At 62.6% G+C, this 53736-nt stretch carries 58 protein-coding genes, 1 tRNA gene and 1 pseudogene (2 of these 60 running past the window's edge); 29 read left to right on the top strand and 31 right to left on the bottom strand.

The features are described from left to right. Nucleotides 1-110, top strand: the final stretch of a protein-coding gene (gene ptsN / locus NKJ17_RS08650; protein WP_352687953.1) for a PTS IIA-like nitrogen regulatory protein PtsN. 355 nt of this gene lie to the left of the window's left edge; only the last 110 of its 465 coding nucleotides appear in the window; its start codon lies off the left edge, out of view; its stop codon occupies nt 108-110. A gap of 111 nt (nt 111-221) precedes the next feature. Here the strand turns inward: ptsN and NKJ17_RS08655 are convergent, their stop codons facing one another. Both NKJ17_RS08655 and NKJ17_RS08660 read right to left on the bottom strand, forming a co-directional pair. Then, nucleotides 222-479 carry a BQ00720 family protein gene (locus tag NKJ17_RS08655; RefSeq protein WP_023675269.1) on the bottom strand — a complete coding sequence of 86 codons (258 nt, stop codon included), beginning with the start codon at nt 477-479 and terminating at the stop codon, nt 222-224. Between the two features lie 63 nt (nt 480-542). Continuing rightward, on the bottom strand, nt 543-968 hold the full coding sequence (locus tag NKJ17_RS08660) for an Hsp20 family protein (RefSeq protein WP_023675270.1): 426 nt from the start codon (nt 966-968) through the stop codon (nt 543-545). 144 nt (nt 969-1112) lie between these two features. Here NKJ17_RS08660 and NKJ17_RS08665 point away from each other — a divergent pair, with 144 nt between their 5' ends. Next, on the top strand, nt 1113-2054 hold the full coding sequence (locus tag NKJ17_RS08665; RefSeq protein WP_352687955.1) for a nucleoside hydrolase: 942 nt from the start codon (nt 1113-1115) through the stop codon (nt 2052-2054). Nucleotides 2055-2179: 125 nt separating this feature from the next. Here the strand turns inward: NKJ17_RS08665 and NKJ17_RS08670 are convergent, their stop codons facing one another. The 4 genes from NKJ17_RS08670 to NKJ17_RS08685 all read right to left on the bottom strand — a co-directional run bounded on the left by NKJ17_RS08670 (nt 2180) and on the right by NKJ17_RS08685 (nt 6269). After that, nucleotides 2180-2794: a LysE family translocator gene (locus NKJ17_RS08670; RefSeq protein WP_352476410.1), complete on the bottom strand. Its 615-nt coding sequence runs from the start codon at nt 2792-2794 to the stop codon at nt 2180-2182. Between the two features lie 103 nt (nt 2795-2897). Then, nucleotides 2898-4358: an amidase gene (locus NKJ17_RS08675; RefSeq protein WP_352687957.1), complete on the bottom strand. Its 1461-nt coding sequence runs from the start codon at nt 4356-4358 to the stop codon at nt 2898-2900. Nucleotides 4359-4364: 6 nt separating this feature from the next. Next, entirely contained in the window at nt 4365-5273 is a 909-nt protein-coding gene (locus tag NKJ17_RS08680) for a ribokinase (protein ID WP_352687959.1), read from the bottom strand. 102 nt (nt 5274-5375) lie between these two features. Next, on the bottom strand, nt 5376-6269 hold the full coding sequence (locus NKJ17_RS08685; RefSeq protein WP_352687961.1) for a methylated-DNA--[protein]-cysteine S-methyltransferase: 894 nt from the start codon (nt 6267-6269) through the stop codon (nt 5376-5378). Nucleotides 6270-6383: 114 nt separating this feature from the next. Between NKJ17_RS08685 and NKJ17_RS08690 the strand changes: the two genes are divergently transcribed. Next, a complete protein-coding gene (locus NKJ17_RS08690) occupies nt 6384-7187 on the top strand; it encodes a class I SAM-dependent methyltransferase (protein WP_352687963.1) in 804 nt (267 codons plus the stop codon). 9 nt (nt 7188-7196) lie between these two features. On the opposite strand, the gene NKJ17_RS08695 is transcribed toward NKJ17_RS08690, so the two are convergent. Then, a complete protein-coding gene (locus NKJ17_RS08695) occupies nt 7197-7691 on the bottom strand; it encodes a DUF2244 domain-containing protein (protein WP_352506595.1) in 495 nt (164 codons plus the stop codon). 22 nt (nt 7692-7713) lie between these two features. Between NKJ17_RS08695 and nth the strand changes: the two genes are divergently transcribed. Continuing rightward, nucleotides 7714-8544, top strand: a complete 831-nt coding sequence (gene nth / locus NKJ17_RS08700) for an endonuclease III (protein WP_352506594.1) — start codon at nt 7714-7716, stop codon at nt 8542-8544. Nucleotides 8545-8582: 38 nt separating this feature from the next. On the opposite strand, the gene NKJ17_RS08705 is transcribed toward nth, so the two are convergent. From NKJ17_RS08705 to NKJ17_RS08720, 4 genes are all read right to left on the bottom strand, one after another. Next, nucleotides 8583-10094, bottom strand: coding sequence for a tripartite tricarboxylate transporter permease (locus tag NKJ17_RS08705; protein ID WP_352506593.1), 1512 nt, complete (start codon nt 10092-10094; stop codon nt 8583-8585). 9 nt (nt 10095-10103) lie between these two features. Beyond that, a complete protein-coding gene (locus tag NKJ17_RS08710) occupies nt 10104-10571 on the bottom strand; it encodes a tripartite tricarboxylate transporter TctB family protein (RefSeq protein ID WP_352476416.1) in 468 nt (155 codons plus the stop codon). Between the two features lie 80 nt (nt 10572-10651). Further along, nucleotides 10652-11629 carry a tripartite tricarboxylate transporter substrate-binding protein gene (locus tag NKJ17_RS08715; RefSeq protein WP_352687965.1) on the bottom strand — a complete coding sequence of 326 codons (978 nt, stop codon included), beginning with the start codon at nt 11627-11629 and terminating at the stop codon, nt 10652-10654. 181 nt (nt 11630-11810) lie between these two features. Beyond that, nucleotides 11811-12266 (bottom strand): DUF2214 family protein, encoded by a 456-nt coding sequence (locus NKJ17_RS08720; RefSeq protein ID WP_352687967.1) that lies wholly within the window; start codon nt 12264-12266, stop codon nt 11811-11813. A 225-nt stretch (nt 12267-12491) separates the two neighbouring features. On the opposite strand from NKJ17_RS08720, the gene NKJ17_RS08725 reads away from it, so the two are divergent. The 6 genes from NKJ17_RS08725 to NKJ17_RS08750 all read left to right on the top strand — a co-directional run bounded on the left by NKJ17_RS08725 (nt 12492) and on the right by NKJ17_RS08750 (nt 18479). Further along, on the top strand, nt 12492-13031 hold the full coding sequence (locus tag NKJ17_RS08725) for a GNAT family N-acetyltransferase (protein WP_352687969.1): 540 nt from the start codon (nt 12492-12494) through the stop codon (nt 13029-13031). A gap of 205 nt (nt 13032-13236) precedes the next feature. Next, complete coding sequence (locus NKJ17_RS08730) at nt 13237-14214, top strand: Bug family tripartite tricarboxylate transporter substrate binding protein (protein ID WP_352506589.1); 978 nt, start codon at nt 13237-13239, stop codon at nt 14212-14214. Nucleotides 14215-14372: 158 nt separating this feature from the next. Continuing rightward, entirely contained in the window at nt 14373-14906 is a 534-nt protein-coding gene (locus tag NKJ17_RS08735) for a tripartite tricarboxylate transporter TctB family protein (protein WP_352687971.1), read from the top strand. Nucleotides 14907-14910: 4 nt separating this feature from the next. Then, nucleotides 14911-16434 (top strand): tripartite tricarboxylate transporter permease, encoded by a 1524-nt coding sequence (locus NKJ17_RS08740; protein WP_254816834.1) that lies wholly within the window; start codon nt 14911-14913, stop codon nt 16432-16434. Between the two features lie 15 nt (nt 16435-16449). Continuing rightward, on the top strand, nt 16450-17634 hold the full coding sequence (locus NKJ17_RS08745) for a CaiB/BaiF CoA transferase family protein (RefSeq protein WP_352506587.1): 1185 nt from the start codon (nt 16450-16452) through the stop codon (nt 17632-17634). Continuing rightward, nucleotides 17631-18479, top strand: a complete 849-nt coding sequence (locus NKJ17_RS08750; protein WP_352506586.1) for a citryl-CoA lyase — start codon at nt 17631-17633, stop codon at nt 18477-18479. The genes NKJ17_RS08745 and NKJ17_RS08750 overlap by 4 nt, the downstream gene beginning before the upstream one ends. A 74-nt stretch (nt 18480-18553) precedes the next feature. On the opposite strand, the gene NKJ17_RS08755 is transcribed toward NKJ17_RS08750, so the two are convergent. The 13 genes and pseudogenes from NKJ17_RS08755 to NKJ17_RS08815 all read right to left on the bottom strand — a co-directional run. Continuing rightward, on the bottom strand, nt 18554-19063 hold the full coding sequence (locus NKJ17_RS08755) for an NUDIX hydrolase (protein WP_352506585.1): 510 nt from the start codon (nt 19061-19063) through the stop codon (nt 18554-18556). A 128-nt stretch (nt 19064-19191) separates the two neighbouring features. Beyond that, on the bottom strand, nt 19192-19458 hold the full coding sequence (locus NKJ17_RS08760) for a hypothetical protein (RefSeq protein WP_352687974.1): 267 nt from the start codon (nt 19456-19458) through the stop codon (nt 19192-19194). A gap of 160 nt (nt 19459-19618) precedes the next feature. Continuing rightward, nucleotides 19619-20311, bottom strand: coding sequence for a response regulator transcription factor (locus tag NKJ17_RS08765; protein WP_352506583.1), 693 nt, complete (start codon nt 20309-20311; stop codon nt 19619-19621). Then, nucleotides 20308-23049, bottom strand: coding sequence for a DUF4118 domain-containing protein (locus NKJ17_RS08770; RefSeq protein WP_352506582.1), 2742 nt, complete (start codon nt 23047-23049; stop codon nt 20308-20310). Before NKJ17_RS08770 ends, NKJ17_RS08765 begins: the two co-directional genes overlap by 4 nt. Nucleotides 23050-23103: 54 nt before the next feature. After that, nucleotides 23104-23673, bottom strand: coding sequence for a potassium-transporting ATPase subunit KdpC (gene kdpC / locus NKJ17_RS08775; RefSeq protein ID WP_352506581.1), 570 nt, complete (start codon nt 23671-23673; stop codon nt 23104-23106). Between the two features lie 12 nt (nt 23674-23685). Next, nucleotides 23686-25773 (bottom strand): potassium-transporting ATPase subunit KdpB, encoded by a 2088-nt coding sequence (gene kdpB / locus NKJ17_RS08780; RefSeq protein ID WP_352687976.1) that lies wholly within the window; start codon nt 25771-25773, stop codon nt 23686-23688. A 213-nt stretch (nt 25774-25986) separates the two neighbouring features. Then, entirely contained in the window at nt 25987-27690 is a 1704-nt protein-coding gene (kdpA, locus tag NKJ17_RS08785; protein ID WP_352687978.1) for a potassium-transporting ATPase subunit KdpA, read from the bottom strand. A 25-nt stretch (nt 27691-27715) separates the two neighbouring features. Further along, the gene (locus tag NKJ17_RS08790) at nt 27716-27805 is read right to left on the bottom strand and encodes a K(+)-transporting ATPase subunit F (RefSeq protein ID WP_023675300.1); all 90 of its coding nucleotides are present in this window, start codon (nt 27803-27805) and stop codon (nt 27716-27718) included. A gap of 331 nt (nt 27806-28136) precedes the next feature. Then, on the bottom strand, nt 28137-29618 hold the full coding sequence (locus NKJ17_RS08795; RefSeq protein WP_352506578.1) for a hypothetical protein: 1482 nt from the start codon (nt 29616-29618) through the stop codon (nt 28137-28139). Between the two features lie 113 nt (nt 29619-29731). Beyond that, on the bottom strand, nt 29732-29914 hold the full coding sequence (locus NKJ17_RS08800) for a hypothetical protein (RefSeq protein ID WP_352506577.1): 183 nt from the start codon (nt 29912-29914) through the stop codon (nt 29732-29734). Then, a complete protein-coding gene (locus tag NKJ17_RS08805; RefSeq protein WP_292657372.1) occupies nt 29914-30102 on the bottom strand; it encodes a DUF3606 domain-containing protein in 189 nt (62 codons plus the stop codon). Before NKJ17_RS08805 ends, NKJ17_RS08800 begins: the two co-directional genes overlap by 1 nt. Nucleotides 30103-30332: 230 nt before the next feature. After that, nucleotides 30333-30563: a hypothetical protein gene (locus NKJ17_RS08810; RefSeq protein WP_254816847.1), complete on the bottom strand. Its 231-nt coding sequence runs from the start codon at nt 30561-30563 to the stop codon at nt 30333-30335. Nucleotides 30564-30973: 410 nt separating this feature from the next. Further along, nucleotides 30974-31120 (bottom strand): annotated as a pseudogene (locus NKJ17_RS08815) (DUF3597 family protein); the annotation flags it as partial. 209 nt (nt 31121-31329) lie between these two features. Here NKJ17_RS08815 and NKJ17_RS08820 point away from each other — a divergent pair. The 4 genes from NKJ17_RS08820 (at nt 31330) to NKJ17_RS08835 (ending at nt 33626) form a co-directional block, all read left to right on the top strand. Continuing rightward, on the top strand, nt 31330-31551 hold the full coding sequence (locus tag NKJ17_RS08820) for a cupin domain-containing protein (RefSeq protein ID WP_352687979.1): 222 nt from the start codon (nt 31330-31332) through the stop codon (nt 31549-31551). A 64-nt stretch (nt 31552-31615) separates the two neighbouring features. Beyond that, complete coding sequence (locus NKJ17_RS08825; protein ID WP_352506575.1) at nt 31616-32224, top strand: YdeI/OmpD-associated family protein; 609 nt, start codon at nt 31616-31618, stop codon at nt 32222-32224. A gap of 453 nt (nt 32225-32677) precedes the next feature. Then, nucleotides 32678-32950 (top strand): hypothetical protein, encoded by a 273-nt coding sequence (locus tag NKJ17_RS08830; protein WP_352687981.1) that lies wholly within the window; start codon nt 32678-32680, stop codon nt 32948-32950. A gap of 268 nt (nt 32951-33218) precedes the next feature. Further along, nucleotides 33219-33626 carry a hypothetical protein gene (locus NKJ17_RS08835; RefSeq protein ID WP_352506573.1) on the top strand — a complete coding sequence of 136 codons (408 nt, stop codon included), beginning with the start codon at nt 33219-33221 and terminating at the stop codon, nt 33624-33626. A gap of 543 nt (nt 33627-34169) precedes the next feature. Here NKJ17_RS08835 and NKJ17_RS08840 read toward each other — a convergent pair. Beyond that, nucleotides 34170-34379: a hypothetical protein gene (locus NKJ17_RS08840; protein WP_254816855.1), complete on the bottom strand. Its 210-nt coding sequence runs from the start codon at nt 34377-34379 to the stop codon at nt 34170-34172. A gap of 365 nt (nt 34380-34744) precedes the next feature. Between NKJ17_RS08840 and NKJ17_RS08845 the strand changes: the two genes are divergently transcribed. Next, a complete protein-coding gene (locus NKJ17_RS08845) occupies nt 34745-35461 on the top strand; it encodes a pentapeptide repeat-containing protein (protein WP_352688090.1) in 717 nt (238 codons plus the stop codon). A gap of 755 nt (nt 35462-36216) precedes the next feature. Here the strand turns inward: NKJ17_RS08845 and NKJ17_RS08850 are convergent. Then, a tRNA-Ser gene (locus NKJ17_RS08850) sits at nt 36217-36306 on the bottom strand. A 426-nt stretch (nt 36307-36732) separates the two neighbouring features. Here NKJ17_RS08850 and NKJ17_RS08855 point away from each other — a divergent pair. From NKJ17_RS08855 to NKJ17_RS08865, 3 genes are all read left to right on the top strand, one after another. Then, nucleotides 36733-37056, top strand: coding sequence for a hypothetical protein (locus tag NKJ17_RS08855; protein WP_352509895.1), 324 nt, complete (start codon nt 36733-36735; stop codon nt 37054-37056). A 68-nt stretch (nt 37057-37124) separates the two neighbouring features. Continuing rightward, nucleotides 37125-37787, top strand: coding sequence for a peptide-methionine (S)-S-oxide reductase MsrA (msrA, locus tag NKJ17_RS08860; protein ID WP_352509893.1), 663 nt, complete (start codon nt 37125-37127; stop codon nt 37785-37787). A gap of 213 nt (nt 37788-38000) precedes the next feature. Continuing rightward, nucleotides 38001-38990, top strand: a complete 990-nt coding sequence (locus NKJ17_RS08865; protein ID WP_254816859.1) for a BMP family lipoprotein — start codon at nt 38001-38003, stop codon at nt 38988-38990. Between the two features lie 65 nt (nt 38991-39055). Here NKJ17_RS08865 and NKJ17_RS08870 read toward each other — a convergent pair whose 3' ends face one another. After that, on the bottom strand, nt 39056-39277 hold the full coding sequence (locus NKJ17_RS08870) for a SlyX family protein (RefSeq protein ID WP_352509891.1): 222 nt from the start codon (nt 39275-39277) through the stop codon (nt 39056-39058). Nucleotides 39278-39458: 181 nt separating this feature from the next. Here NKJ17_RS08870 and NKJ17_RS08875 point away from each other — a divergent pair, with 181 nt between their 5' ends. Genes NKJ17_RS08875 through deoA form a run of 6 tightly spaced genes read left to right on the top strand, consistent with a single transcriptional unit; the run spans nt 39459 to nt 45633 of the window. Further along, nucleotides 39459-40991: an ABC transporter ATP-binding protein gene (locus NKJ17_RS08875; protein WP_352478115.1), complete on the top strand. Its 1533-nt coding sequence runs from the start codon at nt 39459-39461 to the stop codon at nt 40989-40991. After that, the gene (locus NKJ17_RS08880) at nt 40988-42127 is read left to right on the top strand and encodes an ABC transporter permease (protein ID WP_352509890.1); all 1140 of its coding nucleotides are present in this window, start codon (nt 40988-40990) and stop codon (nt 42125-42127) included. The genes NKJ17_RS08875 and NKJ17_RS08880 overlap by 4 nt, the downstream gene beginning before the upstream one ends. Nucleotide 42128: 1 nt before the next feature. Then, a complete protein-coding gene (locus NKJ17_RS08885; RefSeq protein ID WP_352509889.1) occupies nt 42129-43100 on the top strand; it encodes an ABC transporter permease in 972 nt (323 codons plus the stop codon). A 6-nt stretch (nt 43101-43106) separates the two neighbouring features. After that, entirely contained in the window at nt 43107-43499 is a 393-nt protein-coding gene (cdd, locus tag NKJ17_RS08890) for a cytidine deaminase (RefSeq protein ID WP_352509888.1), read from the top strand. Beyond that, the gene (locus tag NKJ17_RS08895) at nt 43496-44314 is read left to right on the top strand and encodes a purine-nucleoside phosphorylase (protein ID WP_352509887.1); all 819 of its coding nucleotides are present in this window, start codon (nt 43496-43498) and stop codon (nt 44312-44314) included. Before cdd ends, NKJ17_RS08895 begins: the two co-directional genes overlap by 4 nt. After that, nucleotides 44314-45633, top strand: a complete 1320-nt coding sequence (gene deoA / locus NKJ17_RS08900; RefSeq protein ID WP_352687985.1) for a thymidine phosphorylase — start codon at nt 44314-44316, stop codon at nt 45631-45633. Before NKJ17_RS08895 ends, deoA begins: the two co-directional genes overlap by 1 nt. Nucleotides 45634-45740: 107 nt before the next feature. Here the strand turns inward: deoA and NKJ17_RS08905 are convergent, their stop codons facing one another. The 3 genes from NKJ17_RS08905 to NKJ17_RS08915 form a co-directional block, all read right to left on the bottom strand. Continuing rightward, on the bottom strand, nt 45741-46301 hold the full coding sequence (locus NKJ17_RS08905; RefSeq protein WP_352506393.1) for a TIGR02281 family clan AA aspartic protease: 561 nt from the start codon (nt 46299-46301) through the stop codon (nt 45741-45743). A 100-nt stretch (nt 46302-46401) separates the two neighbouring features. After that, nucleotides 46402-47031 (bottom strand): uracil phosphoribosyltransferase, encoded by a 630-nt coding sequence (gene upp / locus NKJ17_RS08910; protein ID WP_254816867.1) that lies wholly within the window; start codon nt 47029-47031, stop codon nt 46402-46404. A 127-nt stretch (nt 47032-47158) separates the two neighbouring features. After that, entirely contained in the window at nt 47159-48133 is a 975-nt protein-coding gene (locus NKJ17_RS08915) for an adenosine deaminase (protein WP_254816868.1), read from the bottom strand. Between the two features lie 167 nt (nt 48134-48300). Between NKJ17_RS08915 and ubiE the strand changes: the two genes are divergently transcribed. The 5 genes from ubiE (at nt 48301) to coaBC (ending at nt 52709) form a co-directional block, all read left to right on the top strand. Beyond that, entirely contained in the window at nt 48301-49077 is a 777-nt protein-coding gene (ubiE, locus tag NKJ17_RS08920; protein ID WP_352506392.1) for a bifunctional demethylmenaquinone methyltransferase/2-methoxy-6-polyprenyl-1,4-benzoquinol methylase UbiE, read from the top strand. A gap of 70 nt (nt 49078-49147) precedes the next feature. Further along, nucleotides 49148-50722, top strand: coding sequence for a 2-polyprenylphenol 6-hydroxylase (gene ubiB / locus NKJ17_RS08925; protein WP_352506391.1), 1575 nt, complete (start codon nt 49148-49150; stop codon nt 50720-50722). Nucleotides 50723-50792: 70 nt separating this feature from the next. Then, complete coding sequence (locus tag NKJ17_RS08930) at nt 50793-51053, top strand: FitA-like ribbon-helix-helix domain-containing protein (RefSeq protein ID WP_254816871.1); 261 nt, start codon at nt 50793-50795, stop codon at nt 51051-51053. Then, nucleotides 51050-51457, top strand: coding sequence for a type II toxin-antitoxin system VapC family toxin (locus NKJ17_RS08935; RefSeq protein WP_352506389.1), 408 nt, complete (start codon nt 51050-51052; stop codon nt 51455-51457). Before NKJ17_RS08930 ends, NKJ17_RS08935 begins: the two co-directional genes overlap by 4 nt. A gap of 25 nt (nt 51458-51482) precedes the next feature. Next, on the top strand, nt 51483-52709 hold the full coding sequence (gene coaBC, locus NKJ17_RS08940; protein ID WP_254816873.1) for a bifunctional phosphopantothenoylcysteine decarboxylase/phosphopantothenate--cysteine ligase CoaBC: 1227 nt from the start codon (nt 51483-51485) through the stop codon (nt 52707-52709). 22 nt (nt 52710-52731) lie between these two features. On the opposite strand, the gene NKJ17_RS08945 is transcribed toward coaBC, so the two are convergent. Beyond that, nucleotides 52732-53736, bottom strand: partial view of an MFS transporter gene (locus NKJ17_RS08945; RefSeq protein WP_352506388.1) — the 3' portion only. Its footprint extends 528 nt past the window's final position; only the last 1005 of its 1533 coding nucleotides appear in the window; its start codon lies off the right edge, out of view; it ends in the stop codon at nt 52732-52734.

Here is a 53736-nt window from a genome sequence, read left to right on the forward strand (position 1 = left end):
TCGCGCGGGTGCTGCGCGATGCCGACACGGTTGCCAAGATCAGAGGCACGCGCGACGCCGTGGCCATCCACGCGCTGCTGTCGGACACGCAGGCCTCGCACGCCGCCTGAGGTTTTGATTAAATCCCTTGAAGGGCCGCCCTGTGCGGCCCTGTCCGATTCCAACCAGATCGCTGCGCCATATGTGTCAGTTGATGGCGCCGTTGTCAGTGGATAACGACGTTAGTGGATAGCGACCGGGGTCAGATCGTTTTCCAGCGCGCCAGCCAGTGCCCGGTCGCGAGCGTCCGAAAGCAGGATCGGCTGGCCATTGGCGGCAAACAGGGCCCACAGTTCCAGACCCGGCGCGATTTCGCCGAGGCCCGGGAAACGGCCGCGCAGATCGTCGCTCGACACTTTCCTGAGATAGGCTACCGAACCTTCGCCGAGATGGGCGAACTCGCCGCTGGTCATGATGATATTTTCGTTAGTTCTGGTCATTTCAAGCCTCCTTGCCGCGAGACGCCGCTCAAGGCCATCCCGCATGAGAGCTATCGGCAAAAATCAGTCTTTCACCGATATGTTTATTTTTCGTACCAGCCGTTCGGACTCCGGCCGATCGAGATCGATCGACAGAAGGCCGTTCTTCAATTCCGCCGCAATCACCCGCATGCCGTCGGCCAGCACGAAACAGCGCTGGAACTGGCGCGCGGCGATGCCGCGGTGGAGAAATTCGCGCTCGGTGTCGTCGTTCTGACGGCCGCGCACGACCAACTGGTTCTCCTCCGTTGTGACATCGAGATCGCTTTCCGCGAAACCGGCGACGGCGAGCGTGATACGCAGCCTTTCGGTTTTGCCGTCGGCACCGCTGAGGCGCTCGATGTTGTAGGGAGGATAGCTGTCACCGGACTTTGCCAAGCGCTCCAGCGTCTTTTCCATGGAATCGAAACCGAGGAGAAGCGGGCTGGAAAAAGGCGTCATTCGGCTCATGTTACAGTGTCCTCTCAAGAGCGACATAAAGTGGAAAAACCCGGATGGCATTTTTCCCGATGGTCTTGATATGGTCCGCCGCCCGGCAGACTTCAAGCCGTCACACGTCCCGCCCAAAAAGACTTGCCAAAACAAGGAATTGAAATGCCCCAATCCCGCAGGATCATCATCGACACTGACCCCGGCCAGGACGATGCCGTCGCCATATTGCTGGCGCTGGGCAGCGCCGAGCTGGAGATCGTCGGCATCACCGCGGTGGCCGGCAACGTGCCGCTGAAACTTACCGAAAAAAACGCCCGCAAGATCTGCGAACTGGCCGGCCGGACGGACGTCAAGGTCTATGCAGGCGCCATCCGGCCACTGGCGCGCGAACTCGTCACCGCCGAGGAAGTGCATGGCAAGACCGGCCTCAACGGACCGCAACTGCCCGAACCAAAGATGAAGCTGCAGGACGAGTATGCGGTCGATTTCATCGTCGAGACGCTGATGAGGGAGGAGAGCGGCACGATCACGCTGTGCGCGCTCGGGCCGCTCACCAATGTTGCGCTGGCGCTGATCCGCGAGCCCAAGATCGCACCGCGCATCAAGGAGATCGTGCTGATGGGCGGCGGCTTCTTCGAGGGCGGCAATGTCACGCCGACCGCCGAATTCAACATCTATGTCGACCCGCACGCCGCCGATGTCGTGTTCAAATCCGGCATTCCGATCGTCATGATGCCGCTGGACGTCACCCACAAGGCGCTGACCACCGCCAAGCGCACGAAGGCCTTCCGCAAGCTCGGCACCCGGGTCGGCACGGCCACCGCGGACATGCTGGAATTCTTCGAACGTTTCGACGAGGAAAAATACGGCACCGACGGCGGCCCGCTACACGATCCTTGCGTCATCGCCTACCTGTTGAAGCCGAAGTTGTTCAAGGGCCGCAACTGCAATGTCACTGTGGAAACCGCATCAGAACTTACCATGGGCATGACCGTGATCGACTGGTGGGGCGTGACCAAGCGGCCGAAGAACGCCATGGTGATGCGTGACATCGACCACGATGCGTTTTTCGAGCTGTTGCTGGAAAGGCTGGGGCGGCTTTAAGGGCCGGCTTTCATCCCCCCTTGATGGGTTGGGCGGAGTGCCGTCATTGCCAAGCTGGAACACCCCTCATCCAACCGAGCTTCGCTCGGCCACCTTCTCCACAAGGGGAGAAGGGAAAGGTGCCGTTACTTCGCCTTGGAAAATGCCAGCCACAGGCCGCCGCCGACCAGGAAGCTGCCGCTGATCCGCGACAGCAGCTTGACGCGGCCGGCCGACAGCAGGCGCCCGGCGCGGCCGGCGGCCAGCGCGTAGGTCGAATCCGACACTGCGGCGAAGATCATGGCGGTGAGACCCATGACGCCGATCTGTAACGCGTAATTGCCTTCAGGCGCGATGAACTGCGGAAAGAAGGCGCCAAAGAACACCAGCGTCTTTGGATTGCTGATTGCTACCAGCAGGCCTTGCAGGAAAAAGCCACCGCGCGGTTTTTTTGCCGATCCATCGGCGTTCAGCTTGCCTTTCGAGCGGAACATCTGCACGCCCATCCAGATCAGGTAGGCAGCGCCAATCAGCCTGACCCACTCGAACCAATGTCCCATGCCGGCGATCAGCGAAGTCAATCCGATGCCGACAATGGCAATCATGATGGCCAGCCCGGCCTGGGTGCCGGCGACATTGGCGAGCCCGGCGCGCGAGCCGTGGCGTATGCTGTTGGCAATGATCAGCGTCACCGTCGGGCCCGGCACCAGGACGATGACGATGCAGGCGACGACATAGGTGGCGTAGAGTTCCAGCGACATTTTTCCCTCCGCAGAATGCCGCTCGTGCGGCGTGCTGTCGCGATCAATGCATGGCGATGAGTTGCGTGCAAGTCGGCGAAGCGCCGACAATGCGGAGCTGATTTCAGCAGGCGCCGGCCTGCCATGGCAGCGTTGCCTCATAGGCGGCAGCCGCCCTCAGCACGGAGGGGTCACCGCGCGGCCGCCCGATCAATTGCATGCCCATTGGCCTGCCCCTGGAGTCGAAGCCCGCCGGCACATTGATCGCCGGGCAGCCGCCCAGCGTGGCGAGCGCTGAGACCTGCATCCAGCGGTGATAGCTGTCCATGGCACGCCCGGCCACTTCCCTTGGCCAGAGGGTGGCGACGTCGAAGGGAAAGACCTGTGCGGCTGGCAGCGCAATCAGGTCGAAACGCTCGAAGAGCGACAGCAGCATTCGATGCCAGGACGAGCGCCTCACAGTTGCCGCATGGATTTGCGGCGCGGTGAGGCGAAGCGCATGTTCCACCTCCCACACGGCCTCCGGCTTCAGCAGACTGCGTTTCAAGGGATCATCGTAGTGCACCTTGAGCGCACAACCGCTGCTCGCCTGCCGAAGCGTTACAAAGGCCTGCCACAGCGCTTCGAAGTCGAATTCCGGCATCAGCGGCTCGGCCTCGAAGGTCACATCCGCGAACCGGCCGAGTGCTGCCTCGCAAAGCTGTAGAATGCCTGCTTCAACCGGCAGATGGCCGCCGAGATCGCCGAGCCAGGCGATACGCCCTCCGGCCGCCGGCGTTTCCACCCCTTCGAGAAACGAGCCTGGCTTATCATGCGACAGCGGCGCGCGAGGATGATAGCCGGCCTGCACGTCGAGCAGCAGCGCCATGTCGCGCACGTTACGCCCCATAGGCCCTTCGACGCCCATCTGCGCATGAAACACATCAAGGTCAGGGCCAGCCGGCACCAATCCCTGCGACGGGCGGAAGCCATGGACATTGTTGTAGGCAGCGGGATTGCGTAGCGAGCCGCCAAAATCGCTGCCATCGGCAACGGGAACCATGTCGAGCGCCAGCGCGACCGCCGCACCGCCGCTCGAGCCGCCGGCGGTCAGCGCCGGGTCGAATGCGTTGAGCGTCTGTCCGAACACGGTGTTGTAGGTGTTGGAGCCGAGCCCGAATTCGGGAACGTTGGTCTTGCCGATGATGATCGCGCCGGCCTTGCGGACGCGCTCGACGAAGAAATCGTCTTCCTCAGGCACGAAATCGACGAAGATCGGCGAGCCGAAGGTGGTTCTCAGGCCTTTTGTCAGCGCAAGATCCTTAATCGCGATCGGCAGGCCGAACAGCGATCCGGTATCTCCTCCTCGCGCCAGATGGGCGTCAGCGTTGTCGGCCTCGCGCAGGATGTCGGCATGTTCGCGCAATGACACGATAGCGTTGACCAGCGGGTTCACCGCCTCGATCCTGTCGAGGAATGCCGCGACCACTTCGCGCACCGAAAGCTGCCGGTGCCTGATCTTCTCGGTAAGCTCCACGGCAGACAGGCGGCAGATGTCGCCGGCGGGCGGTACCGCATGCTTCGTGGTCGGGCGCACGGCTGTCATACCGCTTTAGCCTGCGGATTTCTGCAGGGCGACATCGACATCCCTGGCCAGCGGGATGGCCGGCTGTGCACCGGCTTTCAGGCAGGCCAGCGAACCGGCGGCGGCAGCGCGGGCAAGCGCCTGGTCGAGCGGCAGGCCGGCTGCCAGCCCGGCTGCAAAATAGCCGCAGAACGTGTCGCCGGCGCCGACCGTGTCGAGCGGGGTGATCTTCAGCGCCGGAACCATCAGAAGATCGTCCGGCGTTGCCGCCAGAACGCCGTCCGGGCCAAGCGTGACGACGATGGTGCGGCCGGTTCTCGAGGCATAGTCGCGCATCCGCGCCGGGCGGTCGCGGCCACTCAATGACAGCGCCTCGCCATAGAGGTCGAACTCGGTTTCGTTGGCGACGAGATAGTCGGCCTTGCCGAGGAAGCCGGCAGCGTCGCTGTGGAAAGGTGCGGTGTTGAGCACTGTGATCGCGCCGGCCGTCCTTGCCGCGTCGAGTGCTGCCTCGACGGTCTGCAGCGGGATCTCCAGTTGCAGCAGCACGACGTCGCCGTTTTTCAGGAAGGCCTTGGAAAGGTCACCCGGCACGACCGAATCATTGGCGCCCGGCACGACAGCGATCACGTTCTCGCCGTCGGCGCCGACCATGATCAGCGCAGTACCGGTAGAGGCAAAGGTCTCGCCGACGCCGGACAGGTCGATCTTGCCGTCGCGCAGCAGCGCCAGAGCCTCGCTGGCGAAGCTGTCCTTGCCGACTGCGCCGACCATGCGCACCTTGGCCCCGGCGCGGGCGGCGGCCAGCGCCTGGTTGGCGCCCTTGCCGCCGGGAGCAGTAGCGAAACCGGAGCCGCGCACCGTCTCGCCGGGACCGGGCAAGCGGTCGACACTGGCGATGAGGTCGAGATTGATGGAGCCGATGACGACGATCAAGAAGTGCCTCCCGCTAGCGCATGCGGGAAGCTACTCCGTAAGATCGCTGCTTGTCACCCTAGCGGTCCTTACATCGCTCCTATCGTTCCATTCTTTGGCTATTCACGAAGAGACCTGTCCCGCCTCCCAGCCGAGGATGGCGCGTTTGCGGGTCAGGCCCCAATGGTAGCCGGTGAGCGCACCGGACTTGCCTAGAGCCCGGTGGCACGGCACGACAAAGGACATCGGATTGGCACCGACCGCGGCACCGACAGCCCGGCTGGCGCTCGGTGCGCCGATGCGCGCGGCGATCGAGGAATAGGTGCAGGCCTGGCCCATCGGAATACGCAGCAAGGCTTCCCAGACGCGGACCTGGAAGTCGGTGCCGATCATGACGACGCGGAGCGGCTGGTCGGCGCGCCACAGCGTCGGATCGAAAATACGCGCGGCATAGGGCGCCGTTGCAGCCATGTCCTCGATATAGCTAGCGTTCGGCCAGCGGCTGGACATGTCGGCAAAGGCCGCACGCTCGCCGCCCGGATCGTTGAAGGCGAGGCCGGCGAGGCCGCGGTCCGTCACCATGATCAGCGCGATGCCGAAAGGTGAGATATGATAGCCGTAGCGGATGGTGAGCCCGGCGCCGCGGGTCTTGTAGTCGCCCGGCGACATCGCTTCGTGGGTGACGAACAGATCATGCAGCCGGCCTGGACCGGACATGCCGAGCTCGAACGAGGTTTCAAGCAGCGGCATGCCGGCATCGAGCAGCTTGCGCGCGTGATCGAGGGTAACGGCCTGCAGAAAAGCCTTGGGCGACAGGCCGGCCCAGCGGGTGAACAGCTTCTGCAGCCCGGTCGGCGTTTCGCCGACCTCCTCGGCCAGCACTTCCAGCGAAGGCTGGTCGCGATAGTCGAGGCTGATCTTTTCGATGGCACGACGGACGATTTCGTAGTCACCGCCTTCAGGCGTGATGTCTTTCTGAAGGATTGCTGTCGTTTTGAGAGGCATTTGGGCGTTCATGGCAGTATCTCCTTGCGTGCGAATATCGTCCTTCGCGGCGGCGATCACCACCCGAAACTTGCTTTCCCGCAGCATGTACCCAGATAGAGCTGACTTTGAATGGGGAGGACGGTCGTGGCTGGTGAAAAGGTAAACCTGACCGGGGCAAAGGAGACTTTGCTTTTGACACTTTACGGCAAGGCGCTGGAGAGCCGGCTGCCCAATTCGCTGCTCAGGGACTACTTTGCCGACGAGGCGGTGCGCAACATCGATTATGATTTCTCACGGCTCAAGGTCGACAACAATCTCGGCATCGGTCTAGCAATCAGGGCAAAGACGCTGGACGTCTGCGTTCAGGACTTTCTCGCCCGAATCCTGCTGCATCTGGGGTGTGGGCTCGACACGCGCATATTCCGTATCGACCCGCCAGCCGGCGTGGACTGGTTCGACGTCGACTATCCCGAAGTCATCGACCTCAGGCGCAGGCTCTATCCCGTGCGGGATCGCTACCACCTGATCGCTTCGTCGCTCACCGAACCTGGATGGCTGAACGAAGTACCTCGGGATCGCCCGGCCATAGTCGTGGCGGAAGGCCTGACTCCCTACCTGGCCGCCGAGGACGGGCAGCAACTGTTTTCTCGTTTGGTGGGACATCTTTCGAGCGGCGAACTGGTTTTCGATGCCTATAGTCGCCTGGGCCTGAAGATCATTCGCCTCAATTCCTCCTTCCGCGCCACCGGCGCCGAGGTCCATTGGAGCATTGAGAACCCGCATGAATTGGAGCGAGCCGTTCCGAAGCTGCGGTTCATCGAGGACATCCCTGCCTATAAGCCGGAACATGCCGCTCGCATGCGCTGGCTCGCGAAACTGTTTGTTCGCTTTTGGAAATACATTCCAGCATTGCGCAAGATCGGCAGGCTGTTGCGCTATCGGTTCTGAAACGCTGGCTCAGCGCGCCTTGGCGGTCGCCAGAGCGCGCGAAAATGCGGTGGCAAAACTCTCGCGGTCGTCGGGGTTGAGAAAGGCGCCGATCGAGACGGTTTTTCCTTGCGCCTCGACCGCCATTCTGGTGATGCCGATCTCGGCGTGGCGGGCGATCGAAAAGCGTGCCCAGAACGGATTGAAGCGGTGTGATTCCGATTTGCCTGACGGGGCAGTCTTGCGGATATCGAGGCTGGTGCGCGACACCGACACCTCCTCGCGAGCCCGGGCGGCGCGATAATTCGCACGGAAGGCGATATAAACGCCGATCACGTCGAGGCCGAAGAAGCCGAACACCGGCCAGGCGCCGCGCGACAGAAAAAACGCTCCGGTCACCAGCCACCCGAACAGCAGTGCGCCCATCAGGATGGCAAAGCCGGTCTTGCCCAGCGACCGGTGCGGTGTCAGCAGCGCCTGGAAGAATGGCTCGTCGGCCTGAAATGAGGCGTTTGTGTCGCTCATTGGGGAATATTATAGGAAGGCAATGACAAGCCCCAAGCCCAAAAACTCTTCCGCGCTCAAAAAAGACCTGCTGCCCGGCCGCCGCGATGACTCGAACGCCAAGCCGCGTCCGCGGCCGGCGAGATCGCGGGCGCTTTACAGCCCGGCCGAGGTGCATGAGATTTTTCGCCGTTTTTCCGTTCAGCGGCCGGAGCCGAGAGGCGAACTCGAACATATCAACCCCTTCACGCTGCTGGTGGCAGTGGTGCTTTCGGCTCAGGCAACGGACGCCGGCGTCAATAAGGCGACGCGGGCGCTGTTCAAAATTGCCGACACGCCGCAAAAGATGCTGGCGCTGGGCGAGGCCAAGCTCGGCGACCATATCCGCACCATCGGGCTATGGCGCAACAAGGCCAAGAACGTCATCGCGCTGTCCGAGGCGCTGATCCGTGACCATAGCGGCGAGGTGCCTGAGGATCGCGATCAACTGGTCGAGCTGCCGGGTGTCGGCCGCAAGACCGCCAATGTCGTGCTCAACGTCGCCTTCGGCCAGCACACGATGGCAGTCGACACGCACATCTTCCGCATCGGTAACAGGCTCGGCCTGGCGCCGGGCAAGACGCCGGAACAGGTAGAGCAAGGTTTCCTGAAGATCATTCCGGATGAATATATCCGGCATGCGCATCATTGGCTGATCCTGCACGGCCGCTATGTCTGCAAGGCACGCAAGCCGGATTGCCCGGCCTGCGTCATCGCCGATATCTGCAAGGCCAAGGAAAAGACGACCAGCGTGCCTGCACCACTGGTCGAGATCGGGCCGCTCGGGCCAGTGGAAGCAGCTCAGGACCGAGCAGCGGCAACCACTGCCCGCTAGCTGAATCTAAAGTTCCTTTTATGCGGCGACATCCATGTTCAGGAACTCTCCTCGACGAACACCTCTTCGCGCTTCTTCTTGACCGCGGGGAGAAAGACGATGACGAGCACGGCGAGCGCGATGAGGAGCAGGCTGGCGCTGATCGGCCGCATCACGAAGGTGCTTGGGTCGCCGCGCGAGAGGATCATGGCGCGGCGCAGGTTTTCCTCAAGCAGCGGGCCGAGCACGAAGCCGAGCAGCAGCGGCGCAGGTTCGCAGCGCAGCTTGGTCAGGAGGTAGCCAAGCAAGCCGAAGAAGGCGACGGCATAGAGGTCGTAGACATTGGTGTTGACGCTGTAAACGCCGATCGAGCAGAACGCCATGATGATCGGGAAGAGCACGTAGTAGGGGATGGTAAGGAGTTTCACCCAGAGCCCGATCAGCGGCAGGTTCAAGACAATCAACATCAGATTGCCGATCCACATCGAGGTGATGATCCCCCAAAACAGCGCGGGCTGTTCGATGGCGACATTGGGGCCGGGCACGATGCCCTGGATGATCATCGCGCCGATCATCAGCGCCATTACCGGGTTGGCCGGAATACCGAGCGTCAGCATTGGGATGAAGGAGGTTTGGGCGCCGGCATTGTTGGCCGATTCCGGTCCGGCGACGCCTTCGATGGCGCCCTTGCCGAATTCCCCCGGGTTTTTCGAGACGCGCTTTTCGACGGTGTAGGACGCAAAGGCGGCAAGGATCGCGCCGCCTCCGGGCAGGATACCGAGTGCCGAACCGATGATCGTTCCGCGCACGATGGGAGCCGCCATGCGGCGAAAATCTTCTTTACCCGGCATAAGGCCGGAGATACTTCGGATCAGCACGGAACGCTCATGCTCGTTTTCGAGGTTGCGCAATATCTCGGCGACGCCGAAGACGCCGACCGCCACCGCGACGAAATTCAGCCCGTCGGCATATTCGCGGATACCGAGTGTGAAGCGGGGCGTACCGGTGTAGATATCGGTGCCGACAAGTCCCAGCAGCAGGCCGAGCACGACCATAGCCAGCGCCTTGACGACCGAGCCGTGGGCGAGCGCGACGGACGAGACCAGGCCGACGATCATCAGCGAAAAATACTCGGCCGCGCCGAATCTCAGCGCTATCGCCGTCAGCGGTGGGGCAAAGATGGCGACGAGGAAGGTCGACACCGTGCCGGCAAAGAACGAGCCTATCGCCGCGGTCGCCAGGGCTGCTCCGGCGCGGCCGTTCCTGGCCATCTGATAGCCGTCGATTGCGGTGACGGCCGACGAGGATTCGCCGGGCATGTTGATGAGAATGGCGGTGGTCGAGCCGCCATACTGCGCGCCGTAATAGATACCGGCGAGCATGATGAGAGAGGAAACCGGGTCGCCAATCTGGAAGGTGATCGGCAACAGCATGGCGATGGTTGCGGTGGCACCGATGCCGGGCAGGACGCCAATCAGCGTGCCGAGAAGGACGCCGATCAGGCAGAAGCCGAGGTTTGCCAAAGATGTGGCTGTCGAAAAGCCGAGTGCGAGGTTGCTGAGGAGTTCCATTTCATCTCCTCACAACGATAGGGGCAACCACGGGCCGAAACGCCGGAACGGCAGGCCGAGGGCGTAGCTGAAAACGACGAATGCGAACAGCGTCAGGCCGGCCGACAGCACGAGTGCGGTCAGCGGCCTCATGCGGCCGCTACCGAACGATGCGATCAGCGCCGTCAGGAAGATCGACGGGATGAAGCCGAGGCCGCGCACCGTCAGGCCGAAGAAGATCGGAGCAGGCAGGATAAACAGCATGCCGCGCCACGCGATGTAACCGATCGGCTCGCTCTCGAAACGCACCGCTTGGACAAGGATGGCGGCGCCAAGCAGGATCAGCACGATCGCCAGCACCAGCGGGAAATAGCCCGGCCCCATGCGAAAGGCGGTGCCGATTTCGAGGCCCAGCGACTGCAGCGCGAAAAAGGCGCCAATAAAGACCAACAGCGCGGCGCATATGCCGTTGGTCCTGTCGATTGCGAAAGGTTTCATTGCGTCCTCCCGGCTCGCCTCATGGGCGTGCCGATGCCGGTGTAAAAAAACGGGGCGCTGATGGCGCCCCGTTAGAACCTTTAGTCGGCGTACTGGCCGGCCGCTTCGATGATCGGCTTCCAGCGCGCGATCTCACTTTCCAGCTTAGCTTTGAGCGCGGCCGGCGTGGCATCGGCCTCCGGCGACGGCTTGGTGCCGAGTTCGGCAAATCGGGCGACGACATTCTGGTCCTTCAGCGCCACCTGCAGCGATTTCGAAAGGCGTTCGGTGATCTCGGCCGGTGTGCCCTTGGGGGCATAGATTCCGTGCCAGATGCCGACCTGCACCTGGGGAAGGCCGGCTTCTATCGTCGTCGGCACGTCCGGCAGCACATCGAGGCGTTGTGGCGAGGTTACGGCATAGGCCTTGATAGTGCCGCCCTGGATCTGCTTGGTGGTATTGGTCGTCTGGTCGCACATGATATCGACCTGGCCGCCGAGAAGATCGGTCATGGCCGGGCCAGTGCCCTTGTAGGGTACGGTGACCAGCGGCGTGCCGATGGCGCTCATGAACAGCATGCCGCACAGATGCGAGGCGGCACCGATCCCGGCATTGGCAACGGTGATGCTGTCCTTGTTGGCCTTGGCATAGTCGACCAGCCCCTTCAGATCGGTCGGCTCGAGGTCCTTGCGGCCGACGATGGTCATCGGCACCTCGGTGACGAGGCCGACATATTCGAAGCCGTTCAGTGTGTCGTAGGCGAGCTTTCTATAGAGCGTAGCACTGGTAGCCATGCCGATGTGATGGAGGAGCAGCGTGTAGCCGTCAGGCTCGGCATTTGCGACGCGGCCGGCGCCGAGCGTGCCGCCGGCGCCGCCGACATTCTCGACGGTGACCTGCTGGCCGAGGTCTTTCGACATAGCTTCCGCGACAAGACGCGTGACGGTGTCGGTCGGGCCACCGGCCGAAAACGGCACGACAATGGTGATGGTGCGTTCGGGGTAGGTCTGCGCGCCAGCGGCCGACGGATAAAGCATGGCGGCCGCAGCGGCAGCCAACGCGGCGATGAGTTTTCGCATCGTGTTTCCTCCCAGGATATGATTGCCAACCGCTGCGCGGGTTCCTCTAAACCGACTGTAGATAGAGCAATAACTAGCGCAACCCGACAAATGACAATCGCGCTCAAACGGCAAACCGCACGTTTCTCTGCGCAAATGAGTGGCAAGGTTGGGCCGTGCGATGCCCTTCCTCCAACCTATTCTAGTAGCCGTAGCCGCGCGCCATCGCCGCCGCGAACACCGGGATCAATAGGAAGATCGATGCCTCGGTGCGGACATAGGTGCGAACGGACGCCAGCTCCGCCGCAGGAACCTGGTAGCCGGGACTGATGCTCGCCTGCGTGTTCCAGGATAGGAAACGGATGGTCGGGATAATCGACAACAGGCCGACAATGGCGAAAGCGGCCATCTTTGCCCAGAACATCCAATTGTAGACGTAGAATTCCCAGCCTTTCAGACCATAGACGACGCGGCCGATGCCAACGACGATGATCAGCATGGCAATGATGCCGTAGTGGCGGTCGATGCCGACGAGCCGCTTCAGCGTCGCGGCGGACAAGTCGCTGCGGATCAGGACGAATTCGGCGCCGATGATGCCTGCCAACGAAAACACCAGCAAATGATGGCAGATGGCAAGCACAAGGTCGGTGGTGTCCATGCTGTATTCCCTCTGTCGGGCGGCAGCGCCGAACCCAACGCGCCTGAACCAATACCGGAGAAAAACTAACACCGCCTGGCAGGATTCACATCAGCCTGGAAGATGATCTACACAGCCTTGGCTCTTGTTTTTCACAACGGATTTGGATTTCCCGTCTCGTGCGTGTCGCTGTCCCCCTTTTGGAAGACCTGCATTAGGCACCGGCAACACAAACGAGACATGACCATGGCCAGTCCGCATACAATTGTCGCCCCAGTGCTTGAGACCTCGCGCACGGTCCTGCGGCCGCACCGGCTTGACGATTTCGACGCCTATGTCGCTATGTGGGCCGATCCCGTCGTCACCCGCTTTATCGGCGGGAAGCCGCGCACGCGGGAGGAAAGCTGGATGCGCTTCCTACGCCACGCCGGCCTGTGGTCGCTTCTGGGCTACGGCTTCTGGGCGATCGAGGATAAGGCGACCGGCTGCTTCATCGGCGAGGCCGGCTTTCACGATCTGAAACGCGACATGACGCCGTCGATCGAGGGCATTCCGGAGACCGGCTGGGCTCTGGTTTCGGGCGCGCATGGCCACGGGTTGGCCAGCGAAGTCGTCGCACGGGTGCTTGCCTGGGGCGACGAGACGTTCGGCGCCGCGAAGACCGTCTGCATCATCGATCCGGAGAACACCGGATCGCTGAACGTCGCGGCAAAATGTGGTTACGGCGAAGTGCTTCGAACCGTCTACCAAGGCAAGCCGACCATCCTGCTGGAGCGGCAGCCCTGACGGGCGCCGTCTGGCGTCTGCCTGCCACGTCGTCCGGCGTCAAGTTCGCCTGCCTGAAGATCGCACAGTCCGATTGTGCCGCATGCGGCGTGTTCTGTCTTTGACAGGAGGACGCAAACTCTGCATGAATTTTATCGAGCGGGTCTGAAATCAGGCCACGTTTCTGGCAGGCACCGGAGGAGGTGTCGCGATTTGGAGGAATCCCATGCTGAACAGACGCCGATTCTTGATGAGCACCGCGGCAGCAGGTGCTGCCGGACTCACGGCATCGCATTTTGTCCCCGCCTTTGCGCAGGACGCGCCGCAGCTGCAGATTTTCGTGCCGGCGGCGCCGGGCGGCGGCTGGGACCAGACGGCGCGCGCCATGGACCAGGTGCTGCGCAGCGAAAAACTGATTTCCGGGTCGCAGATCACCAATGTCGGCGGCGCCGGCGGTACTGTCGGCCTGCCGCAATTCGTCAACCAATGGAAGGGCAAGGGCAATGCGCTGATGGTGGCCGGCATGGTCATGGTAGGCGCCATCATCGCCAACAAGGCGGCCAACAACCTTACCGAGGTCACGCCGATCGCCCGCCTCACCGGTGAGTTCGAGGCGCTTGTGGTGCCGGCCGCCTCGCCGTTCAAGACGGCCGCGGACTTTGTCGCGGCTCTCAAGGCTGACCCGACGCAGGTTCCGGTTGCTGGCGGTTCGGCCGGCGGCTCGGACCATATATTGTTCGGCCTCATCGCCAAGACCGTTGGTGTTCCGGCCACCAATCTTTCCTATGTGCCGTTCGCCGGCGGCGGCGAGGCGCTTTCGGCGCTGCTCGGCAACCAGGTCGCGGCCGGCATCTCCGGCTACGGCGAGTTCGCCGAACAGGTCAAGGCGGGTGCGCTGCGGCTGCTGGCCATCTCCGCGGACAAACGCCAGGAGGGGATCGATGCGCCGACGATGAAGGAAGCAGGCATCGATGTCGAGCTGTTCAACTGGCGTGGCGTCTTCGCACCGCCCGGCGTCTCGGACGCCGACAAGGCAGCAATGATCAAGCTGATCGAGACCATGGCCAAGAGCGACGCCTGGGCCACCGAATGCAAGAACCGCAACTGGACGCAGATCCTGCTTACCGGTGACGATTATGCGAAATTCGTCGCAGAAGACACGGCCCGCATCGGGACGATCCTCAAGGACCTCGGTCTAGCGTGATGCTCTCGGCAAGGGGTGGCAGCCTGCGCCAACCCTTGCCGACTTTCGCTAGCCGCATGGACATACGCGGCGCCGGAGGTGAAACTACGCCAAGATCGGCCGGGTGAGACCGGTCCAAGGAGAACCGGCCCCAAGGGACCGACATTGGGAGGACGATGATGAGCACCAGCGACCAGCCGGCGCCGCCGCGCCTTGCAGTGCCCGAACTGCTGATCGGCGTCGGGCTCCTCGCCTGTGCGAGTGCGGTTGCCTGGCAGACGCTGGCAATCCCGGTGTCGCCGCTCTATTCCAAGGTCGGTCCGACCGTCTTTCCCTACATCACCATGACCGGCATGGTGATCCTGTCGCTGCTGCTCATCATTGCCGCCTTGCGGGGCGGCTGGCAGCCGGAGGACGAAAAGGCGACGCCGACCGACTGGAAGGCGATGGGCATCGTCGCCCTCGGACTGATCGCCAACCTCGTGCTGATCCAGCCGCTCGGCTTTACCGCGGCATCTGTCATCATGTTCGTTCTCATCTGCCACGGTTTCGGCAGCCGGCGCCCGCTGCGTGACGTGCTGCTCGGGCTGATCCTGGCGCTTGCCGCCTATTTCGGCTTTGCCAGGGCGCTCGGCGTCAATATCGGCGCCGGCTTCATCGAAAACCAGCTGAACGCGATCGTCGATTCGCTCGTCACCATGCTGAGGGGCTGACGCCATGGAAACGCTCGGCCATCTCGCGCACGGATTTTCGGTCGCCTTCTCGCCGATCAATCTCATATGGTGCCTGGTCGGCACCACGCTTGGGACTGCGATCGGCGTGCTGCCCGGCCTCGGACCGGCACTGACCATAGCGCTGCTGTTGCCGATCACCTATCAAGTGGCGCCGGAGGCGTCCTTCATCCTGTTTGCCGGTATCTATTACGGCGCCATGTATGGCGGCTCGACGACATCGATCCTGCTCAACACGCCTGGCGAAAGCGCCACCATCGTCACCGCGCTCGAGGGCAACAGGATGGCCCGCTCCGGCCGTGGCGGTGCGGCCCTGGCGACCTCGGCGATTGGTTCCTTCGTCGCCGGCACGCTGGGCACGATCGGCGTTGCCTTTCTGGCGCCGATCGTCGTCAAATTTGCGCTGGCCTTCGGCCCGGCCGAATATTTCTCGCTGATGGTGCTGGCCTTCATCACGGTTTCGGCGGTGCTCGGCTCGTCGTCGGTACGCGGCCTGACCAGCCTGTTCGCCGGCTTCGTCGTCGGCATGATAGGCGTCGACCTGCAGACGGGGCAGCCGCGCTTCACCTTCGGCATGAGCGAATTGCTGGATGGCGTCGACGTCATCGTCGTCGCCGTTGGCCTGTTCGCCGTTGGCGAGACGCTTTACATGGCCTCGCGCCGCTATGCCGGCAAGGACGACATCGTGCCGTTGAAAGGGTCGCTCTACATGACCGCGGCCGAATGGTCGCGCTCGTGGAGGCCATGGCTGCGCGGCTCCCTGATCGGCTTCCCGATCGGCGCCATGCCGGCCGGCGGTGCCGAAATCCCGACCTTCCTCTCCTATGCCATCGAGAAGAAACTCTCCAGACACAAGGACGAGTTCGGCACCGTCGGTGCCATCGAGGGCGTTGCCGGACCGGAAGCAGCCAACAATGCATCCGCGGCCGGCGTGCTGGTGCCGATGCTGACGCTCGGCCTGCCGACCTCGGCGACGGCCGCAATCATGCTGTCGGCATTCCAGAGCTACGGTATCAATCCGGGGCCGCTGCTGCTGACGACGCAGGCCGACCTAGTGTGGGGGCTGATCGCCAGCCTGTTCATCGCCAACGTCATCCTCGTCGTCCTTAACCTGCCGCTAATCGGGCTTTGGGTGCGATTGCTGAAGATCCCGGCGCCGCAGCTGTATGCCGGCATCCTGGTGTTCGCAACAGTCGGCACCTACGGCATCTCGCAATCGCCGATCGACCTCGTCATCCTCTATCTGCTCGGTGCCGCCGGTTTCCTGATGCGGCGTTTCGATTTTCCGACCGCGCCGGTTATCATCGGCATGATTCTCGGGCCGCTTGCCGAAACGCAGTTCCGCCGCGCGATGACCATCTCGAACGGCGATTGGACGGTGTTCTACAAGCATCCGCTGTCGCTGACGTTGCTGACGCTGGCCTTCATCGGGCTGGTTGGACCGCATATCTGGGCCTACATCGAGCACAGACGCATGCGGGGACCGGAGCACGTGCCGGGCGATGCCTGAGCTGTTCGTGACGTCATGACAGACCTGCTTTCCGGCATCCGCATCCTTGACCTGACCAATGTGTTGGCCGGCCCCTATTGCGCCTACCAGCTGGCATTGCTCGGGGCCGACGTCATCAAGGTTGAGACGCCGCAAGGCGGCGATCTGGCGCGCCAGCTCGGCGCCTCTCCGGAGCTCAACCGGGCGGGCATGGGCGCTTCGTTCCTGGCGCAGAATGCCGGCAAACGCTCGGTGGCGCTCGATCTCAAGCAGGAGGCCGACCGCGAACGCTTCCTCGATCTGGTCGCTTCGGCCGACGCGCTGGTCGAGAATTTCCGCCCCGGCGTAATGGACCGGCTGGGGCTTGGCCATGCCAGGCTGAAAGAGGTCCGGCCAAGCCTTGTCTATTGTGCGATATCGGGCTTCGGCCAGACCGGGCCGATGCGCGACAATCCAGCCTACGACCAGATCATCCAGGGTCTTTCCGGGATTATGAGCATCACCGGTACACCGGAAACGGCGCCGCTGCGTGTTGGCTATCCGGTCGCCGATACGCTTGGCGGGCTGGTCGGGGCGTTCGCCATTACCGCCGCGCTGGTCAAGCAGAAGACGACAGGCGAGGGCGCGTTCCTCGACGTCTCGATGCTCGAATGCACGCTTTCTGCGCTCGGCTGGCCGGTGTCGAACTATCTGACGGCGGACGTCGAGCCGCAGCCGATGGGCAATGAAAATATGACGGCCGCACCGTCTGGCGCGTTTCGCACCGGCGACGGCTTGCTCAACATCGCAGCCAACAAGCAGGAGCAGTTCGTCACACTGTGCCGGTTGATCGGTCGGCCGGAGTTGGCGTCGGATGTCCGCTTTGCCGAGCGAGAAACGCGCAAGCAGAACCGCATTGCATTGAAAGCGCTGATCGAGGATGCCTTGACGAGCGGCTCGGCCGCCGCCTGGGAGGAGACGTTCAATCGCGCCGGCGTGCCGGCAGGCCGGGTGCTGACAATCCCGCAGATACTGCAGGAGCGACAGGTGATCGAGCGCGGCATGACGGCGCGGTTCCCGGCTGTGTCCGGGATGGACCAGCCGCTGACCGTGGTGCGCTGCGGCTTCATGGTCGATGGCGAGGCACCTTTGCCGAGCAGGCCGCCGCCGGCGCTCGGCGAGCATATGGGCGAGGTTTTTGCCGGCCTGCCGCCGCGTGCCAGGAAAAGAGCGAAGGCATGAGCGGAACGCAAAACAAGACTGGTCGCGCACGCGGCGAGGAATGGTGGCAGACCGGCATCATCGAGATGCGCCCCGGCGTCATCCGCCTGCGCGGCTATGAAATCCAGGATCTGATCGGCCGCGTCAGCTTTCCGGCAATGATCTGGCTGATGCTGCGCGGCGAACTGCCAAGCGAGGAGCAGGCGGCGCTGCTTGGCATCGCGCTGGGTGCTGCCGTCGACCATGGGCCGCAGGCGCCGTCGATCGCCATCGCCCGCATGGCGATCACCTGCGGCGTCGGCATCAACAGCGCCATGGCATCAGCCGTCAACGTGCTTGGCGATGTGCATGGCGGCGCCGGCGAACAGGCGCTTTCCTTCTACGGAGACATCGCTGCCGAACTGGACGCCGGCATGCCGCTTGCGGACGCCGTGTCGGCGCGGCTCGATCGTTTCCTTGCCGGGGAAAACGGCTATGTGCCCGGGCTCGGCCATCGTTTCCATCCGGTCGACCCGCGGGCGCCCCGCCTCATCGAGTTAACCCGCGACTTTGCCGCGCGCGGCATCGTCAGCGGGCGCTTCGCCGACATCGCCGAGGCGATCGAGGCCGAGGTGGCGCGGCGCAAGGGCAAAAAAATCCCGCTCAATATCGACGGCGCCACGGCCGTCATCTACGGCGAGCTCGGCTTCCCGCCGCCGCTGACGCGCGGCCTTTTCGTGCTGTCACGCTCGGTCGGCATCCTCGCACATGCGTGGGAACAGTCGCAGGAAAGCGACCGCAACAAGGGGCCGCTGCCGCGCGAATGGCTGTGGGCCTATACCGGCATGCCGGTGCGATCTTTGCCCGAGGGCGACGGCGGCAAGTGAGATTTCGGTTCAAGTGACGGCGGCAGGCGCTGTGGCCAATTCCATCCCGATCCAGTCGTGATAGCCTCGATCCTTTACTGAGCGTGATCTTTTCCGAAAGCCGGATTCTTTTTTTTGGAACTATACTCCAGCTCGGGAATCCTGACGTTCCTCACCAGCGTCGAGAGATCCGGCTCGTCGATGAGCACCGCCGCGTCGGCCGGCGCCAGCCACGCACGCTGACGCGTCTTGGATTCTTCCCAGTCGGCAAGTTCCTCGGTTACCTCCAGCAAATAGACGACGACGTCGACACGGACGAAGCGGTTCGCCAGCCGCTTCCAGTAGCAATAGGTGCCGGCCGGCTGTTTCAGTGTCTTGCCGAGAACGCCGGCTTCTTCCTGTGCTTCGATGGTGGCCGCCTTGCGGCCGCTCTTGCCCTTCATCGGCCAGCCCTTCGGTACGATGAAGCGCCTCGTCGTTCGCGATGTGACCAGCATCACCTCGACGTCGCCATGCTCGTTCAGCCGAAACGGAATCGCCGCGACCTGGCGAATCCGGTCGCCCTTCCTTGCCTTGCGTACGACCTTCTTCTTGCTGGCTGCCATTCGATAATCCAGTCGAGGCGGTGCCCAAACGGCAAGGGCAGCGTTGCAAAGTCGGCCGCTTTCAATGGGCCGCAAGCGGAGCGGTTTCACAATATATAAGTCGGCTAAATAAATGAAAGGGCCGGTCGTCAGCGGCAGGTGCTGACAAAGCCGCTCCCCGACGGCAGCAACTGGCAAGTTGGCCTCATCTGCGGCACCTCCTGCCGCTCCGGTGTTGGGATTTGGCGATCCTGGGCACGGTACTGCTGTTGCTGCTGCTGGTATTGCTGCCGCCGCAGCCTGTTCTCCAACATCTGCAACTGGTCCTGCTGGATCAACACGTTGCGGTCGGCGGGACTGACGACCTGTGCCGATGCAGCAGGATTTACGCCCGACAGCATCGCCGAAGTCAGCATTGCCGACCCTAAAAACGTCAATAGACGAAGCCGTGACATCCATTCATTCCCGCACAAAACCGATCTTTCCTTAATATAGGGCTTTTGTCCGGCGACACCATGGCCGCCGCTGACTTGAAGCGGATTGGAAGAGGCATTTCGGCTTCGGATGCTCGTCGCGTCAATCGACTTCGCGCAGCCGGTATCCGACGCCGGTCTCGGTGGTGATATAGCGGGGCTGGTCGGGCGTTTTTTCGATCTTTTGCCTGATCTGCCGGACGTAGACTCTGAGATATTGAACGTCGGTGGAATCGCCCCAGACCTGCTTCAGCAGGAATTGGTGGGTGAGAACCTTGCCGGCATGTTGTACGAGGATGCGGAGGATGTCGTATTCCTTCGGCGAGAGCTTTATCTCCTTGTCCTCGACCTTGACGATGCGCTTCACCAGATCGACGGAGAGGTCGCCGGTCTGGAACACCGGTCTCTCACCCTGCTGCTGGAACTTGTGGCGAAGCGCGACGCGGATGCGTGCGACAAGCTCGTTCATACCGAATGGCTTGGTTACATAATCGTCGGCGCCGAGTTCGAGGGCCGAGACGATGCCGGCCTCATCAGTGCGGCTGGAAAGAATAACCACGGGAATGTCCAGGCCATCATCCCGCCATTTGCGGAGCAGCTCATGCCCGCTCATGTCGGGCAGGCCGAGATCGAGCAGCACAAGGTCTGGCTTTTCCGTCTCGATGAGTTCAATCGCCGCCCTGGCGTTCGGCGCCTCGCTGATCGCATAGCCTTGGCTGCCAAGCCCGACGCGAAGCAGTTTCCGGATCGGCGGTTCGTCGTCGACCACCAATATCCTGACGTCCAGGCTCGTCATGGCAGATCGTCCATATTTTGATGGCCCGCCTCGGGTTCGCCGAGATTGGGCAGTTCCGCCGGCACCAGCTGCATCTTGATCGTGAAAACCGCCCCCGAGCGGTCGGACCTGTTTGCCGCCGAGAGCGTCCCGCCCATCGCTTCGATGAAGCCGCGGCAAATCGACAGGCCGAGCCCGGTGCCGGCACGCACCTGGTCACCCTTGCGCACACGGTAGAAAGTGTCGAAAACGCGCTCCAGGTCCGCTGGCGGAATGCCTGGTCCCTCGTCCATGATCTGCAGGATGATGAAGCCGTTATCGGCCCAGGCCTGCAGGCGGATCGTCGAACCTGGCGGCGCGTATTTTGCAGCATTATCAAGGAGGTTGAACAGCACCTGTTCGAACAGAACGGGGTCGACCCGCAACATCGGCAGATCCGATGGGATGTCGATCTCGGTCTTATGCTCGCGGACGATTTTGCGGGCCCGATGCAGAGCTGAGCCGACAATGTCGCCGAGATAGTGAAAGGCGTAGTTCGGCTCCATCGTGCCGGATTCGATCTTGGTCATATCGAGCAGATTGGCAATAAAGCGGTTAAGCCTCTCCGCCTCATCGAGCACGGTCGACAGCAGTTCCGTCCGGTCCTGCTCGGGAAGCGCGGCCTCGAAGTCCCTGAGTGTTCCGGCCGCGCCCATGATGGCGGCAAGCGGCGTTTTCAAATCGTGGGAAATGGAGGTGAGCAAGGCCGAGCGCAGACGGTCTGCCTCGGCCGCAAGCTTGGCCCGGTCAACGTCGGCGACGAGCTGGATGCGCTCGATGGCGACCGCCGCCTGGTCGGCGAGCGCATCGAGCAGACGCTGCTGCTCGGGTGTCAGCAGCGGACCTTGCTTATCGTTGTCGAGGCCGACAACGCCCACCGCCGTGCGTCCGGTTCGCAAGGGCAGATAGAGGCGTTTTGCTCCGGGCAGCGTGTCGGCGCCGCGCCCCGCGGCGCGGTTATGCTCCCAGGCCCAGCGGGCTGCTGCAATGTCGGCCTCGGCCAGCGTGTCGTCGGGTGGGTAGCCGGCTTTGACCGCAATTGTACCGTCCTCCGGCAGAAGCAGCACCACGCGCAGCTTCAGCATCGAGGCGATCTGGAAGGCAGTCGCCCAGAGAACGTCGTCGAGCGTGCCAGCACCGGCGAGCTTCTTTGAGAAGAGATAAATATCTTCAGTGGCGCGTGCCCGCGAGCGCGCAGCGACCGCCTGACGCTGCACGCGCGCTGTTAGATTGCTGGCAATGACCGCAACAACTAGGAAGACAGCCAGCGCAACGATGCTCTCCGGATCCTCGATCGTCAGCGTGTAGCGTGGTTCCAGGAAGAAATAGTTGAAGGCAATGGCGCTGATGAGGCAGGCATACAAAGCCGGCCAGAGACCGCCGGTCACAGCCGACGTCAGGACCCCAATGAGAAAGATGACCGCCAGGTTGCGGACGTCGAGAAACTGGTCGAGAAGGACGGCGAAGGCGAGCGAGCCAACAACATAGGCCGTGGCCCTGAGATAGGGCCAGATCTCGAACTGCCACTGCTCGTCCGCCGCCTTGACGGTCCTCGACGTCGCCTCGGCGTTGCGTTCGTTTCCCGAAATGACATGGACGCTGATGTCGCCGGCATTGCGGATGAGATCGTAAGTGAGCGAGCCTTCGATCAATTCCCGCCAGCGCGATCGGGTCGGCCTGCCGATCACGATATGGGTGAAGTTGTTCGCCGTCGCATGCCGAACGATGTCTTGCGCGACGTTCTGACCCGGAATGGTCGTCACCTCGGCACCGAGCTGCTCGGCAAGGCGCAGCTGCGTCGCCAGCCGATCCTTGTCCTCCTCGGGCATGGCAGCTGAACGAGGGGTATCGACATGAAGCGCCGTCCAAGGGGCGCGGAGCCGGTCGGCCAACCTCCGCGCATAACGTACACGGGCCGCCCCGCCCGGACGCGCATCGACGCAGACGAGAACCCTTTCCCCCGCCGCCCAGGGCCCGGGTATCGCGTGGGCCTGCATATGGGTCAGCAACTGCTCGTCGACCCGCTGGGCAGTGCGGCGGAGCGCCAATTCCCGGAGCGCCGTCAGATTGCCCGGCGAGAAATAGTTCTCGATGGCGCGCTGGGCGGTGCTGGGGATGTAGACCTTGCCTTCCTCAAGCCGCTTGATCAGATCGTCGGGGGTGAGGTCGATGATCTCGATGTCGTCGGCCTGGTCGATTATGGAGTCGGGGACAGTTTCCCGCACCCTGACGCGGGTGATCTGCGCCACGACATCGTTCAGGCTCTCGACGTGCTGGATATTCAGGGTCGTATAGACATCGATGCCGTGCGTCAGGATTTCCTGGACGTCGAGGTAGCGCTTGGGGTGACGGCTGCCGGCGACGTTGGTGTGGGCGAGTTCGTCGACCAGAACCAGCGCCGGGTGCCGGGCGAGGATGGCGTCGAGATCCATCTCCTCAAGGATCCGCCCCTTGTAATCGATCTCAAGGCGAGGAATGACCTCGTAGCCTTCGACCAGCGTCTGGGTTTCTTTGCGGCCGTGCGTCTCGACGATGCCGATTACTACGTCGACCCCGTCGGCCAGCCTGGCGCGGCCCGACATCAGCATCTCGTAGGTCTTGCCGACACCGGGGGCGGCGCCGAGAAATATCCTCAGGCGACCGCGCTCCTCTCGCTCGGCATGCTCGAGCAGCGCGTCGGGAGAGGGCCTGGTTTCGGCGGTGCGGCTGTCGTCTGGCATAAGGGTCAATCATGAACGGCGCCGGCTTCGGTGTCGATCCCGGCGCCGGTTCCTTTACCGTTTCATCGCATCGTCCAGCGCAAGGTTGAGGGCCAGCACATTGACTACCGGCTCGCCGATGAATCCCAATTCGCGATCCTCGACATGGCTGTCGACAAGCGATTTGATCCTGGATTCATCGACGCCCCTGGCCTTGGCCACCCTGGCGACCTGAAAATAGGCCGCGTCGGGGCTGATATGCGGATCGAGGCCGCTGCCGGACGTGGTGACCAGATCTATCGGTACCGGCTGGTTCGGGTTTTCCGTCCTCAGCCTTTCGGCGTCAACCTTGATGCGGTCGATCAGCTTGGGATTGGTCGGGCCGAGATTCGAGCCGCCCGAGGCGGCGGCATTGTAGCCGTCGCCGGCAGCCGAGAGACGGCCATGGAAGTAGCGGTCGCTTTCGAAAGCCTGGCCGATCAGCTCGGAACCGACGAGCTTGCCGTCCTTCTCGATCAGGCTGCCATTGGCCTGGCGCGAAAACAGCGCCTGGGCAATGCCGGTCATGCCGATCGGATAGACCAAACCCGTCAGAATGGTGAAGAAGACGATCATGACGATTGCGGGCCTGATTTGATTGAGCATCGACGTGGTTCCTTAGGCGAGACCGAGAGCGGTGATGGCCATGTCGATCACCTTGATGCCGACGAAGGGGACGACGACGCCGCCGAGGCCATAGACAATGAGATTGCGGCTGAGCAGCGCACTGGCGCCGACCGCGCGGTATTTGACACCCCTCAGCGACAGCGGGATCAGCGCGATGATGATCAGCGCGTTGAAGATGATGGCCGAGAGGATAGCGCTCTGCGGCGTCGCCAGATGCATGACGTTGAGCGCTTGCAGCGGCCCGGCAGTTTGGCCCGGGGCGATGTAGAAGACGGCGAATATTGCCGGGATGATGGCAAAATACTTGGCTACGTCGTTGGCGATGGAGAAGGTGGTCAGCGAGCCACGCGTCATCAGCAGCGCCTTGCCGATTTCGACGATCTCGATCAGCTTGGTCGGATCGCTGTCGAGATCGACCATGTTGCCGGCCTCGCGCGCCGCGACCGTGCCGGTGTTCATGGCAACGCCGACATCGGCCTGCGCGAGGGCCGGCGCATCGTTAGTGCCATCGCCGCACATCGCGACAAGTTTGCCTTTGGCCTGCTCGTCGCGGATCAGCTTCAACTTGTCCTCGGGCGTCGCTTGGGCAAGGAAGTCGTCGACGCCGGCTTCCGCCGCGATCGCCGCCGCGGTCATCGGATTATCGCCGGTGATCATCACCGTGCGGATGCCCATGCGGCGCAATTCGGCAAAGCGTTCTGCGATGCCGCCCTTGACGACGTCCTTCAGATGGACGACGCCGAGGAGGCGCCCGTCGCGCTCGACCGCGAGTGGAGTGCCACCCGATTTGGCAATCTCGTCGGCGATCGCCTGAAGGTCGCGGACGGTGTCGTTGCGCGTACGGCCTGTGGCAACCGTCGAGAGGTTGACGTGGGCAAGTACCGCATCGACTGCGCCCTTGCGGACCGAGGAGCCTTCCAGATCGACGCCGCTCATGCGGGTTTGCGCGGTGAAGGGCACGAAAGTCGCGTGCAGGCTTGCCATGTCGCGGGCGCGGATGGCGTATTTTTCCTTCGCCAGGACGACGATCGAGCGGCCTTCCGGCGTTTCGTCGGCAAGCGAGGCAAGCTGGGCCGCGTCGGCCAGTTCCTGTTCGGTGACGCCCTTGACCGGACGGAATGCCGTCGCCTGGCGGTTGCCCAGCGTGATGGTTCCGGTCTTGTCGAGCAGCAGCGTGTCGACATCGCCGGCCGCCTCGACGGCGCGGCCCGACATGGCCAGCACGTTGAAGCGCACCAGGCGGTCCATGCCGGCAATGCCGATCGCCGACAGCAGGGCGCCAATTGTGGTCGGGATCAGGGTAACGAACAGGGCGACCAGCACCGTCACCGAGATATAACCGCCCGAATACGAGGCGAAGCTCGGGATCGTCGCCGTGGCCAGCACGAAGATCAGCGTCATGCCGACGAGCAGGATATTGAGCGCGATCTCGTTGGGTGTCTTCTGGCGCTCGGCGCCCTCGACCAACGAGATCATGCGGTCGAGGAACGTATGGCCGGCAGCCGCGGTGATGCGCACGCGGATCCAGTCGGACAAGACCTGGGTGCCGCCGGTCACCGCCGAACGGTCGCCGCCGGATTCGCGGATGACCGGTGCGGATTCGCCGGTGATGGCCGCCTCGTTGACCGACGCCACGCCTTCGACCACCTCGCCGTCCGAGGGGATGATGTCGCCGGCTTCGACAAGCACGATGTCGCCGACCTTCAGGCTGGTGCCGGGCACCAGTTTGAACTTGCTGCGGTCGCCATCGTTCAACAGCTTGGCCTGCGTCTCGGTTCGCGCCCGGCGCAGCGAGTCTGCCTGCGCCTTGCCGCGACCTTCGGCCACCGCTTCGGCGAAATTGGCGAAGAGCACGGTGAACCACAGCCAAATGATGATCTGCAGCGTGAAGCCAAGATCGCCGCCGCTGGTAGCGAGATCCTTGACGAACAGCACGGTGGTGAGCGCCGAGACGACGGCGACGACAAACATCACCGGGTTTCGCATCAAGGTGCGCGGGTTCAGTTTTCTGAAGGAACCGCCGATAGCGGGCCACAGAATGCGGGTATCCATGATGCTCACGGATTTCGACGGGCTCATTTGGTAGCTCCAGTGTCGATTTTGTTGACCGGTCGATCGTGTGCCGAACGAAGGTGCGGCGGCCCGTAAGCCAGCAGCCAGATCATGATCAAGGCTGCCGCAATAGCGAGGAATGTGGACAGCGTCGGGAAAGGAGGGGGCGTTTTCTCCCCCTCCGGCTCGGGGCGATGCCGGACCTTCCGAGGTATGATCTTGAACCAGGGCATGGCCGTTTCAGAATGTCTGACCGTGAATCATCGCCAGGTGCTCGACGATCGGTCCGACCGCCAGGGCCGGGAAGAAGGTCAGGCCGCCGACGATCAGGATGACACCGGCCAGCAGGCCGACGAACAGCGGACCGTCCGTCGGGAAGGTGCCGGCGGAGGCAGGGACGGTCTTCTTCGCAACTAGCGAGCCAGCAATCGCCAACGCCGGAATAATGACCAGGAACCGGCCCATCAGCATGCCGATGCCGAGCGTTACGTTGTACCAGGGCGTGTTGCCGCTGAGGCCGCCAAAGGCGGAGCCATTGTTCGCCGCGGCCGAGGTGTAGGCATAGAGAACCTCGGAGAAGCCGTGCGGGCCGGCATTGGCGATGGAAGCAACGCCGGTCGGCAGCACCACCGCGATAGCGGTGAAGATCAGCATTGCAAGCGGCAGGCAGAGCACGGCCAGCATAGCCATCTTGACCTCCTTGGCCTCGATCTTCTTGCCGAGATATTCGGGCGTGCGTCCGACCATCAGCCCGGCGACGAAAACGGCAATGACGATGAACATCAGGATACCGTAGAAGCCCGCGCCGACGCCGCCGACAATGACCTCGCCGAGCTGCATATTGATGATGGGGATCATGCCGCCGAGTGCGGTGAAGCTGTCATGCATGGCGTTGACCGCGCCGCAGGACGCGGCGGTGGTGATGACGGCAAACAGCGCCGACAGAGCGATGCCGAAACGGCTCTCCTTGCCCTCCATGTTGCCGCCGTCGACGCCCAGCGCATGGACCAGCGGATTGCCTGCGGCTTCCGCCCAGTCGCAGACGGCAACGCCGGCGATGAACAGCACGCCCATAGCCGACAGAATTGCCCAGCCCTGGCGCTGGTTGCCTACCATGCGGCCGAAGACATTGGTCAACGCCGCGCCGAGGGCGAAGATCGTCACCATCTGGATCAGGTTGGAAATTGCATCGGGATTTTCGAAGGGATGCGCTGCATTGGCGTTGAAGAAGCCGCCGCCATTGGTGCCAAGCATTTTGATAGCGATCTGCGAAGCGACAGGCCCGACTGCGATGGTCTGCTGCGCACCTTCGAGCGTCGTCGCGTTGACGTAGGCAGCGAGCGTCTGCGGCATGCCGAGATAGACATAGACCAGAGTCAGGACGATGCAGAACGGCAAAAGCAGATAGAGCGTGCAGCGGGTCATATCGACCCAGAAATTGCCGATCGATTTGCCTGAGGCCCTGGCAAAGCCGCGGATCAATGCGACCGCAATGGCGATGCCGGTCGCCGCCGACAGAAAATTCTGCACGGTCAAGCCGGCCATCTGCACGAGATAGGACATCGTGCTTTCGCCGCCGTAGTTCTGCCAGTTGGTGTTGGTCATGAAGCTGGCGGCGGTGTTGAAGGCCAGCCCAGGTTCGACGGCGGTCATGCCGGCCGGATTGTAGGGCAGGCCGCCTTGCAGCCGTTGCAGCACATAGAGCACCAGGAAGCCGGCCAGGTTAAAGAACAGCAGGGCCGCCGCATAGGAGGTCCAGTGCTGCTCCTCGCGCTCGCTGGTCCCTGATATGCGGTAGAGTCCGCGCTCGAGCGGGGCCAGAATTGACGACAGGAATATGCGCTCGCCGCTGAAAACGCGATACATGTAGCCGCCGAGCGGCTTGGCCAGCAGAGCGACGATCCCGCAATAGACGAGGATCTGCAGCCATCCGTTGATCGTCATGGGTTTGGCTCCTTGCCAGCGGAGATCAGAAGCGTTCCGGGCGAACGAGGGCGTATGTCAGGTAGGCGAGAAGAAACAAGGTCACGGCGCCGCCGAGGATATAGTCGAAAAGCATGTTGCGATCCCCTAAACTTACAGCTTGTCGCAGGCTTTGATGTAGCCAAAGCATAGAGCAAAGAACGTGATTCCAATCGCGACAACAACTATGTCCACCGCGCATTTTCCTTATGTTGTATTTATTGTTTACTTTACCAAACTACCAAAATCGGTCGCCGCATCATATCAGCGGCCGGAAACATCGCTTCGGCGAATATGGATCAAAGTGCCATAAAGGGTCGAGACGGGACGCGGAGCAAAGAAATCAAAATCCCATAAGGATTTCGCCGCCTCGGCGCTGGCCACAGCTCAGGAGGGATGTGCACACCGGCGCGCGAAGCTGCCGGGGCTCAGTCCGCGCGGGTGTAGATCACCGCGTAATCGTCCGCATAGGCCCGCTTCCAGCCCAGTTCGTCGAAGAACGGAATGCGGCTGTCGTCGGCAGTCAACAATGCCCAGCCTATCGTATATTTCTCGAGTTGGGCTTTCAGGATCGGCTTGCCCCGGCTGTGCCCAGTCTGCTCATCCGTTTCCGTAAAGCCATTCAGGAAGAGCTGATCCGCGCGGCCGTCGATAAACGTCCTGATGCCATGGAAGATCAGCGTACCGCCGAAATCGTAGGAGTTCAGCAGATTGCCCGACAGATTATGGGATTGGGCGAAGGCCAGTGCGTCCCTGGCCGAGGTCTTCTGGCTCGGCGCGACCGGATAGGTCGTGAAGGCGGCAGCCGCCAAAACCAGCAAAACGGCAAGTCCAGCGCAAATCCTGGAAAATTGCCGTGCGAAAAATTGTTCAAGTCCGTCGCGCTTTTCCGCCGCCCATTTCTCGGTTGAAAGCGCTGGATATTGTTGCGCGACCTCCACGGCAAGGACCACCGGGACAAGAAGAAAGAACAAGTACATGAACCGTATGTGGGTGAGATAGGCGTGCAGCGTGAAGACAAGGAACAGCGCCTTGGCCCAGCCAATGCGCAATCTCGACACGAGCAGCCCGAAAAACGCCACCAGCAGGGCCACCTCCTGGAGGGTGTGCCGCGAGGCGTCGAAGGGTTGCCACTCCGCAATGTAAGGCACCGCCTCATTGCCATAGGCCACCGTGAACGTGGCGAGTATGGCCTTGACGCCATAGGGATTGAACAGGCTGACCAGCGGGCAAAGCAGCCCGAAAGCGATCCACTTGGCCAGCAGCCGGGGGTTCGACAAGCGCGTGCGCATGACGAGATCGAGGCCGGCGAAGGCGGCGATGACGAAACCGAAGGTGAAGGTGGCATGGAGATTGGTCCACAGGCAAAGCAGCGTCAGCAGCCACAAAGGCGGCGCTTTCTCGTTGCGTGCGGCCTGGAAAAGACCGGCGGTCCAGATGACGATGATGGGCAAGGTAAAGATGTGCGGCCGGGCGACATAGATTGGCCCGATCAAAAGCGCGAGAACCAGCGTCAGTCCTATCGCCAGCGTCGGCTTCAACCACGCGCTGAGATACCACGACGTCAAGAAGATCGTGAGCGCGATTACTGCAGTCGCCAGCAGCACCACGCCGTTCCAGCCGCCGGCTTCAAAGGCAATTGCAAGGAGAAGCTGACTAAGCCATTCCTTAGCGATCCATGGCTGGCCGGCAAAAGTGTAGGAGTAGACGTCGACGGTGGGGAATGTGCGGCTTGCCAGCATATCCATGCCGACCTTGATGTGCCACCAGCTATCAGGATCCTGCAGGAGGGACGTGGCAAAGGCGAGGAGCGCCGCCGCTATCACGACCGCCGCCAGCAGGCAAAATACCAACCTCACATGTCGTATATCGCCTATCGACGGCTTCGCCTCACCAGATATCCCGCGCATATGGCATCCCTGAGCCGCGATAGCGGAAGGGATAGGCCGAATTTGTTAGAAAACCGATAAGCTGCAGGATTGCAGCCACACCCCTGTACCGCCCGTCCGACCGACTCGGCGGCTCAGCCCTCGGCCTTGAAGTTCTTGGCTTCCTTCTCGACCTTCTGGCTGTCCTTGCCGTGCTTGCGCATCAGATCCTTCGCCTGCTTCGGCGAAACGTCGGTGGTTTCGGCCAGGCGCAGCGCTTCCTTTTCATCCGCATCGCGCGTCTTGCGGTCGGCCATTGCGGTTTTCTTGTCAGCCATTACGACGCTCTTATGCTTTCGGCGATTTCGTTCAGCACCTTGCGGTCGGTGCCGTGGCGCTTGATCAGCGTGCGTGCCTGATCCGGGGTGATGCCCGCTTCCTCGGCGAAGTGACGTACCTCGTAGTCTTCGCCGCCCGCCACTCGTGAGCGGTCGCGACTGTCGGTCTTGGTTTTGTCGTCGGCCATGGCAGCTCTCCTCATCTCGACGAGAGCATAACGGGCAAGATTTCAGCGAGTTCCTTCGAGCGTGTCGCTCAATTACCGCCTTCGGGCATGACCCGGCATGAGCAGCGGTTTTGTTCAAAGCAAGGGCTTGGTGCCAGGACGGCCTTCATGCACAAACAGGCTGGCCTCTTTGGCGCTGCCAACCGCCCGCCACTGCTCCTGGCGCAGCCTGATGTTCGTTCCAGATTATTTTATTGGGACCGATGGTCGAACACGACGCCCATGGTCCTACCAACGGCCGTCATGACGATAAGCTCGACCAGATCGTCGTCACTGTTGCCGCAGGCCGGGGCCGTCCTGCGAACGATGTCCAGCATCGCCCTCGTCGATATGGTGTCGCCGGCACCGAACCGTGAAAGCGCAGATGAAACAAGCTCTTGGGCCGTCAAGTCGGCGACAGTCACCCTCTGCACCACGTTCATTGGCTTCCTCCCACCATGAACTCTCTCCGGGGAGAATGATACGCCGAACGTCGCGTTTCGCCAGCAAAATGGTGGTCCTACCAGCGCGTGGGCAGCGACCGAAATCGGCGCTTTGCGTGAGGCAATCCGGGTGCGAGGCGGCAAGCGCTTTTTGTGGCATGCCACCTCGCCAAACACCGATCCTGACGGTCGGGACGGGTCTCAATTTTATTTACCTGGCGGTCTGACGCTTGGCATCGTGGTCTGCTCGGTTGCGGCCGAAGTTGGCGCAGCAAGAACCACGGTGCGGGCAGGACCAGGACGGTTCGTCGTTTCACGGAAACGCCGAGCCGGTCTGTCTTTTTTTGTTTGACGCAATTCCGGACGGAAAACCGTTCACACGTTTTCCTGGAATTGCTTGTCTTGTGACTCTAGGCGGCTAGGTCGCTCGGAAGCTTGCCGCCATTCTCGGCCAGCTTTTTCATCAGTGCGTCGTGCAGCCACAGATTCATCGTTACAGTGTCGTTCATATCGCCGGTGTAGTTCAGCTCGTGGGCCAGCTCCTTGCGCTGCCGGAGCCAGGGTTGCAGCCGGCCGGATCGGGTAGGCGCCGTCGACGCGCAATGGGCGAGGGAACGGTCAGCAGCCAGTTTTGCTGACGCGGACCAGAAAAATCATCTAGATTCGTGTTCGCAATTCGCTGAGAGGAACGAAGCCATGACAGCAGTCTCGCATCCGACAGGCTCGAACGTTCGCCGGTTTGGGCAGAGGACGATCCGTCGGTCAAATGGCCGGCGCTTTCGCGGTTTGCGGCGGGCAGGGCACTACCCAGTCCTCGGTCATTGTCTACGAGATCGAGCCCGGCAAGCGGCTCGGCTGGCAACACCCAGGCCACCGAAGAGACGCTTTCTTTGCGGCGGCGATGTTCACGCAGACATTCGATAACGTCATGCTGCCGCCGAAACGAGAATCACCAGGCCTGCGGATTGCGGACTCGGAGCTGAGATGAGCGCGCGCGCGGCCGGCAAGCGGTTTGGCGTCGTTACGCGCTCGCGTCATGGGCGGACCAGCTGATGGCGCCCGTGAAGGTCGACCCCGCCAATGTGCGCGAGTTCAGGGATGCCGAAAGCTTCCATGCCTGGCTTGGCGAGCATCACGACAGCGAGGACGAAGTCTGGATCAAGATCCATAAGCTCGATTCGGGGCTGCCGTCGATCACGCCGAAGCAAGCCATCGACGTGGCGTTGTGCTGGGGCTGGATCGACGCGGTGCGCAAGGCGTTCGACGGCAAAAGCTATCTGCAGCGCTACACCCCCCGCGGCAAGAAGAGCACCTGGAGCCAGATCAATGTCGACAATGTCGCCCGGCTGATCGAGGAGGGCCGGATGACCGAGCACGGGCTGAGGCAGGTCGATGCGGCCAAGGCCGACGGCCGCTGGGCGCGCGCCTACAAGAGCGGCAAGGAGATGAAGATCCCCGACGACCTCCAGGCGGCAATAGACGCCGAGCCCAGGGCGAAAGAGATGCTGGCAAAGCTCAGCGGGCAAAACCGCTTCGCGCTCGCCTTCCGCATCCACAACATGAAGACCGAAGCCGGGCGCAAGAAGAAGATCGCGGCGTTCGTGGCGATGCTGAAGCGCGGCGAGACCATCTATCCGCAACGAAATCGCGATTCTGGATAAACATTTGGCCGCGTTTGTGTGCTGCGTCTTGTGCTTGTCCCTTGCGGCGACTCCCAAAATGCGGCCGGCTCAGGCCCATCTCCGATCCTGGCGATGTCGCAGACGATTGTTTTCGACGAGCGTCGCCCGGCACTTCGACACCATCTCTCATTCGTTTAGTGGATGCAGGAAAAAGTCTCGTCCTCACAGTCGGCATAGTATATTAGCAGGCGCTGTTATGAGGTTTTTGCCCGTTCAGGAGCCGACTGGCACGTGGGCCGTGTTTGATGCGACCGTGGACGTGCCTGCGGATTTCGCTGGCAGTTGCCTTATCGGCTTGCCGCGGCAGCGGGCGGAGTGGCTCGCAGCAAGAGCCAATCGAGATGCTGCAAAAGGCACTTCGATTTGCCGGTTGCCAGTTGCCGGACCGGCACAAGCCGCGGTTCTTAGACTTAGACCGATCGGAGAGATTCGATGATGCACGAAAGGGCAATGGCGGCTGCGTTGGCAGCCAGGAACCAGGAAGCAGACATTCGTGGTGTCTTCGACATCACCAACAAAACCGATGCGCCAATGGGCTCTCGCCGATTGGGCGAGGCTATCCACTTTGTCGCCAATGCACCCATCGTTGGCTATGATGTTCACGCCGCCGTCATCAGATATGGCCCACTCGGAACCCCCGGCCTCAGAGCTACAGATTGCGCACAGCTGTGGGAGAAGTTCGGCGAGGCCTTGCTGGAACACTGACGGGCAGGCCTTTGGCGCGTATGGCACCACGATTGTGCAGGACTTCCTTAGGGAGAACGACATGGAAGCCTGGCGGGTGATATTGCAATTAAATTAGGGTGAGCGCATATTTTTTGCCGGCTGGACTCGCAACCGGCCAGGCCCGGCGGCCGGCTGCCGACGGGCCGTCAGGCCGGCGACAAATGGTGCCGCAGGCCCGACGGTCCCCTTGGCAAGATCGCCGGAACCACAGCATGATGCGGCGGCAAAACGGGTTTGGGGGAATGATATGCCTAAGGTTTCGGAGCTTTTTTTCAAGACAGCCATCGTCTTTCTTATTCTGGGAATTGCAGCTGGCCTGCAGATGGCAATTTCAGGCGATCACGGCGCGTTTCCGGCTCACGCGCACATCAACCTGCTGGGATGGGTCACCAGTGCAATATTCGGCGGCTATTATGCGCTGAACCCGGCGAAGGCTGCCCGCAGGACGGCGATGATCCACTACGGCGTGTACAATCTCGGCCTGGTCGTGATGCTGCCGGCGCTTTACCTGATGCTGCAGGGAAATCCGGCGCTCGAGCCGATCGTCGCCACCGGCTCAATGATTGTCGCTGCCGCCGTGCTGATCTTTGCCTTCGTGGTTTTCTCCGGCGAAACAGAGCGCTCAGTCTCGGGAATACCAGCGGTCCCGCGGTAGACGGGGCGGCGATAGTGCCGAGCCTATCAATGCCCGTGCTTCTGGTGAAGCGCGGGCCGATTGGTTGTAGGCTGATCTGAGGCAAGAGTGCGGGGAGATGAAAGCCGCTCAGTAGCCTTCGCGCGCCCCTCTGCCTGCCATGCTGCTTATCGCGGCCTTCATTTTGGCGTTGTGCCTGCGTCCCCAGGAAGGTGAAAATATCGACACTTCTTGGATCTTCGCCGAAACGACTGCCTTGTGCTTTTGGGGCGCGACGCCCAGCGAGCGCAGGTGCGACGTTGATGCAGCCTTGTTGTTGGCGACGCAGCATGACGGGGTCATCGTCAAACGACGGTAGAGCGCGCGGACCTACTGTTGCGCGAGCCGGTCCCCGAGCGTGTTTGCTTCGGCCAATCTTGCCAGCGATTGTTCGACTTTCTGCGCCGAGGCGTCTGTGCGCTTGATGTGCCGTATCATTTGCTGCCTCAGCAGCGCGAGCCTTGCGACGCGATATTCGTCGCCGTATCTCGCAGTTTCAAGGTGGAGGGTCGCGAGCATCATGGGTCAATTCTTCCGATCGATCTTCGTCATGCGTTCCCGGGCCTCAATCACGCGTTTTTGCTCAGACCGTATGCGGTCGCACAACGCGAGATTGACGGCGACACAGCCATCGTTCAACAACAGTTCATTCGCACGCTTCAGCGAGCGCTCGGCCCGTTTAACGCGCAGCCTGGCATTGGCCAGTTCGAAGCTAAAAATATCAATCATCATCATACCGCTTCGTTTGCGGTCCCTTCGATTGTTAACCGGCGTCGATCCCATTTGTTCCGACTGCACGCGGCGCAGCGCCAGGAAGGAGCTTGTCTTTCGCCCGTGCTGGGCCGTTCGCGATGGCGGGGCATGCTAGGTGGGCGGGCTGGTGCAAGGCGAAGGTGTGAAGGCCTGGCCCGTAATCACGTTCTGTTCACTCTGGCTAATGTAAGCTGGCCGCCTAGAATTCGCCGCGAAGCTGTTTGACGCGGAGCTTCACGCCAGGCTTGACCCACTGCGCCGCGAGCACAGCCATGTGGTCACCGTGGCTCGAGTGTCAGCAGATGTGGTAAGGGTGAGTGTCGGCGAGTAGCAGAGGTCCAGCAACAATGACTTTGAGGCGAACCAGAGCTTACGGCACATCCGGCTTGGTTCTAGCGGTTTGCACTGTGTTTGCTTGGCAGAACGCCGCTGCCGCTCAAAATTGCGACGCCGCCGCGACGCCTGGCGTCAATTGGCAAGAGTGTGACAAGAAGCTTCTCATCCTAGACGGACAGGACCTGAGCGGGGCGAACCTGTTCGGTGTTGATTTCACTTCGACCGACCTCAGGAACACCAATCTCCGTGCGGCAAATCTTGAGAAGGCAACGCTTGTGCGTGCTTCCCTGGCCGACTCGACCGCCAAAGGCGCCCGGTTCGACAGAATCGAGGGCTACAGGACCGACTTCAGCCGTATGGACGCGCAGGGCGCTGTGTTTGCGAGCGCGGAAATGCAGCGCTCGAATTTCCAGGACGCCAATCTGACCAATGTTGATTTCACAAAGGCAGAACTGGGGCGTGCGCAGTTCCATGACGCCGATATCAGCGGCAGCCGCTTCTCGTTTGCCAATCTCGCACGGGCGGACTTCCGAGGAGCGAGGTTCACCGCGCCGATAGACTTTGACCGCGCCTTTTTCTTTCTGACCCGTATCGAGGGCCTCGACCTTTCCAATTCGGTGGGTCTGTCCCAGTGGCAGCTCAACATGGCTTGCGGAGACGCCCGGACCGAGTTGCCTTCTGGCTTGACGAGGCCTGAAGATTGGCCCTGTCAATTCCAGCAGGAATAGTTGTCGGCAAGCGAACCGCGGCAATGCTGCACCCGACAGGATTCGAACCGGTAACTTTGTGCCGCGGGCATGCCCATTAAGGTCGAAGCCACCACCCGAGACGGCGAACTCCGGATATCCCTGTCTAATGCCGGAGAGCCCATTCCGCACGAGACAATGCAGGGGATCAGCATTAAGGAATATAATCCTCCCGTTGCGGCGAGCCCCTTCAACGGAGAATCGCCATGACTCGAAAGACCCTCGCCGACACTCTGTCCGCCCGCGAACCCATCTAAGTCAATTGTGCGCACCCGATGTGCTGCAAATCGACGAAACTTGACATCCAGGCGCTGATTGACAGGCTCGGCCATGACCACGGCTCGATGCATGACGACTTGGTCGGGCTCTTTGTCTGCTCAAATTGCAAGGCTGCCGGCCGTGACCGACCTTCTTCGCATGCATTCCTGACTACGAAGGCCATCAGCGGGCGCGCAATCGCGACTGGAAGCCAACTTTCGAACGAAGGGGCTGAAAGTGGCCGGCGCCGCTTGGGGGGCGTTGGGGTAGATTGCCTGTAGGCGCCGGCGGGGCGGATTGGGGTCCGCAGACGCGAATCCTGCGGGCTGCCCTGCGGTTTTTTCCGGACACTCCGATTCCCAAGCAAAGTCAACAAAGGGGCGGCGGCATGGTGGCCGAGCTTCATCGTTTGCGGACGTTAGGAACGGAAAGGCCGCAACTCACAAAGCGAAACAATAACAGACGCTTAAGTGGGTATCTGGCGGAGAGAGCGGGATTCGAACCCGCGTTACGGTTTCCCGTAAACACACTTTCCAGGCGTGCGCCTTCAACCACTCGGCCACCTCTCCGTCTTTAGCATTTTCGACGCGGCCGGTTTCGCCGCGCGGGTTGGGGAGATGCATCTCCTTTGGGATTCCGGACCGGAATTCCGGCCGTGGGCGCCGTCGACCAGCGGATACCCTTTCCCCACACCTGAGCCGTCAAAGCAACAGGCGCGGGGCTCATCTAGTCGATCCGGTGCCGAATGCCAAGACATAACGATAGTCTATTCGCTTTGCCGGATACGGATGCTCACCCCATGTTACCGGAGCACCCGTAGGGAGCCTATCGAAAGGGGCGGCCGAGGTGTGCTCGCCGTCCGGCGCGCCGCCGGTTCCAGCGAACCGGCGGTCGCCGGTTCAACTTCGCGTGTCGCGATTGCAGGCGAAGCAAGTAGATCCTATCTAACAGTCCGATACGACATTCTGATAATCTCCTGGGGAGGAAGGGTCTGGATGTTCCGCTTCATCTTTCGTCTCGCTGCAATGGTCGCGCTGTCGGTTTCGGTCATCATGGCCGTGCTCGATGCGACACGGTCGGTGGCGGCTTCGGCGCTGGTGATGACACCGCTTAATTCCAGCTGGCTCGCGGTCTCGCCGGATACGCGCAGCGCCTTCGAAAGCTTCGTCCGCGACAAGGTCAATCCGCTGCTGTGGGATGGCGCCATCGCCTGGGTGCTCAGCCAGCCCGGCTTCGCCGTGTTCGCGGTGCTGGCGTTCATTCTTTACGCCATCGGCTACAGGCGGCCGCGCCCCAGCGGGCGGTTCGCCGCGACCTGACATTTCCAGCCTGACCCGGTGTTCCCGTGCCGGGGAAGGCTCAACCAAGAAGAAAAGGAAACCGCACTATGTTTCTCAGCGACATGCTGAACAAGAAGCTCAACCTGCCGAAGCCCTCCGAGGCGCTGCCCGGCCGCGACCGGCCGATCCCGACTGCATCGAAGCACTTCGTCTCGAACAGGCCGCTCAAGGGTCCTTATCCCGAAGGGCTGGAAACGGCGATGTTCGGGCTGGGTTGCTTCTGGGGCGCCGAGCGCCTGTTCTGGCAGGTCGAGGGCGTCTGGGTCACGGCGGCCGGCTATGCCGGCGGCGTCACGCCCAACCCGACCTATCAGGAAACCTGCACCGGGCTCACAGGCCATGCCGAAGTCGTGCTCGTCGTCTACGATCCCAAGATCGTGTCCTATGCCGAGCTTTTGAAGCTGTTCTGGGAAAGTCACGACCCGACGCAAGGCATGCGCCAGGGCAATGATGTCGGCACCACCTACCGCTCGGCGATCTATACGTTCAACGACGCGCAGTACCAGGCGGCGCTCGCCTCGCGCGATGCCTACGAGGCTTCGCTGCGCGGTGCCGGACGCGGCAAGATCACCACCGAGATCGCACCGGCGCCGGAATTCTACTTCGCCGAGGAAGACCACCAGCAATATCTGGCGAAGAACCCCTACGGCTATTGCGGCCTGCGGGGAACCGGCGTCTCCTGCGCCATTCCGGCCGCCGTCTCCGCCTGATTATGCCCCTGACGCAAGGAATATGCTGTGGCGCCGCGATGCGGCGCCATGCTTTTCCAAAGGGTCAAAATTCCACGTGAATTTTGTTTCGGGCCGTGCCAGATTGACCCGAAGCGGGAGGAAGACACTCCTGCCTGACGCTGCATGCCTGCCGGAGAACCGGGCCGGCATGCGGTGCATAATGGACAAATAACCGACAGGGGTGTGGATCACATGAAACGTATCGTTCTCGGCCTTATGGCCGCAGCTGCAATGGTTCTCCCGGCCTTCGCCGCGGACATTCAACCCGCGATCCTCTATGATCTCGGCGGCAAGTTCGACAAGTCGTTCAACGAAGCGTCCTTCAACGGCGCCGAAAAGTTCAAGACCGAGACCGGCATCCCCTATGTGGAATTCGAGGTCAGCAACGCCACCCAGCGCGAGCAGGCGCTGCGCCGCTTCGCCGAGGACGGCCGCAATCCGATCGTCATGGCTGGCTTCTCCTGGGCCGACGCGCTTGACAAGATCGCCACCGAGTTCCCCGACACCAAATTCGCCATCATCGATATGGTCGTCGACAAGCCCAATGTCCGCTCCCTGGTCTATAAGGAGCAGGAAGGCTCGTACCTCGTCGGCGTGATGGCGGCGATGGCTTCCAAGACCAAGAAGGTCGGCTTCGTCGGCGGCATGGATATTCCGCTGATCCGCAGGTTCGGCTGCGGCTATGTAGGCGGCGCCAAGGCGGCCGGCGCCACCGACGTCATCCAGAACATGACCGGCGATACGCCGGCAGCCTGGAACGATCCGGCCAAGGGCGGCGAGATCGCCAAGACGCAGATCGACCAGGGCGCCGACGTAATCTACGCGGCGGCAGGCGGCACCGGTGTCGGCGTGCTGCAGGCAGCGGCCGACGCCGGCAAGCTCGGCATCGGCGTCGATTCCAACCAGAACGGCCTGCAACCCGGCAAGGTGTTGACCTCCATGGTCAAGCGCGTCGACGTTGCCGTCTACAACACCTTCATGGATGCCAAGAACGGCAAGTTCACGGCCGGCGTCAACGATCTCGGCCTCAAGGAAGGCGGCGTCGACTACGCCATGGACGACAACAACAAGGCGCTTGTCGACGACGCGATGAAGGCAGCGGTCGAAAAGGCCAAGGCCGACATCATCGCCGGCACCATCAAGGTGCACGACTACATGTCGGACAATGCCTGCCCGTATTGATTGATCGACATTGAAGACTGACGAGCCGCCGGGTGAAAGCCCGGCGGTTTTGCATTGTCAGCCGCTCACCAGTGCGGCGGCTTGGTCACCGGCACGTCGGGTGCGGCCTGTTCCTCCAGCGCCAGGAAGCGCTCGGCCAGCGCGTCGAGCTTGCGCTGCATGCGCTCGATCACCTTCCACTGCTCGGCGATCTGGCCTGACAGTTCCTCGATTGTCTTCTCCTGCTCGGCGGCGCGGATTTCCAGCGTCGTCAGCCGGTGGTCGGGCATGTGGGCGGGCATGGTCATCTCAAATCCTCGATCAGGCGATTGTGCAGGCTGCGGCCACGTTGGAAATTGACAAGCATGGCGGGATTTGTCGAGAGTGAACCCTGCTCCGGGCAATTGACATAGACCCAATTGGCATAGACTGGGCGTCATGCTAGGCGTTTGACCAAGCGGTAAAAAAATAACAGTGGGAACAGGCTGCATGGCGCAAGCCGCAATCGAGCTGATCGGCATCGACAAGAGCTTTGGCGCCGTGCGCGCCAACCGCGACATCAATCTGGAGATTATGCGGGGCACCATCCATGGCATCGTCGGTGAGAACGGCGCCGGCAAGTCGACGCTGATGTCGATCCTCTATGGTTTCTACCAGGCCGATTCCGGCGAAATCCGTGTCGGCGGCCAGCCGGCATCGATCAAGACACCGAATGATGCGATCGCGCTCGGCATCGGCATGGTCCATCAGCATTTCATGCTGGTCGACAATTTCTCGGTCCTGGAAAACGTCATTCTCGGCGCCGAAAGCGATGCACTGCTGAAGAAGAGCATCGCCAAGGCGCGTTCCGAGCTGGAGCGGCTCGAGCGCGAATACGGGCTCGAAGTCGATCCCGACGCCATCATCGAGGAGTTGCCGGTCGGCCTGCAACAACGCGTCGAAATCCTCAAGGCGCTCTATCGCGGCGCCGAAATCCTGATCCTCGACGAGCCAACGGGCGTGCTGACGCCGGCCGAGGCCGACCATCTGTTCCGCATCCTCAGGCAGCTGAAGGAGCAGGGCAAGACGATCGTGCTGATCACCCACAAGCTGCGCGAGATCATGGCGATCACCGACACCGTCTCGGTGATGCGCCAGGGCACGATGGTGGCGACACGCGAAACTAGGAAGACCACGGTCGAGGAACTGGCGGAGCTGATGGTCGGCCGGCGCGTGCTGCTGCGCGTCGAGAAGGGCGAGGCGAAGGCCGGCGGCGTCAAGCTCGCGGTCAAGAACCTGACGGTCAAGGATTCCCGCGGCGTCACCATGGTCGACGACGTCTCCTTCGACGTCCATGCCGGCGAGATCGTCGGCATTGCCGGCGTCGCCGGCAACGGGCAGTCCGAATTGCTCGAGGCGATTTCCGGCATCAGGCATGCCGTTTCGGGCTCGGTCATGCTCGACGGCAAGCCGATCGACCTCACCGGCGCCGCCGACCCTGGCGAGCTGCGCGAGCGCGGCCTTGCTCATGTGCCGGAGGACCGCCATCACGTCGGGCTGGTGCTGGCCTTCGAGGAGAACGAGAATTCGATCCTCGGCTACCAGGACGATGAGCGCTATCTGAAGGGGCCGTTTCTCGACATCGACGCCATCCGTGACGATGCCCGGGACAAGATCGTCAAATATGACATCCGCCCGGCGGACTGCCGCCTCAAGACCGCCAATTTCTCCGGCGGCAACCAGCAGAAGATCGTGCTGGCGCGGGAAATGGAACAAGATCCCGGCGTGTTGATCGTCGGCCAGCCGACGCGCGGCGTCGATGTCGGCGCCATCGAATTCATCCACAAGCGCCTCATCGCCATGCGCGACCAGGGCAAGGCGGTGCTGGTGGTTTCGGTCGAACTCGACGAGATCCGCTCGCTGTCCGACCGCATCCTGGTGATGTTTGCCGGCCGCATCGTCGGCGAACGCGGCCCCGACGCGACCGAGGGCGAGCTCGGCCTGCTGATGGCCGGCGTCGAGCAGCGCGAGGCGGCGGAATGAGCACTCCCTATGCCAAGCTCCCGGCCTGGGCCGACTACGTGCTGATCCCGCTGATCAATCTGTTCGTCGCCTTCGTCGTTGCCGGCTTCGTCGTCATATTGGTCGGTGAGAACCCGTTGCGCGCGGCTGTCATCCTGGTCGAGGGCGCCTTCGGTCGCGGCCAAGGCATCGCGTTTACACTTTTCTATGCTACCACCTTCATCTTCAGCGGGCTTTCGGTGGCGGTTGCGGCGCATTGCGGCCTGTTCAACATCGGTGGCGAGGGCCAGGGCTATATCGCCGGTCTCGGTATCGGCATCGTTTGCCTGGCCTTCGACAGCGTGCTGCCCTGGTGGCTGACCTTCCCGATTGCCATTATCGCCGCCGCGGCGATGGGCGCGCTGTGGGCGCTGATCCCGGCCTATCTGCAGGCCAAGCGCGGCTCGCACATCGTCATAACCACCATCATGTTCAACTTCATCGCCGCCAGCGTCATGGTCTATGCGCTGGTGGGGATGCTGAAGCCGCCCGGCTCGATGGCGCCGCAGACGCGCACCTTCCTCGAAGGCGCGCAATTGCCGAAGCTCAACTGGGTCATCGAATTGTTCGGCGCCAAAATCCGTTCGGCGCCATTCAACGTCAGTTCCCTGCTGGCGCTAGCCATGGCCTTTCTGGTGTGGGTGCTGATCTGGCGCACGAAGCTCGGCTACGAGATGCGCACCTATGGCCACAGCCCGAAAGCGGCGCGTTATGCCGGGATTTCGGAGATACGCATCATCATCATTGCGATGATGATCTCGGGCGCGTTGGCCGGCATGATGGCGCTCAACCCGACGATGGGCGACCAGCACAATGTCGCGCTCGAATTCGTTTCGGGCGCCGGTTTCGTCGGCATCGCGGTGGCGCTGATGGGTCGCCTGCACCCGGTCGGCATCGTGCTGGCGGCGATCCTGTTCGGCATGCTCTACCAGGGCGGCGCCGAGCTCGCCTTCGAGATGCCGGCGATCAGCCGCGACATGATCGTCATCATCCAGGGCCTCGTGATCCTGTTCGCCGGCGCGCTCGAGCATATGTTCCGGCCCTATGTCCAGGCGTTGTTCGCCTCGCTCAGCCCGAAATCGGTCGGCATGGAAGCGGTCAAAGGGAAGGGCGCCTGAGATGGATTTCTTCAACGCCATCGTACAGGTCCTGGACTCGACCATCCGCCTTTCGGTCCCCTTGCTGCTCGCCTGCCTCGCCGGCCTCTATTCGGAGCGGGCCGGCGTCTTCGACATCGGGCTCGAGGGCAAGATGCTTGTCGGCGCCTTCGCCGGTGCGGCCGCCGCCTCGGTCTTCCACTCGGCCTATCTCGGCCTCGGCATGGCCATCCTCATCTCGGTTGCCTTCGCGCTGATCCACGGCTTTGCCTCGATCACCCATCGCGGCAACCAGATCGTTTCCGGCGTCGCGATCAATTTCATTGCCGCCGGATCGACGATCATGCTCGGCCAGGCCTGGTTCCAGCAAGGCGGGCGCACGCCGGCGCTGGCTGCCGGCGAGCGCTTCGAAGCAATCATCTGGCCGGGCGCGGATGCGCTCAGGGGCGTTCCGATTCTCGGGCCGATCTATTCGGAACTCATCTCCGGCCACTCCGTGCTGGTCTATCTCGCCTTCCTGGCCGTGCCGTTCACCTGGTGGGTGCTGTTTCGCACCCGCTTTGGGCTCCGCCTGCGCGCTGTCGGCGAGAACCCGGCTGCGGTCGACACCGCCGGCATCTCGGTCGCCTGGCTGCGCTACCGGGCGCTGATTTGCACCGGCGTGCTCACCGGCATTGCCGGCGCCTATCTGTCGATGGTGCAGAATGGCGGCTTCGTGAAGGACATGACCGCCGGCAAGGGCTACATCGCGCTGGCCGCGCTGATCTTCGCCAAATGGAAACCGGTCAACGCCATGTTCGCCTGCCTGCTGTTCGGCTTCCTCGACGCCGCGTCGATCCGCCTGCAAGGCACGCCGCTGCCGCTGATCGGCAAGGTGCCGGTGCAATTCATGCAGGCGCTGCCCTATGTGCTGACCGTCATCCTGCTTGCCGGCTTCATCGGCAAGGCAATCCCGCCGCGCGCCGGCGGCGTGCCTTATGTCAAGGAACGCTGATCTATCATGACTCATGATCTGTTCGAAGCGGCGAAAGCCGCCATGGCCAAGGCCTATGCGCCCTATTCGAAATTTCCGGTCGGCGCGGCGTTGCGCACCGAGGACGGGCGTGTCTTCACCGGCGCCAATGTCGAGATCGCGTCCTATCCTGAGGGCTGGTGCGCCGAAACCACCGCGCTCGGCCACTACGTCATGGGCGGCGGCGGCAAGATCACGGAAATCGCCGTGATCGCCGAACGCGTGGCAAAATGCTCGCCCTGCGGCGGCTGCCGGCAGCGGCTGGCCGAATTCTGCCGGCCGGAAACGAAGTTCTATCTCTGCGATGACAGCGGCGTGGTCGAGACCGTGACCATGGGCGAGTTGTTGCCATACGGGTTTGAAGGCGATGTGCTGAAATGAAGGAAGCGCTCGATCACCTCGTCGAAAGGCTGGATGGGCTGGCGCCGACCACGGCCTTGGTGCTGGGGTCAGGGCTTGGCGGGCTCGTCGACCAGGTCGAGGATGCGGTGCGCATCTCCTACGCCGACTTGCCGGGGTTTCCCCGAAGCGGTGTCAGCGGCCATGCCGGCGAGGTGGTGGCGGGGCTCTTTGCCGGCACGCCGGTGCTGATGCTGTCCGGCCGCGCACACTATTACGAGCACGGCAACGCAGCGGCGATGCGGCCGGCGTTGGAAGTGCTCGCCGGCATCGGCATCTCCCGGCTGATCCTCACCAACGCCGCCGGTTCGGTCGATCCCGGGATGGGGCCGGGCTCGGTAATGCTGATCACCGACCACATCAATTTCTCGGGGTCCAACCCGCTGATCGGCGAACCGAGCGACCGCCGTTTCGTCGGCCTGACCGAAGCCTATGACGCCGATCTCCGCTCCGCCATCGAGCGGGCGGCGAAGGCGACCGGTACCATGCTGCACAAGGGCGTCTATATGTGGTTCTCCGGCCCATGCTTCGAGACGCCCGCCGAGATCCGCATGGCGCGCGTCATGGGCGCCAACGCGGTCGGCATGTCGACGGTGCCGGAGGTCATTCTCGCGCGCTTCCTCGGGCTGCGCGTCGCCGCCTGTTCGGTCGTGACCAACCTTGCCGCTGGCATGACCGGAGCCGAGCTGTCGCACCAGGAGACCAAGGACATGGCGCCGGTCGGCGGTGCGCGGCTGGCGACCATCCTGCAGCGTGTTTTTCAGGACGGGCTTCCGGAGCACAGGGTCGACGCCTGATGCTTCCCCAGGAAATCATCCGCCGCAAGCGCGACGGGCAGAAGCTCTCGGCTGAGGAGATCGCGTTCTTCATCGAGGGCTTGGCCGCCGGCACCGTTACCGACGCACAGGTCGGTGCCCTCGCCATGGCAGTATTCTTCAACGGCATGAGCCGCGACGAGGCGGTGGCGCTGACTATGGCGATGCGCGATTCCGGCGATGTGCTCGACTGGTCGGATCTGCCCGGCCCGGTCACCGACAAGCATTCGACGGGCGGCGTCGGCGACAATGTCTCCTTGATGCTGGCGCCGATCGTCGCTGCCTGCGGCGCCTATGTGCCGATGATTTCCGGCAGGGGTCTGGGCCATACCGGCGGCACGCTGGACAAAATGGATGCCATCCCCGGCTATATCAGCCAGCCGGATGTTGCGCGCTTCCGCAAGACCGTGCTTGAAACCGGCTGCGCCATCATCGGCCAGACCGCAGACCTCGCACCCGCCGACGCCAGGCTCTACGCGATCCGCGATGTGACGGGAACGGTCGAATCCGTGCCGCTGATCACCGCCTCGATCCTGTCGAAGAAGCTGGCGGCCGGCCTTGGTTCGCTGGTGCTCGACGTCAAGGTCGGCAACGGCGCCTTCATGGAGAAATCGCGCGACGCAACCGCGCTGGCCAACAGCCTGGTCGAGGTCGCCAATGGCGCCGGCCTGAAGGCATCGGCGCTGGTCACCGGCATGAACGAGCCGCTGGCCTCCGCCGCCGGCAATGCGGTCGAGATGCGCAACGCCGTCGATTTTCTCACCGGCCGCTTTCGCGACCGGCGGCTGGAGGACTTGACGCTGGCGCTGGCCGCCGAGATGCTGCAATCGGCAGGCCTGGTGTCGTCCAACCAGGACGGCCTGCGCCGCGCCGCCGAGACGCTGGCCGGCGGCCGCGCCGCTTCCATCTTCGCGCGCATGGTGGCGGCACTGGGTGGTCCCGCCGACTTTGTCGACAATCCGGAAAAATATCTGCCGAAAGCGGCAACGGAATTCGCGGTCAAGGCGAGCGCGAACGGCTTTGTCTCCGGCATCGCGACGCGCGAGATCGGGCTTGCCGTGGTCGGGCTTGGCGGCGGGCGGACGCGGCCCGACGACAGGATCGATCACGCCGTCGGCATCACCAGGCTGTTGCCGGTCGGCGCCGAAGTGCGGGCCGGCGAAGCGCTGGCACTAGTCCATGCCCGAAATACCGGGGATGCCGAAGCGGCCGCGGCCGTCGTGCTTTCGGCCTATACGATCGGCCCTTCCAGACCGGCCACGGAGAAAACCGTCATCCGGCGGATCCTGCCGCGCGGATAGAGCCCATTCCGATGGTATCGAATGGGCTCTATCTTTCTTGGACCATGATCTTGTCCGACGACCGGTCCCCTTTTCGCTGGCGTGGACCTGCGGTTCGGGATCACTGCCTACTGAACCAGCAGCAGCGTGCCGTCTTCGACCTGGTATTTTTCGAGCCGCTGCAGAAAGCTCATGCCGATCAGGTTGGTGTGCAGCGCCCTGTCGTCGAGCACGACGGCCTCGACGCCCTCGACGGTGATCCTGCCGATCTGCAGCCGATCAATCGTCACCACGGCGGCCTTGATCGCACCGTTGGCGGTGTTGACCTGATGGCTGAAGTCCGTCGGATTGAGCGAGATGCCGATCCTGCGCGCGGTCGAACTGTTGATGGCGACGAGCGTCGCGCCGGTATCGATCATGCCGTCGATCTGTCGGCCGTTCAACTTGAAGACCGACATGAAATGCCCGCGCGCGTCCGCGGTGACGACGACCTTGCGGCCGAGCGGCTGCGGCGTCGCCGGCCTGTCCCGAACGGCGGCGAGATTCAGGTCGGTTTGGGTGTCGGCCGGCCTGGCCCCGATGGCGGATTTCAACAGCCGCTCGATTACCTGTGAATTGGACTGATATACGATCGGCAGCGATGCCGACGTTCCGGCAAACACGCCAAGGATGAGAAGCTTGCGCAGCATGGACCGGCCTTTGTGGTTGCCGATCCTTAGTCCGACATGGTGTTTGCCGCTTTAACGAATGCGGAAACCAGCCGTTTGCGTAAACAGTCGGTAAACGGATCTATTTGGTGCCGTACATGCGGTCGCCGGCATCGCCAAGGCCGGGCATGATGTAGCCCTTCTCGTTGAGCTGGCGGTCGATGGAAGCGGTGAAGACGGGAACATCGGGATGCGCGTGGGTGAACCGCTCAAGGCCCTCTGGTGCCGCCAACAAGCAGAGGAAGCGGATGTTGGTGGCACCGCGGCCTTTCAGCTTGTCGATCGCCGCGATCGCCGAATTGGCGGTCGCCAGCATCGGGTCGACGACGATCACCAGCCGGTCGGCGAGGTCGCCCGGCGCCTTGAAGAAATACTCGACCGCTTCCAGCGTCTCATGGTCGCGGTAGAGGCCGATATGGGCGACACGCGCCGCCGGCACCAGATCGAGCAGGCCTTCGAGCAAGCCGTTGCCGGCGCGCAACACCGAGGCGAAAACCAGTTTCTTGCCCTCCAGCGTCGGCGCCTCCATCGTCTCGATCGGCGTCTCGATCGTCGTCGTCGTCAGTTCCAGGTTGCGGGTGACCTCGTAGCCGAGCAGCAGCGAGATCTCGCGCAGCAGCCGCCGGAAGCCGGCCGTCGAAGTCTCTTTCTTGCGCATGATGGTCAGCTTGTGCTGGACAAGCGGATGGTCGACGACGGTGACGCCCTTCATGGTGTTCTCCAACTGCGCAAGTGAATGGTGAATGGTGAATAGTGAATAGTGAACTGGTTTGCGAGTCCTTGGTGCGCGGCAAAGCCCGCAGTTGACGGACCGAAGCGCCGGGTGAGCCATTCACCATTCACCTGCCCTTGGCGCCGAGCCTGCCCAGCAGCGCCGCCCTGGTCTTCCTGTCGACGAAGGCTGCCTCGATGGCCGTCCTGGTGACGGCGGTGAGCGCCTTGTCGTCCATCGCAAAATGCTCGGCGGCGATGTCGTATTCGCGTTTCAGCGAGGTCCAGAAATAGGGCGGGTCATCTGAGTTGAGCGTCACCTTGCAGCCCGCCGCCTTCAAGGCGGGAAAGGGATGGTCGGCGAAACTGTCAAAGATTTTCAGCGCGATGTTGGAGCCGGGGCAGCATTCGAGCACGACGCCTTCGTCGGCGATGCGCCGCACGAGATCGGGGTTCTCGATGGCGCGCACGCCATGGCCGATGCGAGACGGGCGGATGTGGTCGAGTGCCGCCTCGACGCTCTCCCAGCCCATCAATTCGCCGGCATGCACGGTGATGCCGAGGCCGGCCTCGCGGGCGATCTCGAAGGCCCTGACATAATCTTCCAGATCACCTATCCGCTCGTCGCCGGCGACGCCGAAACCGGTGACCAGCGGATGCCCACACCGGGCGGCGAAACGTGCCGCCCGTTCGATCGATTCGACACCGAAATTGCGCACGCCGGTGACGATCATGCGGCCTTCGATGCCGGTCTTCGCCTTGGCGCGGGCCATGCCTTCGCCGAGCGCGTCGGTATAGGCCTTCGGCGACAGCCCAGCCTTGCTTGCATGGTCGGGCGAGGTGAAAACCTCGGAATAGATGGCGCCGTCGCGGGCGAGGCTGGTCAGGTAGTGATCGGCCAGCCGCGCATAGTCTTCTTCGGTGCGGAACAGGTCCGACGAGAAGTCGTAGGCGGCGAGGAAAGAGGTGAAGTCGTGCCACACGAAGGAGCCGTCCTGGATGTAGGGCGAGGCATCCTTGCCGTATTTCTCAGCCTGGCGGAGGACGAGTTCAGGCGCCGCTGCCCCTTCGATGTGGCAGTGCAGTTCTGCTTTCAAAGGCATTCAATTATCCCGTCAGGCTTTTTTTCTTATGACGCAAGTTCCTGTCGGAACCGTGTGACACTTTTCCGGAACCTGCTTCGAAGCGCGGCCGAACACCGCGCCTTAAACAATAGCGCCCGCACCATCGATCGGCTATGGTCCCGCCGATTTTATGGCGGATCAAAACGATGTCGGTTGAAAGAACCACTGCTGCGGGCGGCATGGAAACCTCCTATGGTTTCAAGCGGGTAGGACCAGGCGACAAGCAGTCCCTGGTCAATGATGTTTTCCACAAGGTGGCGAACCGCTACGACCTGATGAACGACCTGATGTCGGCGGGGTTGCATCGGTTGTGGAAGGACGCCTTGGTCGCCTGGCTCAATCCACCGAAGCGGCCGGGCTGGAGCGTTCTCGACGTTGCCGGCGGCACCGGCGATGTCGCCTTCCGCATCGTCGAGGCGAGCGGCAGGCACGCTCATGCAACGGTTCTCGACATCAACGGCTCGATGCTCGCGGTCGGCCGCGACCGGGCCGAGAAAAAGGGCCTGTCGGCAAATACCGATTTCGTCGAAGCCAATGCCGAGGAACTGCCTTTTGCCGACGCTACTTTCGACGCCTACACCATCGCTTTCGGCATCCGCAACGTGCCGCGCATCGATGTGGCGCTCGCCGAAGCCTATCGCGTGCTGAAGCCCGGCGGGCGCTTTCTCTGCCTTGAATTCTCCGAGGTCGAGATGCCGCTGCTCGACAAAGTCTACGAAGCATGGTCGTTCAACGCCATCCCGCGGATCGGCAAGATGGTGACCGGCGATGGCGAGCCATATTCCTATCTGGTCGAATCGATCCGCAAATTTCCCAATCAGCAGAATTTCGCGACGATGATTTCGCGCGCGGGCTTCGAGCGCGTCTCATTCCGCAACTACTCCGGCGGCATCGCCGCGCTCCACTCGGGCTGGAAGCTTTGAAGCTGGCCCGTATCCTTCGTACTCAATGTGCTCTTCGCCGGTCTAGGAAATCGGCGGGGCAAAGCCAGCCATGAGCAGCATCGGCGCTGGTTTCAGGCTCGTGCGGGCCGGCTGGGTGCTGGTCCGCGAGGGTGTCATCGCGGCTTTGCCCGGTGACGAGCTCTTCGGCTTGCCGAAATTCGGCTGGCGCATGGCCCGGCTGTTCACCCGCCGTCACGCGCTTGCCTATGAGCGTGGCGACAGGCTGGCCAAGGCGGTCGTGCGGCTCGGCCCGTCTTACGTCAAGCTCGGCCAGTTCCTGGCGACACGGCCGGATGTCGTCGGAAACGATATCGCGCTTGATCTTGCCATGCTGCAGGACAAGATGCAGACGTTTCCGAAGGCCGAGGCTGTCGCCGCGATAGAGGCCTCGCTCGGACGCAGGGTCGACGAGCTCTATGTCAGTTTTGGCGAGGCCGTGGCCGCCGCCTCGATCGCCCAGGTCCATACCGCCGAAATCCTGCAGAACGGCGTCGTTACCCGGGTGGCGGTGAAGGTCATCCGGCCGGGCGTGCGCCGCCGCTTCTTTCGCGATCTCGAGAGCTATTTTCTCGCCGCCCGGCTGCAGGAAAAATACATCCCGTCGTCGCGCCGGCTGCGGCCGGTCGAGGTGACCGAGACACTGGCCCAGACGACCAAAATCGAAATGGACCTGAGGCTGGAGGCGGCGGCTTTTTCGGAGCTTGGCGAGAATACCAAGGACGATCCCGGCTTCCGTGTGCCGTCGGTCGACTGGGAGCGCACCGGTCGTGACGTGCTGACCATGGAATGGGTCGACGGCATCAAGATGAACGACATTGCCGGCCTAGCCGCCGCCGGCCACGACCTGAAGGCGATTGCCGCCAACCTCGTTCAGTCGTTTCTGCGCCATACGCTGCGTGACGGTTTCTTCCACGCCGACATGCACCCGGGCAACCTGTTTATCGAAGCCGACGGCACCATCGTCGCCGTCGATCTCGGCATTGCCGGCCGGCTCGGCAGGAAGGAGCGCCGGTTCCTCGCCGAAATCCTCTACGGCTTCATTACGCGCGATTACCAGCGCGTCGCCGAAGTGCATTTCGAGGCCGGCTACGTGCCGCGCCAGCACAATGTTGCGGCTTTCGCCCAGGCGATCCGGGCGATCGGCGAACCGATCCACGGCCAGCCGGCCGAGACCATCTCGATGGCCAAGCTGTTGACGCTGCTGTTCGAGGTGACCGACCTGTTCGACATGGCGACGCGATCCGAACTGGTGCTGCTGCAGAAGACCATGGTCGTTGTCGAAGGCGTCGCCCGCACCCTCGACCCGGCCTTCAACATGTGGAAGACGTCGGAGCCGGTGGTCAGCGGCTGGATTGCCCGCAATCTCGGCCCGCGCGCGCTGCTGGCCGATGCGCGCGACGGTGCCAGCGCGCTGCTGGCGCTGGCGCGTCAGGCGCCGGACCTCGCTGCCCGTACCGAGCGGCTGTCGCGTGAGATCGACCTGATGGCCGAAAACGGCCTGCGCTTCGACGAGGGGACGGCGGACGCGATCGGCAAAGCCGAGGCGCGCCACACCCGCTCCGGCCGGCTGGCGCTGTGGGTGATCGCGCTGACGCTGGTGTATATCGCCTGGAAGCTGCTCTGATTGCAATGACAGCAGTGCTGTCATTGCAATCACGCCGCTTGTCGCTTATGTAACGGCGAGGAGCTACGCTATGAGCACTATCACAATCCGTAATCTTGATGACGAAGTGAAGCAGGTGCTGCGCGAACGCGCTGCCGCGCGCGGCGTTTCGATGGAGCAGGAAGCGCGGGATGCCTTGCGCAAAGTGACGATCCCCGAGAGCAAGCTCCAGAACGGGGAGTGGCGGCTGAAAGCGTCACGTGACGAGATCTTGGCGCTCGGACGGAAATCAGAACACCCCATTGACCTCAAAGCGCTTACTGATCACATGTGGGATGAGGGACTTCTGTGACCGTTGCAGTTGATACGTCTGCGTTAATCGCAATCATCGGCGCAGAGCCGGATGCGGCTGCATTCGTCGATGTTTTCGGCACCTCATCTGCTGTACTGATAAGCACTGCAACACTTCTGGAGGCACATTGTGTGGCGAACCGGTCCAGCGGTGGCATCAACCCCGCCGAACTTCAGGTGCTCATCGACCGCCTCGAACTGACGGTCGTTCCTTTTGATCTGGCTCAGCTCGAGGTCGCACGACTTGCCTACTCTCGGTACGGTCGCGGATCCCGCCATCGTGCTGACCTCAACATGGGCGACTGTTTCGCCTATGCCCTGGCCAAGACCCGAAACCTGCCGCTACTTTTCAAGGGTGACGATTTCATCCATACCGACATCGAATCGGCGCTGAAGCCGGCATGACATTGGACAAGAACTGGCCTCGGGCATGACCCTCTCCGGCAAGCGCATCCTGCTCATCATCGGCGGAGGCATTGCTGCCTACAAGGCGCTCGACCTGATCCGTCGGCTGCGCGAGCGCGGTGCGGCAGTGCGGGTGGTGATGACCGCCGCGGCGCAGGAATTCGTCACCACGCTGTCGGCCGGGGCGCTGTCCGCCGACCATGTTTTCACCGAACTGTTCGACCGGCAGGACGAGCACGATATCGGCCATATCAGGCTGTCGCGCGAGGCCGACCTTGTGGTCGTGGCGCCGGCCACCGCCGACCTGATGGCAAAGCTCGCCAATGGCCATGCCAACGACCTTGCCTCGACCGTGCTCATCGCCACCGACAAGCGAGTTTTGATGGCGCCGGCGATGAACCCGAAAATGTGGGCGCATCCGGCGGTCCGCCGCAACCGTGCGGCGCTGAGCAAGGACGGCGTCGCATTCGTCGGCCCGGCGAAGGGCGAGATGGCCGAGAGCAACGAGGTGGGCGAGGGCCGCATGGCCGAGCCGCTGGAGATCGTCGCCGCGATCGAGGCGCTGCTCGACGGCCGGCCAAAGCCGCTGGCAGGCAGGAAGATCATTGTCACCTCCGGGCCGACGCATGAGCCGATCGACCCGGTCCGCTACATCGCCAACCGGTCGTCGGGCAAGCAGGGCCACGCCATTGCGGCGGCGCTGGCCAGGCTCGGCGCCGATGTGCGTCTCGTCTCCGGTCCGGTTGGCATTGCCGATCCGGCCGGCGTCGCCACGCTGCATGTCGAAACGGCCGTCGAGATGAAGGACGCTGTCGAGCAGCTGCTGCCGGCCGACGCGGCAGTGTTCGTCGCGGCTGTCGCCGACTGGCGCACTCAAAGTTCGGCCGGGGAAAAGATCAAGAAGGTGGCGGGCGAGGGGCCGCCGGCGCTGCAGATGGTGGAAAATCCCGATATTCTTGCCGGTGTCGGGCATCACAAAAAGCGGCCGATGCTGGTGGTCGGTTTCGCTGCGGAGACGCAGGATCTGGTCAGGAATGCCGAGGCCAAGCTTGCAAAAAAGGGGGCCGATCTTATCGTCGCCAATGATGTCTCGCATGAAGATGGTGCTCCGGGCGTGATGGGCGGCGACCGCAACAAGGTGCGGATCGTCTCAAAGGCCGGCGTCGAGGAATGGCCGGAGATGAGCAAGGATGAGGTGGCGACGCGGCTCGCGGCACTGATCGCCGAGCGGCTGAAGACGGTCGTCGTCTAAAGCGCGTCGCGTTCGACCGGCCTCATGTGACGCGCTTTAGGTTCTTGTTTTGATGCATGTCGTTACCGCAAAACCGCTGCACACCTTTGCGCGACATGCATTGGTCAATCTTCCCTGCGAAGGGGGAGATCGGCAGCTTCGCTGGCGGCGCCCCCGAAATCCGCAAGGCGGCAAGGCATCCCAGGATCCCGAGCGGGATAAACGCCAGGAACAGCCAGGCAGCGACGTTTGCCGCGGCCTCGCGGTTCAGGCCCTCTGAAAAGCCGCTGGCGTTGGCTACGATGCCGGTCAATGCCGCACCCACCGCATAGCCGATGCGCTGCATGGTCGGCACGGCGGCCGAGGCGATCGTCTGCTCGCCTTCCTTGGCCGATACCACGATGACACGCGTGACGAACGGCCAGGCTATGCCGAAGCCGCCGCCTTGCAACAAAGCACAAAACAGGATCAGCGGGATCGAGCCGGCCGGCACCGTATAGGCGAAACCGGCGACGCCCGTGGCGACCATCAGCGCCCCGCCGACGATGATCAGCCGCTCGCGCTCCGGTGGCGCATTGGCGACGAGGATCGACAGGATCGACCAGGCGATCGATTCGGCGGCGATGATGTAGCCGGTGGTCAGGATCGGAATGCCGTGAAGGCTGGTCAGAAGCAGTGGTCCGTAGACCGCGAACGAGCAGGTCGCCACCGAAAACGCCGCGACCATGGTCATGCCCGCGCCGACCGACGAGCGCCATGAGAACAGCCGCGACGGGAACAGGCGCGAGCGCGGCTTCAGTGCGTCGATATAGATAAACAGCGCCAGGCCGATCAGGCCGAGGGTGAGCAGCAGCGACGAGCGCAGCAGGGCGATGTCGACGCCGGCAGTGGCAATCAGCACGACGCTGCCGGCGAGGCAGCCAAGTGCCGCAAAGGGGAAGGGCGGCGCCGAGCCGCCCGTCGCCTGCGGCCTCGTTGCTTCAGGCGTATCGAGCACGAGGAAGCTTGCCAGCGCCATGGCCGTGCCTCCCAGGGTGAAGACGCCGAA

It is taken from the genome of Mesorhizobium sp. M0208 (genome assembly GCF_040322015.1).
Taxonomy (GTDB): Bacteria; Pseudomonadota; Alphaproteobacteria; order Rhizobiales; family Rhizobiaceae; genus Mesorhizobium.

Bases quoted from the DNA above. Each gene is read 5' to 3' on its own strand.
- NKJ17_RS08655 (WP_023675269.1), bottom strand. From the start codon at position 479: ATGACCAGAACTAACGAAAATATCATCATGACCAGCGGCGAGTTCGCC.
- NKJ17_RS08660 (WP_023675270.1), bottom strand. From the start codon at position 968: ATGAGCCGAATGACGCCTTTTTCCAGCCCGCTTCTCCTCGGTTTCGAT.
- NKJ17_RS08665 (WP_352687955.1), top strand. From the start codon at position 1,113: ATGCCCCAATCCCGCAGGATCATCATCGACACTGACCCCGGCCAGGAC.
- NKJ17_RS08670 (WP_352476410.1), bottom strand. From the start codon at position 2,794: ATGTCGCTGGAACTCTACGCCACCTATGTCGTCGCCTGCATCGTCATC.
- NKJ17_RS08675 (WP_352687957.1), bottom strand. From the start codon at position 4,358: ATGACAGCCGTGCGCCCGACCACGAAGCATGCGGTACCGCCCGCCGGC.
- NKJ17_RS08685 (WP_352687961.1), bottom strand. From the start codon at position 6,269: ATGAACGCCCAAATGCCTCTCAAAACGACAGCAATCCTTCAGAAAGAC.
- NKJ17_RS08695 (WP_352506595.1), bottom strand. From the start codon at position 7,691: ATGAGCGACACAAACGCCTCATTTCAGGCCGACGAGCCATTCTTCCAG.
- nth (WP_352506594.1), top strand. From the start codon at position 7,714: ATGACAAGCCCCAAGCCCAAAAACTCTTCCGCGCTCAAAAAAGACCTG.
- NKJ17_RS08705 (WP_352506593.1), bottom strand. From the start codon at position 10,094: ATGGAACTCCTCAGCAACCTCGCACTCGGCTTTTCGACAGCCACATCT.
- NKJ17_RS08710 (WP_352476416.1), bottom strand. From the start codon at position 10,571: ATGAAACCTTTCGCAATCGACAGGACCAACGGCATATGCGCCGCGCTG.
- NKJ17_RS08715 (WP_352687965.1), bottom strand. From the start codon at position 11,629: ATGCGAAAACTCATCGCCGCGTTGGCTGCCGCTGCGGCCGCCATGCTT.
- NKJ17_RS08720 (WP_352687967.1), bottom strand. From the start codon at position 12,266: ATGGACACCACCGACCTTGTGCTTGCCATCTGCCATCATTTGCTGGTG.
- NKJ17_RS08725 (WP_352687969.1), top strand. From the start codon at position 12,492: ATGGCCAGTCCGCATACAATTGTCGCCCCAGTGCTTGAGACCTCGCGC.
- NKJ17_RS08730 (WP_352506589.1), top strand. From the start codon at position 13,237: ATGCTGAACAGACGCCGATTCTTGATGAGCACCGCGGCAGCAGGTGCT.
- NKJ17_RS08735 (WP_352687971.1), top strand. From the start codon at position 14,373: ATGAGCACCAGCGACCAGCCGGCGCCGCCGCGCCTTGCAGTGCCCGAA.
- NKJ17_RS08740 (WP_254816834.1), top strand. From the start codon at position 14,911: ATGGAAACGCTCGGCCATCTCGCGCACGGATTTTCGGTCGCCTTCTCG.
- NKJ17_RS08745 (WP_352506587.1), top strand. From the start codon at position 16,450: ATGACAGACCTGCTTTCCGGCATCCGCATCCTTGACCTGACCAATGTG.
- NKJ17_RS08750 (WP_352506586.1), top strand. From the start codon at position 17,631: ATGAGCGGAACGCAAAACAAGACTGGTCGCGCACGCGGCGAGGAATGG.
- NKJ17_RS08755 (WP_352506585.1), bottom strand. From the start codon at position 19,063: ATGGCAGCCAGCAAGAAGAAGGTCGTACGCAAGGCAAGGAAGGGCGAC.
- NKJ17_RS08760 (WP_352687974.1), bottom strand. From the start codon at position 19,458: ATGCTGACTTCGGCGATGCTGTCGGGCGTAAATCCTGCTGCATCGGCA.
- NKJ17_RS08765 (WP_352506583.1), bottom strand. From the start codon at position 20,311: ATGACGAGCCTGGACGTCAGGATATTGGTGGTCGACGACGAACCGCCG.
- NKJ17_RS08770 (WP_352506582.1), bottom strand. From the start codon at position 23,049: ATGCCAGACGACAGCCGCACCGCCGAAACCAGGCCCTCTCCCGACGCG.
- kdpC (WP_352506581.1), bottom strand. From the start codon at position 23,673: ATGCTCAATCAAATCAGGCCCGCAATCGTCATGATCGTCTTCTTCACC.
- kdpB (WP_352687976.1), bottom strand. From the start codon at position 25,773: ATGAGCCCGTCGAAATCCGTGAGCATCATGGATACCCGCATTCTGTGG.
- kdpA (WP_352687978.1), bottom strand. From the start codon at position 27,690: ATGACGATCAACGGATGGCTGCAGATCCTCGTCTATTGCGGGATCGTC.
- NKJ17_RS08790 (WP_023675300.1), bottom strand. From the start codon at position 27,805: ATGCTTTTCGACTATATCCTCGGCGGCGCCGTGACCTTGTTTCTTCTC.
- NKJ17_RS08795 (WP_352506578.1), bottom strand. From the start codon at position 29,618: ATGCGCGGGATATCTGGTGAGGCGAAGCCGTCGATAGGCGATATACGA.
- NKJ17_RS08800 (WP_352506577.1), bottom strand. From the start codon at position 29,914: ATGGCTGACAAGAAAACCGCAATGGCCGACCGCAAGACGCGCGATGCG.
- NKJ17_RS08805 (WP_292657372.1), bottom strand. From the start codon at position 30,102: ATGGCCGACGACAAAACCAAGACCGACAGTCGCGACCGCTCACGAGTG.
- NKJ17_RS08810 (WP_254816847.1), bottom strand. From the start codon at position 30,563: ATGAACGTGGTGCAGAGGGTGACTGTCGCCGACTTGACGGCCCAAGAG.
- NKJ17_RS08820 (WP_352687979.1), top strand. From the start codon at position 31,330: ATGGCCGGCGCTTTCGCGGTTTGCGGCGGGCAGGGCACTACCCAGTCC.
- NKJ17_RS08825 (WP_352506575.1), top strand. From the start codon at position 31,616: ATGGCGCCCGTGAAGGTCGACCCCGCCAATGTGCGCGAGTTCAGGGAT.
- NKJ17_RS08830 (WP_352687981.1), top strand. From the start codon at position 32,678: ATGATGCACGAAAGGGCAATGGCGGCTGCGTTGGCAGCCAGGAACCAG.
- NKJ17_RS08835 (WP_352506573.1), top strand. From the start codon at position 33,219: ATGCCTAAGGTTTCGGAGCTTTTTTTCAAGACAGCCATCGTCTTTCTT.
- NKJ17_RS08840 (WP_254816855.1), bottom strand. From the start codon at position 34,379: ATGATGATGATTGATATTTTTAGCTTCGAACTGGCCAATGCCAGGCTG.
- NKJ17_RS08845 (WP_352688090.1), top strand. From the start codon at position 34,745: ATGACTTTGAGGCGAACCAGAGCTTACGGCACATCCGGCTTGGTTCTA.
- NKJ17_RS08855 (WP_352509895.1), top strand. From the start codon at position 36,733: ATGTTCCGCTTCATCTTTCGTCTCGCTGCAATGGTCGCGCTGTCGGTT.
- msrA (WP_352509893.1), top strand. From the start codon at position 37,125: ATGTTTCTCAGCGACATGCTGAACAAGAAGCTCAACCTGCCGAAGCCC.
- NKJ17_RS08865 (WP_254816859.1), top strand. From the start codon at position 38,001: ATGAAACGTATCGTTCTCGGCCTTATGGCCGCAGCTGCAATGGTTCTC.
- NKJ17_RS08870 (WP_352509891.1), bottom strand. From the start codon at position 39,277: ATGACCATGCCCGCCCACATGCCCGACCACCGGCTGACGACGCTGGAA.
- NKJ17_RS08875 (WP_352478115.1), top strand. From the start codon at position 39,459: ATGGCGCAAGCCGCAATCGAGCTGATCGGCATCGACAAGAGCTTTGGC.
- NKJ17_RS08880 (WP_352509890.1), top strand. From the start codon at position 40,988: ATGAGCACTCCCTATGCCAAGCTCCCGGCCTGGGCCGACTACGTGCTG.
- NKJ17_RS08885 (WP_352509889.1), top strand. From the start codon at position 42,129: ATGGATTTCTTCAACGCCATCGTACAGGTCCTGGACTCGACCATCCGC.
- cdd (WP_352509888.1), top strand. From the start codon at position 43,107: ATGACTCATGATCTGTTCGAAGCGGCGAAAGCCGCCATGGCCAAGGCC.
- NKJ17_RS08895 (WP_352509887.1), top strand. From the start codon at position 43,496: ATGAAGGAAGCGCTCGATCACCTCGTCGAAAGGCTGGATGGGCTGGCG.
- deoA (WP_352687985.1), top strand. From the start codon at position 44,314: ATGCTTCCCCAGGAAATCATCCGCCGCAAGCGCGACGGGCAGAAGCTC.
- NKJ17_RS08905 (WP_352506393.1), bottom strand. From the start codon at position 46,301: ATGCTGCGCAAGCTTCTCATCCTTGGCGTGTTTGCCGGAACGTCGGCA.
- upp (WP_254816867.1), bottom strand. From the start codon at position 47,031: ATGAAGGGCGTCACCGTCGTCGACCATCCGCTTGTCCAGCACAAGCTG.
- NKJ17_RS08915 (WP_254816868.1), bottom strand. From the start codon at position 48,133: ATGCCTTTGAAAGCAGAACTGCACTGCCACATCGAAGGGGCAGCGGCG.
- ubiE (WP_352506392.1), top strand. From the start codon at position 48,301: ATGTCGGTTGAAAGAACCACTGCTGCGGGCGGCATGGAAACCTCCTAT.
- ubiB (WP_352506391.1), top strand. From the start codon at position 49,148: ATGAGCAGCATCGGCGCTGGTTTCAGGCTCGTGCGGGCCGGCTGGGTG.
- NKJ17_RS08930 (WP_254816871.1), top strand. From the start codon at position 50,793: ATGAGCACTATCACAATCCGTAATCTTGATGACGAAGTGAAGCAGGTG.
- coaBC (WP_254816873.1), top strand. From the start codon at position 51,483: ATGACCCTCTCCGGCAAGCGCATCCTGCTCATCATCGGCGGAGGCATT.